The organism is Nonomuraea sp. NPDC001699 (assembly GCF_053596455.1).
Map to the genome: position 1 here is coordinate 110412 of NZ_JBSFGF010000001.1, position 56059 is coordinate 166470.

The 56059-nt window shown below is 71.8% G+C and carries 52 protein-coding genes and 1 pseudogene (2 of these 53 only partly in view); 22 read left to right on the top strand and 31 right to left on the bottom strand.

The window, feature by feature from the left end; all coding sequences use genetic code 11:
* Together ACWCSU_RS00585 and ACWCSU_RS00590 are read left to right on the top strand one after the other, a co-directional pair.
* A protein-coding gene (locus ACWCSU_RS00585) for a hypothetical protein (protein ID WP_449932599.1) crosses the window boundary here: on the top strand, nucleotides 1-1002 show its 3' portion. It extends 723 nt beyond the left edge of the window; the window shows 1002 of its 1725 coding nt (coding positions 724-1725); its start codon lies off the left edge, out of view; the stop codon is at nucleotides 1000-1002.
* A gap of 29 nt (nucleotides 1003-1031) precedes the next feature.
* Nucleotides 1032-2912, top strand: a complete 1881-nt coding sequence (locus tag ACWCSU_RS00590) for a glycosyltransferase (RefSeq protein WP_449932601.1) — start codon at nucleotides 1032-1034, stop codon at nucleotides 2910-2912.
* Between the two features lie 12 nt (nucleotides 2913-2924).
* Here the strand turns inward: ACWCSU_RS00590 and ACWCSU_RS00595 are convergent, their stop codons facing one another.
* On the bottom strand, nucleotides 2925-4049 hold the full coding sequence (locus ACWCSU_RS00595; RefSeq protein ID WP_357705830.1) for a DegT/DnrJ/EryC1/StrS family aminotransferase: 1125 nt from the start codon (nucleotides 4047-4049) through the stop codon (nucleotides 2925-2927).
* Nucleotides 4049-5026 (bottom strand): UDP-N-acetylglucosamine 4,6-dehydratase (inverting), encoded by a 978-nt coding sequence (gene pseB / locus ACWCSU_RS00600; RefSeq protein WP_364085966.1) that lies wholly within the window; start codon nucleotides 5024-5026, stop codon nucleotides 4049-4051. The genes ACWCSU_RS00595 and pseB overlap by 1 nt, the downstream gene beginning before the upstream one ends.
* A 104-nt stretch (nucleotides 5027-5130) precedes the next feature.
* On the opposite strand from pseB, the gene ACWCSU_RS00605 reads away from it, so the two are divergent.
* A complete protein-coding gene (locus tag ACWCSU_RS00605) occupies nucleotides 5131-5871 on the top strand; it encodes a glycosyltransferase family protein (protein ID WP_357705828.1) in 741 nt (246 codons plus the stop codon).
* The gene (locus ACWCSU_RS00610) at nucleotides 5868-6842 is read left to right on the top strand and encodes a PseG/SpsG family protein (RefSeq protein WP_357705827.1); all 975 of its coding nucleotides are present in this window, start codon (nucleotides 5868-5870) and stop codon (nucleotides 6840-6842) included. Before ACWCSU_RS00605 ends, ACWCSU_RS00610 begins: the two co-directional genes overlap by 4 nt.
* Here the strand turns inward: ACWCSU_RS00610 and pseI are convergent.
* Entirely contained in the window at nucleotides 6835-7878 is a 1044-nt protein-coding gene (gene pseI / locus ACWCSU_RS00615) for a pseudaminic acid synthase (protein ID WP_357705825.1), read from the bottom strand. The genes ACWCSU_RS00610 and pseI overlap by 8 nt on opposite strands.
* Nucleotides 7875-8399 (bottom strand): GNAT family N-acetyltransferase, encoded by a 525-nt coding sequence (locus ACWCSU_RS00620; RefSeq protein ID WP_449932605.1) that lies wholly within the window; start codon nucleotides 8397-8399, stop codon nucleotides 7875-7877. Before ACWCSU_RS00620 ends, pseI begins: the two co-directional genes overlap by 4 nt.
* Nucleotides 8400-8523: 124 nt before the next feature.
* Here ACWCSU_RS00620 and ACWCSU_RS00625 point away from each other — a divergent pair, with 124 nt between their 5' ends.
* The 3 genes from ACWCSU_RS00625 to ACWCSU_RS00635 are packed head-to-tail and all read left to right on the top strand — an operon-like array spanning nucleotide 8524 to nucleotide 11940.
* Nucleotides 8524-9981, top strand: a complete 1458-nt coding sequence (locus ACWCSU_RS00625; RefSeq protein WP_449932607.1) for a glycosyltransferase family 2 protein — start codon at nucleotides 8524-8526, stop codon at nucleotides 9979-9981.
* 48 nt (nucleotides 9982-10029) lie between these two features.
* Complete coding sequence (locus ACWCSU_RS00630; protein WP_357705822.1) at nucleotides 10030-10887, top strand: CDP-alcohol phosphatidyltransferase family protein; 858 nt, start codon at nucleotides 10030-10032, stop codon at nucleotides 10885-10887.
* 21 nt (nucleotides 10888-10908) lie between these two features.
* A complete protein-coding gene (locus ACWCSU_RS00635) occupies nucleotides 10909-11940 on the top strand; it encodes a sulfotransferase family protein (RefSeq protein WP_357705821.1) in 1032 nt (343 codons plus the stop codon).
* Here ACWCSU_RS00635 and ACWCSU_RS00640 read toward each other — a convergent pair.
* The 8 genes from ACWCSU_RS00640 to ACWCSU_RS00675 form a co-directional block, all read right to left on the bottom strand.
* Nucleotides 11937-12998: a glycosyltransferase gene (locus ACWCSU_RS00640; RefSeq protein ID WP_449932610.1), complete on the bottom strand. Its 1062-nt coding sequence runs from the start codon at nucleotides 12996-12998 to the stop codon at nucleotides 11937-11939. The genes ACWCSU_RS00635 and ACWCSU_RS00640 overlap by 4 nt on opposite strands.
* Nucleotides 12995-15625, bottom strand: coding sequence for a bifunctional glycosyltransferase/CDP-glycerol:glycerophosphate glycerophosphotransferase (locus ACWCSU_RS00645; protein ID WP_449932612.1), 2631 nt, complete (start codon nucleotides 15623-15625; stop codon nucleotides 12995-12997). Before ACWCSU_RS00645 ends, ACWCSU_RS00640 begins: the two co-directional genes overlap by 4 nt.
* Nucleotides 15626-15714: 89 nt before the next feature.
* On the bottom strand, nucleotides 15715-16449 hold the full coding sequence (locus tag ACWCSU_RS00650; protein ID WP_357705817.1) for an SRPBCC family protein: 735 nt from the start codon (nucleotides 16447-16449) through the stop codon (nucleotides 15715-15717).
* 76 nt (nucleotides 16450-16525) lie between these two features.
* Nucleotides 16526-17380, bottom strand: a complete 855-nt coding sequence (locus tag ACWCSU_RS00655) for an FAD binding domain-containing protein (RefSeq protein ID WP_449932614.1) — start codon at nucleotides 17378-17380, stop codon at nucleotides 16526-16528.
* Nucleotides 17377-19746: a xanthine dehydrogenase family protein molybdopterin-binding subunit gene (locus ACWCSU_RS00660; RefSeq protein ID WP_357707807.1), complete on the bottom strand. Its 2370-nt coding sequence runs from the start codon at nucleotides 19744-19746 to the stop codon at nucleotides 17377-17379. The genes ACWCSU_RS00655 and ACWCSU_RS00660 overlap by 4 nt, the downstream gene beginning before the upstream one ends.
* A complete protein-coding gene (locus ACWCSU_RS00665) occupies nucleotides 19743-20225 on the bottom strand; it encodes a (2Fe-2S)-binding protein (RefSeq protein WP_357707806.1) in 483 nt (160 codons plus the stop codon). Before ACWCSU_RS00665 ends, ACWCSU_RS00660 begins: the two co-directional genes overlap by 4 nt.
* 72 nt (nucleotides 20226-20297) lie before the next feature.
* Nucleotides 20298-20501 carry a hypothetical protein gene (locus ACWCSU_RS00670; protein ID WP_357707804.1) on the bottom strand — a complete coding sequence of 68 codons (204 nt, stop codon included), beginning with the start codon at nucleotides 20499-20501 and terminating at the stop codon, nucleotides 20298-20300.
* The gene (locus tag ACWCSU_RS00675; RefSeq protein ID WP_449932618.1) at nucleotides 20491-22281 is read right to left on the bottom strand and encodes a PspC domain-containing protein; all 1791 of its coding nucleotides are present in this window, start codon (nucleotides 22279-22281) and stop codon (nucleotides 20491-20493) included. Before ACWCSU_RS00675 ends, ACWCSU_RS00670 begins: the two co-directional genes overlap by 11 nt.
* Before the next feature lie 114 nt (nucleotides 22282-22395).
* On the opposite strand from ACWCSU_RS00675, the gene ACWCSU_RS00680 reads away from it, so the two are divergent.
* The 3 genes from ACWCSU_RS00680 to ACWCSU_RS00690 all read left to right on the top strand — a co-directional run bounded on the left by ACWCSU_RS00680 (nucleotide 22396) and on the right by ACWCSU_RS00690 (nucleotide 25300).
* Nucleotides 22396-23604 (top strand): ATP-binding protein, encoded by a 1209-nt coding sequence (locus tag ACWCSU_RS00680; RefSeq protein ID WP_357707801.1) that lies wholly within the window; start codon nucleotides 22396-22398, stop codon nucleotides 23602-23604.
* The gene (locus ACWCSU_RS00685) at nucleotides 23601-24233 is read left to right on the top strand and encodes a response regulator transcription factor (RefSeq protein ID WP_352323887.1); all 633 of its coding nucleotides are present in this window, start codon (nucleotides 23601-23603) and stop codon (nucleotides 24231-24233) included. The genes ACWCSU_RS00680 and ACWCSU_RS00685 overlap by 4 nt, the downstream gene beginning before the upstream one ends.
* A gap of 107 nt (nucleotides 24234-24340) precedes the next feature.
* Nucleotides 24341-25300 carry a L,D-transpeptidase gene (locus ACWCSU_RS00690; RefSeq protein WP_449932620.1) on the top strand — a complete coding sequence of 320 codons (960 nt, stop codon included), beginning with the start codon at nucleotides 24341-24343 and terminating at the stop codon, nucleotides 25298-25300.
* A 154-nt stretch (nucleotides 25301-25454) separates the two neighbouring features.
* Here the strand turns inward: ACWCSU_RS00690 and pcrA are convergent, their stop codons facing one another.
* Complete coding sequence (gene pcrA, locus ACWCSU_RS00695) at nucleotides 25455-27707, bottom strand: DNA helicase PcrA (protein WP_449932622.1); 2253 nt, start codon at nucleotides 27705-27707, stop codon at nucleotides 25455-25457.
* A gap of 95 nt (nucleotides 27708-27802) precedes the next feature.
* Between pcrA and ACWCSU_RS00700 the strand changes: the two genes are divergently transcribed.
* Complete coding sequence (locus ACWCSU_RS00700) at nucleotides 27803-28522, top strand: PIG-L deacetylase family protein (protein WP_357707799.1); 720 nt, start codon at nucleotides 27803-27805, stop codon at nucleotides 28520-28522.
* A gap of 21 nt (nucleotides 28523-28543) precedes the next feature.
* On the opposite strand, the gene ACWCSU_RS00705 is transcribed toward ACWCSU_RS00700, so the two are convergent.
* The 6 genes from ACWCSU_RS00705 to ACWCSU_RS00730 form a co-directional block, all read right to left on the bottom strand.
* Nucleotides 28544-28972 (bottom strand): PIN domain-containing protein, encoded by a 429-nt coding sequence (locus ACWCSU_RS00705; protein ID WP_357707798.1) that lies wholly within the window; start codon nucleotides 28970-28972, stop codon nucleotides 28544-28546.
* Nucleotides 28969-29169, bottom strand: coding sequence for a type II toxin-antitoxin system VapB family antitoxin (locus ACWCSU_RS00710; RefSeq protein ID WP_357707796.1), 201 nt, complete (start codon nucleotides 29167-29169; stop codon nucleotides 28969-28971). Before ACWCSU_RS00710 ends, ACWCSU_RS00705 begins: the two co-directional genes overlap by 4 nt.
* Nucleotides 29170-29395: 226 nt before the next feature.
* Nucleotides 29396-30076: a CPBP family intramembrane glutamic endopeptidase gene (locus ACWCSU_RS00715; RefSeq protein ID WP_357707794.1), complete on the bottom strand. Its 681-nt coding sequence runs from the start codon at nucleotides 30074-30076 to the stop codon at nucleotides 29396-29398.
* 132 nt (nucleotides 30077-30208) lie between these two features.
* On the bottom strand, nucleotides 30209-30466 hold the full coding sequence (locus ACWCSU_RS00720; RefSeq protein WP_357707793.1) for a WhiB family transcriptional regulator: 258 nt from the start codon (nucleotides 30464-30466) through the stop codon (nucleotides 30209-30211).
* 89 nt (nucleotides 30467-30555) lie between these two features.
* On the bottom strand, nucleotides 30556-31203 hold the full coding sequence (locus ACWCSU_RS00725) for a neutral zinc metallopeptidase (protein ID WP_449932628.1): 648 nt from the start codon (nucleotides 31201-31203) through the stop codon (nucleotides 30556-30558).
* Entirely contained in the window at nucleotides 31200-32600 is a 1401-nt protein-coding gene (locus tag ACWCSU_RS00730; RefSeq protein ID WP_364086013.1) for a glutamate--cysteine ligase, read from the bottom strand. The genes ACWCSU_RS00725 and ACWCSU_RS00730 overlap by 4 nt, the downstream gene beginning before the upstream one ends.
* 192 nt (nucleotides 32601-32792) lie before the next feature.
* Between ACWCSU_RS00730 and galE the strand changes: the two genes are divergently transcribed.
* Nucleotides 32793-33770, top strand: a complete 978-nt coding sequence (gene galE / locus ACWCSU_RS00735) for a UDP-glucose 4-epimerase GalE (protein ID WP_449932630.1) — start codon at nucleotides 32793-32795, stop codon at nucleotides 33768-33770.
* A 168-nt stretch (nucleotides 33771-33938) separates the two neighbouring features.
* On the opposite strand, the gene ACWCSU_RS00740 is transcribed toward galE, so the two are convergent.
* Together ACWCSU_RS00740 and ACWCSU_RS00745 are read right to left on the bottom strand one after the other, a co-directional pair.
* On the bottom strand, nucleotides 33939-34730 hold the full coding sequence (locus tag ACWCSU_RS00740; RefSeq protein WP_449932632.1) for a hypothetical protein: 792 nt from the start codon (nucleotides 34728-34730) through the stop codon (nucleotides 33939-33941).
* A gap of 32 nt (nucleotides 34731-34762) precedes the next feature.
* On the bottom strand, nucleotides 34763-35578 hold the full coding sequence (locus ACWCSU_RS00745) for a hypothetical protein (RefSeq protein ID WP_449932634.1): 816 nt from the start codon (nucleotides 35576-35578) through the stop codon (nucleotides 34763-34765).
* Nucleotides 35579-35931: 353 nt separating this feature from the next.
* On the opposite strand from ACWCSU_RS00745, the gene sucC reads away from it, so the two are divergent.
* From sucC to ACWCSU_RS00760, 3 genes are all read left to right on the top strand, one after another.
* Nucleotides 35932-37113, top strand: coding sequence for an ADP-forming succinate--CoA ligase subunit beta (sucC, locus tag ACWCSU_RS00750; protein ID WP_364086025.1), 1182 nt, complete (start codon nucleotides 35932-35934; stop codon nucleotides 37111-37113).
* 3 nt (nucleotides 37114-37116) lie between these two features.
* Nucleotides 37117-37992, top strand: coding sequence for a succinate--CoA ligase subunit alpha (gene sucD, locus ACWCSU_RS00755; RefSeq protein ID WP_125644468.1), 876 nt, complete (start codon nucleotides 37117-37119; stop codon nucleotides 37990-37992).
* A gap of 190 nt (nucleotides 37993-38182) precedes the next feature.
* The gene (locus tag ACWCSU_RS00760) at nucleotides 38183-39832 is read left to right on the top strand and encodes a cell division protein PerM (RefSeq protein WP_357707785.1); all 1650 of its coding nucleotides are present in this window, start codon (nucleotides 38183-38185) and stop codon (nucleotides 39830-39832) included.
* Here the strand turns inward: ACWCSU_RS00760 and ACWCSU_RS00765 are convergent.
* Nucleotides 39829-40248: a hypothetical protein gene (locus ACWCSU_RS00765; RefSeq protein ID WP_357707783.1), complete on the bottom strand. Its 420-nt coding sequence runs from the start codon at nucleotides 40246-40248 to the stop codon at nucleotides 39829-39831. The two genes, ACWCSU_RS00760 and ACWCSU_RS00765, sit on opposite strands and share 4 nt — an antisense overlap.
* 76 nt (nucleotides 40249-40324) lie before the next feature.
* Here ACWCSU_RS00765 and purN point away from each other — a divergent pair, with 76 nt between their 5' ends.
* From purN to ACWCSU_RS00780, 3 genes are all read left to right on the top strand, one after another.
* Complete coding sequence (purN, locus tag ACWCSU_RS00770) at nucleotides 40325-40954, top strand: phosphoribosylglycinamide formyltransferase (RefSeq protein WP_364086033.1); 630 nt, start codon at nucleotides 40325-40327, stop codon at nucleotides 40952-40954.
* Nucleotides 40951-42492, top strand: coding sequence for a bifunctional phosphoribosylaminoimidazolecarboxamide formyltransferase/IMP cyclohydrolase (purH, locus tag ACWCSU_RS00775; RefSeq protein WP_364086036.1), 1542 nt, complete (start codon nucleotides 40951-40953; stop codon nucleotides 42490-42492). The genes purN and purH overlap by 4 nt, the downstream gene beginning before the upstream one ends.
* Before the next feature lie 139 nt (nucleotides 42493-42631).
* The gene (locus ACWCSU_RS00780; RefSeq protein WP_357707777.1) at nucleotides 42632-42808 is read left to right on the top strand and encodes a hypothetical protein; all 177 of its coding nucleotides are present in this window, start codon (nucleotides 42632-42634) and stop codon (nucleotides 42806-42808) included.
* A 30-nt stretch (nucleotides 42809-42838) separates the two neighbouring features.
* Here ACWCSU_RS00780 and ACWCSU_RS00785 read toward each other — a convergent pair whose 3' ends face one another.
* Complete coding sequence (locus ACWCSU_RS00785; RefSeq protein ID WP_357707775.1) at nucleotides 42839-43738, bottom strand: ROK family protein; 900 nt, start codon at nucleotides 43736-43738, stop codon at nucleotides 42839-42841.
* Nucleotides 43739-43981: 243 nt separating this feature from the next.
* Here ACWCSU_RS00785 and ACWCSU_RS00790 point away from each other — a divergent pair, with 243 nt between their 5' ends.
* Both ACWCSU_RS00790 and ACWCSU_RS00795 read left to right on the top strand, forming a co-directional pair.
* Nucleotides 43982-44827: a bifunctional methylenetetrahydrofolate dehydrogenase/methenyltetrahydrofolate cyclohydrolase gene (locus ACWCSU_RS00790; RefSeq protein ID WP_357707774.1), complete on the top strand. Its 846-nt coding sequence runs from the start codon at nucleotides 43982-43984 to the stop codon at nucleotides 44825-44827.
* A 73-nt stretch (nucleotides 44828-44900) separates the two neighbouring features.
* Nucleotides 44901-46052, top strand: a complete 1152-nt coding sequence (locus ACWCSU_RS00795) for a C45 family peptidase (protein ID WP_357707773.1) — start codon at nucleotides 44901-44903, stop codon at nucleotides 46050-46052.
* A gap of 6 nt (nucleotides 46053-46058) precedes the next feature.
* Here the strand turns inward: ACWCSU_RS00795 and ACWCSU_RS00800 are convergent, their stop codons facing one another.
* The 5 genes from ACWCSU_RS00800 to ACWCSU_RS00820 are packed head-to-tail and all read right to left on the bottom strand — an operon-like array spanning nucleotide 46059 to nucleotide 50841.
* Nucleotides 46059-47627: a thiamine pyrophosphate-dependent enzyme gene (locus ACWCSU_RS00800; RefSeq protein ID WP_449932639.1), complete on the bottom strand. Its 1569-nt coding sequence runs from the start codon at nucleotides 47625-47627 to the stop codon at nucleotides 46059-46061.
* Between the two features lie 5 nt (nucleotides 47628-47632).
* On the bottom strand, nucleotides 47633-48403 hold the full coding sequence (locus ACWCSU_RS00805; protein ID WP_449932641.1) for an ABC transporter ATP-binding protein: 771 nt from the start codon (nucleotides 48401-48403) through the stop codon (nucleotides 47633-47635).
* Complete coding sequence (locus ACWCSU_RS00810; protein WP_449932643.1) at nucleotides 48396-49145, bottom strand: ABC transporter permease; 750 nt, start codon at nucleotides 49143-49145, stop codon at nucleotides 48396-48398. The genes ACWCSU_RS00805 and ACWCSU_RS00810 overlap by 8 nt, the downstream gene beginning before the upstream one ends.
* Complete coding sequence (locus ACWCSU_RS00815) at nucleotides 49142-49912, bottom strand: ABC transporter permease (RefSeq protein ID WP_449932645.1); 771 nt, start codon at nucleotides 49910-49912, stop codon at nucleotides 49142-49144. The genes ACWCSU_RS00810 and ACWCSU_RS00815 overlap by 4 nt, the downstream gene beginning before the upstream one ends.
* Complete coding sequence (locus ACWCSU_RS00820; RefSeq protein WP_357707768.1) at nucleotides 49909-50841, bottom strand: ABC transporter substrate-binding protein; 933 nt, start codon at nucleotides 50839-50841, stop codon at nucleotides 49909-49911. Before ACWCSU_RS00820 ends, ACWCSU_RS00815 begins: the two co-directional genes overlap by 4 nt.
* Before the next feature lie 100 nt (nucleotides 50842-50941).
* Here ACWCSU_RS00820 and ACWCSU_RS00825 point away from each other — a divergent pair.
* A pseudogene (locus tag ACWCSU_RS00825) lies at nucleotides 50942-51476 on the top strand (IclR family transcriptional regulator domain-containing protein); the annotation flags it as partial.
* A 5-nt stretch (nucleotides 51477-51481) separates the two neighbouring features.
* On the opposite strand, the gene ACWCSU_RS00830 reads toward ACWCSU_RS00825, so the two are convergent.
* Together ACWCSU_RS00830 and ACWCSU_RS00835 are read right to left on the bottom strand one after the other, a co-directional pair.
* Nucleotides 51482-52354 carry a MurR/RpiR family transcriptional regulator gene (locus ACWCSU_RS00830; protein ID WP_357707767.1) on the bottom strand — a complete coding sequence of 291 codons (873 nt, stop codon included), beginning with the start codon at nucleotides 52352-52354 and terminating at the stop codon, nucleotides 51482-51484.
* Nucleotides 52339-53769, bottom strand: a complete 1431-nt coding sequence (locus ACWCSU_RS00835; RefSeq protein ID WP_449932648.1) for a glycoside hydrolase family 3 protein — start codon at nucleotides 53767-53769, stop codon at nucleotides 52339-52341. Before ACWCSU_RS00835 ends, ACWCSU_RS00830 begins: the two co-directional genes overlap by 16 nt.
* 88 nt (nucleotides 53770-53857) lie before the next feature.
* Between ACWCSU_RS00835 and ACWCSU_RS00840 the strand changes: the two genes are divergently transcribed.
* Nucleotides 53858-55387, top strand: coding sequence for a glycoside hydrolase family 10 protein (locus ACWCSU_RS00840; RefSeq protein ID WP_449932650.1), 1530 nt, complete (start codon nucleotides 53858-53860; stop codon nucleotides 55385-55387).
* A gap of 237 nt (nucleotides 55388-55624) precedes the next feature.
* On the opposite strand, the gene ACWCSU_RS00845 is transcribed toward ACWCSU_RS00840, so the two are convergent.
* On the bottom strand, nucleotides 55625-56059 hold the 3' portion of the coding sequence (locus ACWCSU_RS00845; protein WP_125644444.1) for an FHA domain-containing protein. Its footprint extends 213 nt past the window's final position; only the last 435 of its 648 coding nucleotides appear in the window; its start codon lies beyond the right edge, outside the window — the gene reads right to left on this strand; it ends in the stop codon at nucleotides 55625-55627.

A 56059-nucleotide genomic window follows, 5' to 3' on the forward strand; every position in this document is an offset into this window, starting at 1 on the left:
GGCGACCGGATGCACGTGGCCGACCCGCTGCGGCTGACCCGGCTGGTGTTCCGGCACCGGCTGGGGGAGGAGCTGGCCCCGCTGTGGCTCGCGGTCGCCACCCGGCCCCCGACACCGGAGTCCGCCAACCGGAGCGCGGCCGGGCGGGCGCCGCAGGCCGAGGAGGCAGGCGCGCGAGCCCGCCGGCCGGAGACCGAGGGGAAAGGCGCCGAAACCCGGCAACCGGCGGCCGAGGGGGTGGTCGCGTTGCCGCTCGGGCTGATCGAGGAGGGGGCCGTCGTCCACGAGCTGACCAGGGCCGGTGTGCGGCGGTTGCCCGACGGCGAGGAGCGTCCCGTCCCGGCCGGCCGGGTGGTCGAGGAGATCCTGGTCGAGGCGTGCGCTCGCGAGGACACCAAGACCGTGCGCGAGCTGCTGTCGGCGCTGGCCGCCTGGCTGGAGGCCGACGGCGGCCCCTGTGTGACCGCCGACGGCCTGGTCCACGACGGCGAGCGGTTCGCCGCCATCGTCCAGACCGCCGCGCCGACCGTCCCGCCCGAGCCGCGTGTGGTGCTGTGCAGGATCCTGTGGCGGTTCGCCGTACGGCTGCTCGCGGCCGGCCACCACCACCCCTGGCCGTGGCCGCTGGAGGCCGACCAGCTCACGCTGACGCTCTGCGGCATGGCCGGCCGTCCCTGCGACCCGGGCGACCTCGACCTGGCCCGCAAGTTCGACGCCGAGCTGGGCCACCCGGCCGAGCAGGCCGACCCGCCCACCTACCGTGACCTGCTCGGCGCCCGAGACCGTCTGGCCGACCAGCTCACCGCAGCCCTGGCCAGGGTCTCCCGTCTGGAGACCAAGCTCTCCTACCGTGAGCGGGAGCTGGTCAGGGCCAGGTCCAAGCTGAGAAGGACCCAGCGCAAGACCGCCGCCTACCGGCGCACGCTCGGGTACCGCCTCTCCCGCCGTCTGGCCCGCCCGCGAAAGGTCGCCCGCAGGGTCATCCGACTGCTGTCCGGCTGACGAGCTGACGACAACGCTGAGGAGTGCATGTGCCGGTTCTTTCGGTGATCGTCCCGTTCCACAATGTCGAGAAGTACATCGGTCCCTGCCTGGACTCCATCTCCGCGCAGACGATGTCCGACCTGGAGGTCATCTGCGTCGACGACGGCAGTCGCGACGACGGCTGCGCCGAGGTCGAGTCCAGGCAGGCGGCCGATCCCCGGATCCGTCTCCTCAGGCAGCCCAACCAGGGCGTCGGACGGGCCCGCAACGTCGGCCTGACCCAGGCCACCGGCCGCTACCTGGCCTTCGTGGACGGCGACGACACCGTGCCGCGGGAGGCGTTCAAGCGGCTGGTGTCCTCGCTGGAGTCCACGGGCTCCGACCTGGCCTGCGGGAACGTCATGCGGCTCTACCGCAACCTGCTCATCCCCTCCTGGGCCCATCGGGAGGCGTTCGCGACGCCGGTGAGGCGTACCCACATCACCCGCCACCCGCTGCTGATCCGCGACCGCATGTTGTGGAACAAGGTCTACCGCCGGTCCTTCTGGGACCGGCTGGGCCTGAGCTTCCCCGAGCGCATGTACGAGGACCAGCCCGTCGCCATGGCCGCCCACGTGGGCGCCCGCTCGGTGGACGTGCTGTCCAAGGTCGTCTACCACTGGCGGCAGCGCGACGAGCCCGGCTCCTCGATCACCCAGCGCCGCCTGGAGGCGGGGAACCTGCGCGACCGGCTGCTGTCGGTGCTGCAGACCGCCGACCTGCTGGCCCGCGAGGCGCCGAAGCTCAAGCCCGACTTCGACCGCGACACGCTCGACATCGACATGACGGTGGCGGTCGAGGCGGCCGCCACGACGGGCGTCCGGCCCGAGCTGCTGGACCTGATGGTCCGCTACCTCGACGGCGTGTCCCGCGAGTGCTGGCGGAGCGTCCCGTTCGAGCACCGGATCCAGGTGCACCTGCTGCACCGGCGCCGGCTGGAGGAGCTGGCCGAGGTGTACGAGCAGGCCCGCGCGGGCCTGCTGCAACCGCGCGTCAGACCGGCGGGCCTGCTGCGCAGGCGCTGGTACGGCCGCCACCCGGCGATCCCCGCGCACCTGTCGGAGATCTCCGAGGCGCTGACCCTGACCGCCCGCCTGGTGTCGCTGGAGTGGCGCGACGGCGTGCTGACCGGCGCGGGCCGGGCCGCGCTCGGCCGCTTCGACGTTGGGGCGCTGCGCCGGGTGCGCCTGCGCGCCTGGCTGGCCGAACGCGCGACCGGCGAGGTCATCCACCTGTCGGAGGAGGACAGCGCCCCCGTCTGGGAGACCGTCGAGCTGGAGGAAGGCGTCGCGGCGCCCGAGCACGCCTTCCCGTTCGCCTTCGCCGTCGACCCCGCCGTGTTCACGCCCGCCCAGCTCGCCCGGCGCGGCCACTGGGAGCTGCGCGTGATGCTCAAGGGCCACGGGCTGAAGCTCGACGCCAAGGTGGCCGGGCCGCGCTGGCTGCCGCCGCCGGTGCCCGCGCCGCGCCGCAGGTCGGGCGTGTGGCTGGTGCCGGCGCGCAGCGCCAAGGGCGCCTGGGGGCTGCGGCTGCGGCACGCCCAGGCGCTCATCGGCGAGTGCCGCGTCGACGACGGCGACCTGGTGTTCTCGGGCCGGATCAACGACCTCGGCGACGGCGAGCCCGTGGTGCGGCTGCGGCGCAAGAGCGACGGCGAGGAGATGTACTTCCCCGTCGCGCTGGCCGGCCAGGACTTCTCCGCGCGGGTGCCGCTGGCCGGCATCGACGAGTGCGTGGGCCGCGAGTCGTGGTGGGAGGTGGTCATCGACCAGGGCCGGCCCATCCGCCCGCTCGTCCGGCGGCCCGGGCGCCAGGTCGCCACCGTGGACGACCGGCGCTTCCTCATCGACCGCAGCGAGGACGGCTGCCTGCTGCTGGCCGAACGCTGACCGCCCGGGCCCTCAGGCGAGGATCGCGGCGAGGGTCTCGACGACGAGGTCCTGCTCGCCGTCGGTCAGGTCGGCGAACAGCGGCAGCGACAGCTCCTCGGCGTAGTACGCCTCCGCGCGCGGGCACAGCCCACGCCGGTAGCCGAGGTCCTCGAACACCGGGTGCCAGTACGCCGGGATGTAGTTGACCTGCACGCCGATGCCCGCGGCCCGCATACGTTCGTAGACCTCGCGCCGGCGGCCGTCGCGCACCCTGACCGGGTAGAGGTGCCAGCTCGGCGTGACGTAGGCCCGCCGGCCGGGCAGCGTGAGGCCGGGCACGTCGCGCAGCAGCGTGTTGTACCGGGCGACCAGCTCGGCGCGGCGGGCGCGGAAGCGTTCGAGGCGGCGCAGCTGGCTGACGCCCAGGGCGCACAGCACGTCGGGCAGCCGGTAGTTGAGCCCGAACTCGTGCACCTCCTGGTGCCAGCCGCCGTGGCCGGGGTCGCGCTGCCCGGCCGGGTCGCGGACCAGGCCGTGGTCGCGGAAGCGGGCGGCCCGCTCGAACCGGCCGGGGTCGGCCACGGCCACCGCGCCGCCCTCGGCCGTCGTCACGGTCTTGGTCGGGAAGAACGAGAACGTCGTCAGGTCGGCCACCGACCCCACCGGCCGGTCCTTGTAGGACGCCCCGATCGAGTGCGCCGCGTCGGCCACCAGCACGGCGCCGGCCCGTTCGGCGAGCGTGCGCAGCTCGTCGTAGTCGGCGGGATGGCCCGCGTAGTCGACGCCCGTGATCGCCCGCGTCCGGTGCGTGACCAGCGCGTCGACCGAGTCGGGGTCGATGTTGCCGGTGTCGGGCTGGACGTCGGCGAAGGCCACCCGCGCGCCGCGCAGCGCGGCCGTGGCCGCCGTGGCGACGAAGGTGAGCGGCGAGGTGATCACCTCGTCACCCTGACCGACGCCGGCCGCCGCGTACGCTACGTGCAGCGCGGCCGTGCCGGACGTGACCGACACGCAGGGCACGCCGCCGGTCCACCGCGCCAGCTCGCTCTCGAACAGCCTGACCGCCGGACCTGTGGTCAGCCAGTCGCCGCGCAGCACCTCAGCCACCGCCTCGATGTCGGACTCGATGATGGACTGTCGTCCGTAGGGCAGCATCAGCCGGCCACCATGTCGCGCAGGTCGCGCACGGACAGCCACCGGTCGTTGGTGTCGGAGCGGTAGGAGAACCCCTCGGGCAGCAGCTCGCCGGTCTGCGGCGCCTGGTAGCCCCAGGTCGCGATCGTGGGCTGGACGACGTAGCGGTCGGCCAGGCGCAGGGTCCGGCGGCCGTCGTCGGCGCCGATCATCTCCTCGTGCAGCTTCTCGCCCGGCCTGATGCCGATCTCGTAGACCGGGCTGTCGGGGGCCAGCGCCTCGGCCAGGTCGGTGATGCGCATGCTGGGGATGCGCGGCACGTAGAGCTCGCCGCCCTGCATGAGGTCGAAGGAGTCGACCACGAACCGCACGGCCTGGTCGAGGGTGATCCAGAACCGGGTCATGCGCTTGTCGGTGATCGGCAGGCTGCCGCCCTGCTCGGCCAGGCGCAGGAAGAACGGCACCACCGAGCCCCTGCTGCCGACGACGTTGCCGTAGCGGACGACGGCGAAGCGGGTCTTGTGGGCGGCGGCGTAGTGGTTGGCCGAGACGAACAGCTTGTCGGCGACCAGCTTGGTGGCGCCGTAGAGGTTGATCGGGCTGGAGGCCTTGTCCGTGGACAGCGCGACGACCTTGCGCACGCCGCAGTCGATGGCCGCCTCGACCACGTTCTGGGACCCGGCGACGTTGGTGCGGACGTACTCGAACGGGTTGTACTCGGCGGTGTCGACCTGCTTGAGCGCGGCGGCGTGGACGACGTGGTCGACGCCGTGCATGGCGCGGGTGAGGCGGTCGCGGTCGCGTACGTCGCCGATGAACCAGCGCAGGCGTTCGTCGTCGCGGAAGAGCTGCTTGAGCTCGTACTGCTTGAGCTCGTCGCGGGAGAAGACCACCAGGCGGCGCACCCCGAGCGAGTCGAGCGCGTGGCGGATGAACGCCTTGCCGAAGGACCCCGTTCCTCCCGTGATCAGAATGGACGATCCACTGAGAATGCTCACGCGGCCCCCTGAAATCGCGCTGACGAACTGTGGTCGTTCGAGCTGGCCGGTAGCATAGCGCGATCGGTCAACCACGTATGGTCACACAGGGGAATGTGGTTTTGATGCGTATTGTCGGAATCATCCAGGCTCGGATGGGCTCCACGCGGCTGCCCGGAAAGGTGCTGCGCGACCTCGGCGGACGTTCGGTCCTGGGGTGGGTGGTGCGCGCCGCGCGCGAGTCGCGGGCGCTCGACGACCTCGTGGTGGCCACGACGACGCAGGCCGCCGACGACGCGGTGGCGGCCGAGTGCGACCGGCTCGGCGTGGCCTGCCACCGGGGGCCCGTCGACGACGTGCTGACCCGGTTCATGGACGCGCTGGCCGGGCGGGAGGCCGAAACGGAAGCGGGGGCGGTGATGCGCTTCACGGCCGACTGCCCGCTGCTCGACCCCGTCGTGATCAGGGAGGCGGCGCTCGTCTTCCGCGCGGTCCCGGGCCTTGACTACCTCAGCACGAGCCTGGCCAGGACGCTGCCGCGCGGGCTCGACGTGGAGATCGTCGGCAGGGCGGCCCTGGAGCGCGCCGACGCCGAGGCCACCGGTTTCCACCGCGCCCATGTCACCTCCTACGTCTACGCGCACCCGGGCGAGTCGCGGCTGCTCGGCCTCGCCTACCAGCCCGCGGCCGACGACCTGCGGGTCACGCTCGACACCGACGACGACTGGCGGCTCATCGCCCGCGTGGTCGAGGAGCTGGGCGACGCCTGCGTCCCCGTCCGCACGCTGGTGGGCTGGCTGCGGGCGCGGCCGGAGGTCTGCGAGCTCAACGCCCACGTACGCCAGAAGGAGCTGCAGGACGCATGAGCGGGCGGGTGGGCGTGCGCTGCGACGCCGCGGCGGGGAGTGGGGCCGGACATCTCGTGCGGTGCGTGGCGCTGGCCGAGGAGCTGTGCGCGCGGGGCGTCGAGGTGGTCTTCCTCGGCACGGTCTCCGGTTCGGAATGGGCGATGGATCAACTCAGGAGCCGGGGTCTGCCGCTGGTGACCGCCCCCGCGCCGCCCGACCGGCTGGCCGCGCTGGCCTGCGAGCTGCGGCTCGACGCCGTGGTGCTGGACTCGTACGAGCTGCCCGAGGGCACCGGCGCGGCGCTGAGGGCGGCGGGCTTCCCGGTGCTGGCGATCGTCGACGGCGACCCGCTGGGCCAGGAGGCCGACCTCTACCTCGACCAGAACCTCGGCGCCGAGGACCGGCCCTTCCCGCTGCCCCGCGACTCCTGGCGGCTGGCGGGCACCCGGTACGCGCTGCTGCGTGACAGCGTCCGGGGCCGGCGCAGGGTGCGGGAGGCCGGGCCGGTGCCGCGGGTGCTCTGCTTCTTCGGCGGCACCGACAGCGCGGGCGTGGCCCCCGCCTGGGCCGAGGCGCTGGCGTGCACGGGCGTGCCGTTCCAGGCCACGCTGGTCAGCCCGGAGCCGTTCGAGGCGGGGGAGGGCATCACCGTCATCCCGCCCACCGACCGCCTGCCCGAGCTGATGGCCGCCGCCGACCTCGTGGTCACCGCCGCGGGCTCGGCCATCTGGGAGCTGCTCCACCTCGGCGTGCCCACGGCGCTGAGCTGGGTGGCCGACAACCAGCTCGTCGGCTACCGGGCGCTGGTGGGCCGGGGGGTGGCCGCCGGGCTGGGCCGGGTGGCCGACGCCGAGGCGGTCGGCGTGCTCGCCCGGCTGCTCGCCGACCCCGCGCTGCGCGAGGAGCACGGCAGGCGGGGCGGCGGGCTGGTCGACGGCAAGGGCAGGGAACGCGTCGCCGACGCCTTCCTCGACCTGTGGATCAGATGAGGTCCCAGGTCAACGGCGTGCCGAGGGGCGCGTCGCGGGTGAACCTGCGGCCCATCACCTCGTCGGCGGCGTCGGGGTGCAGGCCGCCGGCCGGGCGGATCGACCGCACGTTCTCCCCGGTCACCGGCTCGCCCGCGCGTACGTCGCGGACCACGTGAAGCGATCGGCGGAAGCGCAGCCCCTCGCGCTCGGACTCGCGCGGCCCGAGCACCGGGCGGCCCAGCGACTGCCAGGCCCGCTCGCTCTCCTCCACCAGCGCCGCCAGCTCGGGCGGCTCCAGCGAGAAGGCGGCGTCCACGCCGCCGTCGGCCCGCGACAACGTCACGTGTTTCTCGATCAGGCAGGCGCCCAGCGCGACCGCCGCCAGCGCCGCCCCGATGCCGGGGGTGTGGTCGGAGACGCCGACCTCGGCGCCGGTGAGCGCGGCCAGCAGCGGCAGCGAGCGCAGGTTGCTCTCGGCCGGGGAGGCGGGGTAGGAGGCGGTGCAGGACAGCACGGCGAGCTGCGTGCAGCCCGCCTGGCGGGCCGCCGTGGCCGCGGCCTCGATCTCGCCCGCCGTGGCCATGCCGGTGGAGATGATCAGCGGCTTGCCGGTGGACGCGGCCAGCCTGATCAGCGGCAGGTCCACGATCTCCGACGAGGCGATCTTGTACGCGGGCGCGTCGAGCTTCTCCAGCAGCTCCACGGCGGTGGGGTCGAAGGGCGCGGAGAAGGCCGCGAGGCCGTGCTCACGGGCCCGCTCGAAGATCGGCTCGTGCCACTCCCAGGGGGTGTGGGCGCGTTCGTACAGGCGGTAGAGGCTCTCGCCGCCCCACAGCGCGTGCCCGTCGCCCACGCGGAAGGCGGGGCCGTCGGCGTCGACGGTGATCGTGTCGGGCCGGTAGGTCTGCAGCTTCAGCGCGTGCGCCCCGCCGGCCGCCGCCGCGTCGACGATGGCCAGGGCCCGCTCCAGGCTCCCGTTGTGGTTGCCGGACATCTCGGCGATCACGAACGGCGGCCGGTCGGCCCCGATCGTCCGCCCTCCGATGGACATCATCCTTGCTCCTCCTTGGTCAGCTGGACGGCGACGACCTCGCGCGGCACCCCGTCGACCGGTCTCCGGTAGGTCGCGACCTCGGTGAACCCGAAGCGCCTGTGCAGCCGCCGCACCGACTCGTTGTCGGCCAGCACCTCGCCGCGCAGGGTCGTCAGCCCGAGCGGGCCGAACGCGTGCTCGATGGCGGCCCGCTCCAGGCCCACCCACGCCCTCAGCACCGCGCCGGACCGTTCGAGGCCGTCGAGGTCGAGGTAGAAGCCCCAGGAGGCGCTGTCGCCGCCGAGGTCCGAGTACGTCACCACCCCGGCGCGGGCCCCGGCGTGGTCGTAGATCAGCACCTGCCTGGTCGCGTCCGCGCGGACGGCGGCCCACCAGCGGGCGTGCTCGTCGGCGGAGATCTCGTGGCCGGTGAAGCTGGTGGCGCGCACTCTCGGATGGTTGCGCCAGCGGCGCATCACGGGCAGATCATCGTCCCGGACGCATCTCAGCACCGTTCCCCCTACCATGCGTGCTCGACTCATTGCACAACGTAGCGGATTCCGGGTCGGGTAAAGAGCTCATCAGGGACGGGCATCGGGCGCGGAATCGGCGAGGCGGCCACGGCATGCTGCCCTCGACCGCCTTCCACGAAAGCCAAGGAGCGTCATGATCCCCCTGCTCAGTGTCATCGTCCCGGTCCACAATGTGGAGCCGTACCTGACGGAGTGCCTGAAATCGCTGGCCGCGCAGACCATGGAGGACTTCGAGGTCATCATGGTCGACGACGGCTCGGTCGACGGCAGCCGGCGGCTGGCCGACGACTTCGTGGCCCGCGACTCCCGCTTCACGCTGGTCGAGCAGCAGAACCTGGGGCCGGGGCCGGCGCGCAACGAGGGGATCGGCCGGGCCAGGGGCACCTATCTCGCCTTCGCCGACAGCGACGACGTCGTTCCGCCGCACGCGTACGAGGTGCTGATCGCCAAGCTCGGCGAGACCGGCTCCGACCTGGCCTGCGGCGCGGTCAGGCGCATGGTGGACGGCGTTCTGGAGGAGTCGATCCTGCACGAGCGGGTCTTCCGGCGGCCCGTGCTGTGCACCCACATCACCGACAAGAAGGTCCTGATCAGGGACCGTACGGTGTGGAACAAGGTCTACCGCGCCGACTTCTGGCGGCGGCACGGGCTGCGCTTCCCCGCCGGCATCTACGAGGACGTGCCGGTCGCCATGCAGGCCCACGTCCTGGCCACCAGCGTGGACATGGTGGACGACGTCGTCTACCACTGGCGCAGGCGCGACGAGGGGGAGACCTCGATCACGCAACGCCGCTCGCAACTGCCCAACCTGCACGAGCGCCTGACCGCCATCCGCTCGGTGCGCGCCTTCCTGGAGGACGGCGCGCCGGAGCTGCTGCCCGAGTTCGACGCGCTGGTGCTGGAGAAGGACATCGTCTTCCTGTTCCAGGCGCTGGAGGCGGCGCGGGAGGCGGGCCACGACCTGGTGCCGCTGCTGGGGCTGGCCGACGCCTGGCTGGACGAGCTGAGCCCCCGGGCCCTGGCCACCGCGCCCTCGCTGCGCCGCCTGGAGCTGCACCTGACCAGACGCGGCCTGATCGACCAGCTCCGCGCGGTACGCGACTTCCGCCGCAGCCGGCTGGACGGCACGCGGGTGCGCCCGCGCGGCTTCCGTACCGTCAACTGGTACGGCGACTACCCCTTCTTCCGGCAACGCCGGCGGCTCGGCATCCCCGACGACGTCTACGACGCCCGCGACGAGCTCAAGCTGATCGCCCGGGTGGACGACTGCGCCTGGACGGGCACCGAGTACCGGGTGCGCGGCGAGGTGTCCTTCCACCGGGTCGATCGCAAGGTCGGCAAGGTGAGCGTGTGGCTGAGCGACGGCCGCCGCAGAGTACCCCTGGAGGTCCGGCGTGCCGGCCGGTACGGCGTGAGCGTCGGCATCGACCCCAGGGTGCTCGAAGGCGGCGGCCCGACCTGGCGGCTCATGGTCAAGGCGGAGACCCGTGGCCTCGTGCTCAAGGGCTGGTTCCGCGACGGAGACGCGCACGGTGCGTGGCGGTTTTCCCTGCAAGGTTGGTCAAGAAGCGGCATGGACATGCCCCAGTAGTTCCAGACAGTAATCGTCAGACGGCGGACCGTAGCCATGCTGGGATCCATGAGGACCTATTCGCTGGATGACGTCTACGAGACACGCAAGCGGAGAGACTCCTGGTGGACCGTGTATTTCGTGGACCCGGTCGCCTGCCGGGTCGCCCTTCCCGTCGCCAACCGCACCCGGATCACGCCCAATGGGCTCACGGTTTTCTCGCTGGTCCTCGGCATGGTGTCAGCGGCCTGCTTCGCGCTGGACCAGCTCGTCGCCGGCGCCCTGATGTTCTACCTGAGCTTCACGATCGACTGCGTGGACGGCAAGATCGCCCGGCTCAAGGGCACGGGGACGCCCTTCGGGCTCTGGCTGGACTACGTGGGGGACCGGGTCAGGGTCGTCCTGTGCGCCGGGGGGCTGGCGTACGGGCAGTACGTCCTGACGGAGGATGTCCGGTACGTGGTGCTCGGCGCGGCGGTGGCCGTGCTCGACCTGTTCAGGTACGTCAACGCCCCGCAGATGAAGCGGGTGCGCGAGGCCGTCAGGGAGGAGCGGGGGGAGCCGGAGCTGCCCGGCGAGGACACCGTCCCCCTGGACCGGGCGCCCGCGGACCTCGACCTGCGCATGCTCGTCGAGCGCGGCACGCGCCCCGGTGGTCGCAGGCGCCGGCTGCCTTCCTTCTTCAGGCGCCTCAACAGGTTCCTGGCCAGGCACCGGGTGCGTTCGCACCTGATCAGCGGCATCGAGTTCCATGCGGCGGTCTTCGTGATCGCGCCGCTCGCCGGCGTGTGGGCGCTGATCCCGCTCGCGGCGGCCGCCGGAGTCCTGCTCCTGGCCAACGAGATCTTCCTTGTCTACCGGATGTGGCTCTTCACGCGCAGGCACAGCGTGCCCTCCCAGGAGAGCCGAGAGCACGTTCTCGTCTAAGTTTTCGGGGGTTAATACGAAATGTCCGACCGGCCAGTCTTCGTCATTGGATGCCCGCGGTCCGGCACCACGATGCTCCAGCTCATGCTCCACTCGCACCCGCGCATGGCGGTGCCGCCGGAGACGCGCTTCCTCGTTCCCGCTTATTACCGGCGCCGCACATGGGGCGACCTGCGGGTCCCCCAGCGGCGCAAGGCACTGGCGCAGTGGATCGCGACCGACCGCAGCACGAAGTTCCGCGAGCTCAAGATCGACAAGGACGAGTTCATCCGGCAGGCCGTGGAGGGGCCGGGCTCGCTCGGCTCGGTCATCGGCACGGCCTTCCGCATGTACGCCGACCGCTTCGACAAGGCCCGCTGGGGCGACAAGAGGCCCAGCTACGTCAAGCAGACCGACCTGCTGTTGCGCCTCTTCCCCGACGCCCAGTTCATCCACCTGATCAGGGACGGCCGCGACTGCGTGGCCTCGCTGAAGGAGATGCCCTGGTACACGCTGGACTCCTTCCACGCCATCTCCACCTGGGCCGAGGCCATCGACGCCGGTGAGCGGCTGCGCCGCACGCTGCCCGACGACACCTACTACGAGCTGCGCTACGAAGACCTCACCGACGACCCGATGACCGAGATGAAGAAGCTCTGCCACTTCCTGGAGGAGGACTTCGCGCCGTCGATGATCTCCCCCCGCGAGGCGGCCGTGCAGGCGGTCCCGCAGCACAAGGTCTGGCACAGCAACACCCACCGCGAGGTCACCCGCAGCCGCGTCGGAAGCTGGGCCAACCGCCTGGACGACTGGGAGATCGCGCTGTGCGAGCACGTGCTCGGCGAGCGGCTCCGGGCCAACGGCTACGAGCTGACCGACGCGCCCAGGCCGGCCAAGGAGCACGTGACGGCCTGCCAGAAGACCATGCAGAAGCGCAAGGCCAGCCGTTCGCGCAAGGCCATGCGCGACCGCTTCAACCGGCTGCGCGAGCCCAGCCCGGTCGGCGCGCTGCTCACCTCCACGCAGCAGACGCTGGCCGGCATCCCGCAGCAGCGTCCCGAGGTGACCGTCTAGCGCTCGATGTGCGCGAACAGGGACTCCCAGCGGTCCAGCACGTGGTCGAGGCGGAACGCCTCGGCCCGTGCCCGGGCGGCGGCCCCCAGCCGCCGCCGCTCCCGCGCCGACCCCATCAGCGCGGCCAGCTCGGCGGCGAACGCGTCCACGTCCCCCGGCGGCACCCGTACCGGGCCGGCCGAGCGGACGCCGCCCGACACGTCGAAGGCCACCGACGGCACACCGTGGGCGCACGCCTCCAGCAGCACCACCGGCAGGCCCTCGTGCTCGCTGGTCAGCGCCACCAGCGAGGCGTTCAGGTACTCCTCGCGCATGCGATGAGCGGGCACCAGGCCGCGGAAGACCACCCGGTCCGCGACGCCCTCCCCGGCCGCGTGCGCCCGTAGCCGCTCGCGTTCGGCGCCGTCGCCGATCAGGTGCAGCTCCCAGGGCGGCGGCGGCTCGGCGCGGGCGAACGCGCTGATCAGCCGGTCGAACCGCTTGACGCCCTCCAGCCGGCCCACGCCCAGCACCCGCGGCACGTCGAGCGCCGACGTCTCCTCGGGCCAGGCGCCCAGCGGGTTGGGCAGCGTCCAGGTGTTGGGCAGCAGCGCGTGCTCGGAGAAGGCCCAGGCGTCGTCCTCGCTGAGGAAGAGCGCCTGGTCGAGGTCGGGGTAGTGCTTCCTGATCGAGGCCAGGTGCCAGCAGTCGCGGGCGTGGCCGTACGAGCCGTGGTACTGCCCGATCGAGCGGAACCCGGCGGGCAGCAGCCCCGCCATCCTGGTCACCACCGACGGCGAGGTCAGCACCGCGTACCCGGGGCGGACGTCGCGCAGCAGCTCCTTCACCCTGCGGTCGGCCAGCCGCCGGGCCAGCGGGCCCTGCGTGCCGGGCGGGCCGCCGACCACGTGCTGCCGGTAACGCGGCCGGTCCACGTAGCGGAAGGGCGTGGCGGCCCGGTGCAGGCCGACGACGTGCACCTCGTGGCCGCGTCCGGCCAGGCCCTGGGCCAGGGTGTGGGTGACCTGCTGGATGCCGCCGAGCGTGTCGGCGTCCAGGCAGGCGAACACGACGGTCATCGTCTGCGCCCCTCGAAGAAGTCGTCCACGATGCGGGCGGAGGCGTCCCCGTGCTCGTCGGCGCACCACAGGGCGCGGAAGGCGGCGTACTTGGCGGCGAAGGCGGCGTGCACCTCGGGCAGGTTCCGCAGCACGTCCACCAGCTCCGCCGTGGTCGTCACGCACGGGCCGGGCGCGATGGCGGGCAGGTCGTGGTAGACGCCGCGTTCGGAGAGCCGGTAGTCGTCCCAGTCGTCGATGAGGAACACCATCGGCCTGCCGGTCACCGCGTAGTCGCACATCACGGACGAGTAGTCGGTCAGCAGCGCGTCCGAGGCCAGCATCAGGTCGTTGATCTCCGGATAGGACGCGGCCGGCCGGACGAAGTGCCTGAGCCGTTCGGGCGGGTCGTACTTCTCGACCGGATGCGTGCGCAGGACGACCACCCACTCGCCGGCCAGCTCCCTGGCCATGAGGTCCAGGTCGGCGCGTACCGAGCGGCCGCTCATCTTGTCCCGGTCGCGGTAGGTGGGCGCGTAGAGCAGGACCTTGCGCCCCGGCGGGATCTCCAGCCGGGCCCGCACGTCGCCGGCCGCCTCCGCCCGCACCAGCGCGTCGCAGCGCGGCGTGCCGCACCGGTAGACCTTGCCGTCGTAGCCGTTGGAGGGCAGGAACACCCGGGAGAACTCCGCGCTCGGCGAGACCAGCGCGTCCCAGCGGGCGACGGCGGCCCGCCACTGCTCGCGCGGCCGGTCGAAGTCGCCGCGCAGGTCGGGCGCGTCGAAGCCGATCGACTTGATGCCCTGTCCGTGCCAGGTCTGCAGGTAGCGGGTGCCGGGCGGCTTCGGGTAGTCCAGCGGGAAGCCGTGGCTGTCCACCCAGATCCCGGCGCGGGCCATCGTCCACAGGTAGCGCCAGCTTCCCCGGCGGACCAGCCGCGCGTCGGCGGGGAAGTTCTTGCGGCCCTTGGCGACCGACCAGACCGCCTCGATCGGCAGGCCGCGCCGCCGCACCTCCTCGTAGATGGCCCGGGGGCTGCCGTTGTAGCCCTTGCCGACGTCCGACTCGAACAGGGCGAGGTCGTCGCGCCGCGGCACCACCTTGATCAGCAGCTTGTACGCGCGCAGCTTGGCGCGCGGCGTGTTGAGCTTCAGCAGCAGCCGGCGGGCCCGCCGCAGCGCCGAGCGGACCCGCGAGTGCGTGCGCACGCACAGGTAGGCGGCATAGCCCTCGGCCTTCACCGTGCAGCCGGGCAGCTCGATCGGCTCCAGGTTGGGGTCGACGATCAGCCGGTCGGTGGTGACGTGGCCGTCGGAGCGGCGTCTGAAGCCGATGCGCGGGTCGCTCCTGCCACAGGGGGAGAAGACGACCTCGCTGACGTACCCGCCGTCGCCGGAGGGGACCGGCTGGATCGGCACGCGTTCCCCGCCCGCCTCCAGGAACGCCTCCCACTCGGGCGGCAGCACGCCGAACGGGTCGTAGGTGCGCACGATCATCCGCACCCGCTCGCCGTTCGTGGCCAGGCCGGTCACCTCGTGCCGCAGCCGGGAGTCGGTGTAGGGCAGCTCGGCCAGGCGCAGCGGGGTGATGTCCAGCCACGGCGCGGCCGTCGTGCCCCAGTACGTGCGCCCGTCCACCTGCACGGCCGCCCGCGGCGCGGCCCGGGGGCCGGTCAGCGAGCCGGCCGCCACGCGCAGGTCGTCGATCCTGTCGTCCAGGATGAGCCGGCAGCAGACCCGGTCCATCGGCTCGATCCGGTCGAACACCTCGCCGGGGATCTCCTCCAGGTACGGCCGTACGACCGAGGCGAACTCCTTCACCCACACCAGGTCGCGCGCGGGCAGCGGGTTGAGGTAGACCCGCAGGTCCTGCCGCAGGAACCGGTACTGCCGGTGCGGGACCAGGTCCTCGGCGCCGTAGCCGCGCAGGATGTCGTCGCTCAGCCGGGCCGCGATCACCCGCTGCCGTACGTTGTCCATCTCGTCGATGCTGAGCGAGATCGACTCGTTCGAGGACGCCCGGTGCCAGTGGTAGACCACCCACGGGACGATCGCGAACCGGCGGGCCACGGCGTACAGCTCGGTGGCGAAGACGTGGTCCTCGTAGTGGATGTCCTCGGGGAAGCGCAGCACGTGGTCGCGCAGCCAGGCGACGTTGTAGAGCTTGTTGGTGCTGAAGGAGTCGAGGAACAGCTCGGGCTCCGCGCGGATGCCCTCGACCACCCGCCGCCGGGCGAACAGCGACGGATAGTACGGGCGCAGCCGCCCGTCCCGCTCGAACAGGCGGGAGATCTGCCCCGACACGAAGTCGGCCCCGGTGCGCTCGATCTCGGTGAGCAGGCTCTTGCACGCGTGCCTGGGCAGCTCGTCGTCGCTGTCGAGGAACATGGCGTACGGCGCCCTGGCGGCGTCGATCCCGTCGTTGCGCGGGGCTCCGCAGCCGCCGCTGTTGCTCTCCCTGCGCAGGTAGCGCACCCGCGGGTCCTCGGCCATGAGCCGCGCGGCGACCTCGGGCGTGCCGTCCGTGCTCGCGTCGTCGGAGATGATCACTTCGAGGTCGCGCAACGTCTGTCGCAGCACGGACCGCACGGCCCTGGGCAGGCGAGCAGCGTCGTTGTACGAGATCACGACCACGCTGCAGTCCGGCATCCCGACGTCCCCCCAGTAATGACCTGCGGGAATGGCACTTCCCCGGGACGGCGTGAAGTGACCGGACTTTATGTGGTTTTTGCTGAAAATCAGCGTATAAGGCGACGAATCACCCAGATGAGGATCGTGAGCGCCACCAGGCCGCCCGCGATCGGCGCGATCCGTTTGAGCAGCGGCTGCCCGGCGATCTCCAGCAGGTCGAGCGCCTCCTCGTCAGGTGTGCGCGAGGTGCGCAGCGTGCCCGAAGGCCGCACGTCCGGCTCGGGGGCGGGCACCGGGCTCAGGTGCCGCTCCTCTTCCTCCACCTGCGACTCCACGGGCGCGACCGGCACCTGCGGCACGACCGGCTCCTGGGGGGCGACCGGCTCCACCACGGGCTCGGAGAGCAGCTGGGCGAGGTTGCCGGCGAACCGGTCGATCAGCTTGGCCCCGACCTCGGCCATGACCCCGCGCCCGAACTGCGCCGGCCGCCCGGTCACGTTGAACGTCGTCTCCACGGCCACCGACGTGCGCCCCTCGGCCGGCGTCAGGCGTGCCCTGACCGTGGCCGACGCCGTGCCGGAGCCCCTGGCCTCCTTGCCCGACGCCTGGATCGTGAGCGTGTGGGCGTCTTTGTCGACGTCCTCGAAACTGGCCGAGCCCCGGTAGGTGACGGTGATCGGGCCGACCTTGACCTTCAGCCGGCCGGTGAACTCGTCGCCCTCGAAGATGTCGAGCGTCGCCCCGGGCAGGCAGGGCGCGACCCGTTCGACGTCGAGCAGCACCGCCCATGCCTGCTCGATCGGAACCGGGACAGTGAACTCGTGCTCGAACCGCATCGCCATCGATCCGCTCCTTCCGAGGTTGGTTGCGACACTACGTCGGGGCGGGGGCGCCCCGGAAGGGGCGCCCCCGCCTCACTCAGGGGGACCCGGCGGCCGTGCGCACCGCCCGGTGGGTCAGGACGCGGGCCAGGTGGCGGCGGTAGTCGGGCTGGGCGTGCAGGTCGGCGGGCGGGGAGGTGCCGTCCGCGGCCTGCTCGCACGCCTGCCGCACCTGGTCGCCGAGCTCGACGCCCGGCAACGCGGCCTCCGTCGCGCGGGCGCGCACCGGCGTCGGGCCCATGTTCGTCAGCGCGATCCTTGCCTCGGCGATCGCGCCGTCGGAACGCCGGACCGCGGCCGCCACGCCGACGATCGCCCACGACTGCGCGGTCCGGTGGAACTTCTCGTAGTGGAAGCCCCAGCCCGCGCCCAGCTTCGGCAGCTTCACCCCGACCAGGATCTCCCCGGCCCGCAGCGACGTCTCCAGGTAGTCGACGAAGAACTCGGCGGCCGGGATCTCCCGCTCGCCCGCCGCCGACCCGGCCACGATCACGCCGTCCAGCGCCAGCACCACGGCGGGCAGGTCACCCGCCGGATCGGCGTGGGCCAGCGAGCCGCCGAACGTCCCCCGGTGCCTGATCGCCGGGTCGGCCACCCTGGCCGTGGCCAGCGCCACCAGCGGGACGCCGTCGTTCACCACCGGGGAGCGCATCACCTCGTCGTGCGTGGCCAGCGCGCCGATGAAGACGTGGTCGCCCCGGTCGTGCACGCCGTTCAGGCCGGGCAGGCGGCCGATGTCCACCAGCTTGGACGGGTAGGCCAGCCGCAGCCGCAGCAGCGGGAGCAACGACTGCCCGCCGGCCAGGACCTTGGCGTCCTCGTCGGAGGCGAGCTCCGCGCAGGCCGCCGCCAGCGAGTCGGGACGCATGTAGTCGAACGGTGCGGGGATCATCGCCGCGCTCCTTCCAGCGCTCGCCAGACACGCTCGGGCGTGCACGGCATCCGGACGTCGTCGATGCCGTACGGCCGCAGCGCGTCCACGATCGCGTTCACCACCGCCGGGGTCGAGGCGATCGTGCCGGCCTCGCCGACGCCCTTGACGCCCAGCGGGTTGCCGGTCGCCGGGGTCTCGGTCCGGTCCGTCGTGAACGAGGGCAGGTCCGCCGCCGACGGCAGCAGGTAGTCGGCCATGGTCGTGGTCAGCAGGTTGCCGTCGGGGTCGTAGACGGCCTCCTCGTACAGCGCCTGCGCCACGCCCTGCGCGATGCCGCCGTGCACCTGGCCCTCGACGATCAGCGGGTTGACCACCTTGCCGACGTCGTCCACGGCCACGTACGAGCGGATGCGGCTCATGCCCGTCTCGGTGTCCACCTCCATCGCGCACAGGTGCGTGCCGTGCGGGAAGGAGTAGTTGTCCGGGTCGAACGTGGCGTCGGAGTCGAGCCGCGCCTCCACGCCGTCGGGCAGGTCGTGCGCCTGGAAGGCGGCGTAGGCCAGCTCCTGGATCGTCCTGCTCGACCCGGTGCCGCGCACCTTGAACGCGCCGCCGCCGAACTCCAGGTCGTCCGGCGAGCATTCGAGCATGTGGGCGGCCAGCTTCCTGGCCTTCTCCCTGACCTTCTCGCACGCCTGGAGCACGGCGATGCCGCCCACGACCAGCGAGCGCGAGCCGTAGGTGTCCATGCCCTTGTGCGCGACGGCCGTGTCGCCGTGCAGCACGCGCACGTCCTCGAACGGCACGCCCAGCGCGTCGGCCACGATCTGGCTCCACGCCGTCACGTGCCCCTGGCCGTGCGGGGACGTGCCGGTGATGACCTCGACCTTGCCGGTCGGCAGCATGCGCACCGAGCCGTGCTCCCAGCCGCCCGCCCCGAACCTCGCCGCCCCGAGCAGCCTCGACGGCGCCAGCCCGCACATCTCCGTGTACGTGCTGACCCCGATCCCGAGCTGCACCGGATCGCCCCGGTCCCGCCGGTCGGCCTGTTCGGCCCGCAGCTTGTCGTAGCCGAACAGCGACAGCGCCTTCTCCGTGGCCGCCTCGTAGTTGCCCGAGTCGTAGGTCAGCCCCGAGATCGTCGTGTACGGGAACTCCTCGTGCCTGATCCAGTTGCGCCTGCGCACCTCCAGCGGGTCCAGGCCCAGCTCGGCGGCGAGCTCGTCCATCGTCCGCTCGATGCCGAACGTGGCCTCCGGACGGCCCGCGCCCCGGTAGGCGTCCGTGGGCATCTTGGTGGTGAACACGCCCCGGCAACCGAACTCGTACGCGTCCATCTTGTAGATCGCGTTGAACATGGACGCCCCGAGCAGCGGCACCCCCGGCGTCACCAGCATCAGGTACGCGCCCATGTCCGCCAGCAGCTCCACCCGGAGCCCCCGGATACGCCCGTCGGCGTCGGCGGCGAGCCGGATGCGCTGGAGCTGGTCGCGGCCGTGGTGCACGGTCAGGTTGCCCTCGGAGCGGGACTCCGTCCACTTGACCGGCCTGCCCAGCCTGCGCGCCATCAGCAGGCAGAGCACCTCCTCCGCGGTGACCTGCAACTTCGAGCCGAACCCGCCGCCCACGTCGGGCGCGACCACCCGCAGGTCGTGCTCAGGGATGCCGGTCACGACGGCCAGCATCACCCGCAGGATGTGCGGGATCTGGGTGGAGGTCCACATCGTGAACGAGTCGCCGTCGGTGTCCACGAGCACCGCCCGCGGTTCCATCGCCGTCGGGATGAGCCGCTGCTGCACGTACGTCCGGTCGACGACGACCGCGGCGCCGTCGAACGCCGCCTCGACGTCACCCGAGGTGATCTTCATGGAGAACGCCTGGTTGCCCGCCTCGTGCACCTTCGGGCTGTCCGGCGACAGCGCCTCGGTCATGTCGAGCACCGCGGGCAGCGGCTCGTAGTCGACCTCGATGGCCTCCAGCGCGTCGGCCGCCCGGTACCGGTCGGTCGCGACCACGCAGGCCACGGCCTCGCCGACGTACCGGACCTCGGAGGTCGCCATCGGCGGATGGTCGGGGATGACGACGTCGTCGGTCACCGGCCACGCGCACGGCAGGCTGCCCTGCTCGCCGGCGAAGTCCTGGCCGCTGAACGCGGCCACCACGCCGGGCAGGCCGCGGGCCGCCGACACGTCCACCCGGGTGATCCGGGCGTGGGCCATCGGGCTGCGCAGGAACATCACGTGCAGCGTGCCGGGCCGGGACAGGTTGTCCGTCCAGCGCGTGCGCCCCGTCAGCAGCCTGGCGTCCTCCTTCCGCCTGCGCGGCCGGCCCACCTCGTGGACGGCGTCCTGCCCGGTGACGGCCTCGGGGCTCGGCTCGCTCACTGCGTCCTCACCGCCTGCCCCATCTCCTGCGCGCCGCGCTTCACCGCGCGCACGATGTTGCAGTAGCCCGTGCAGCGGCACAGGTTGCCCTCCAGCCCGTGCCTGATCGACTCCTCCGACGGCTCCGGGTCCTCCCGTACCAGGTCGATCGCGGCCATGACCATGCCGGGGGTGCAGTAGCCGCACTGCAGCGCGTGCTCTTCGTGGAAGGCCCGCTGCATCGGGTGCATCGACCCGTTCGCGCCCAGGCCCTCGATGGTGACGACGTCGCCGCCGTCGGCCTGGACGGCGAGCACCGAGCAGCTCTTGACGCTCTTGCCGTCGAGCAGGACCGTGCACGCGCCGCAGTTGCTGGTGTCGCAGCCGACCGGGGTGCCGGTCCTGCCGAGCCGCTCACGTAGTAGATGGACGAGGAGGAGCCGCGGCTCGACGTCCTCCTCGTACTTGATCCCGTCGACGGTGACGGTGATTCGGGGCATACGTCCTCCCTCAGGAGCAGGGGGAAAGGCGGACACACCCGAAACTACGCCGGTGTTTTTCCCGGTCAAGGGTTACTTGCCGCGGACCACCCGCGCGATGATCGCCACCACCCCCGCGAAGGCCAGCCCCACGACCGTCACCCCGACCAGGATCAGCGCGTCCCTGAGCTCGCGGGTCACGACGAGAATGCCCAGCACCACGAACAACGTGCCGCTCAGCAGGGCCATCCAGTCGGTCCGGTGCAGCCGCCGGACGCGCTCGACGTCACGCGCCACGCCGCACCTCCATGTCGCCGAGGCCGCCACGCAGGTTCAGCACGATCGTGAACTCCTCGTCCGCGGCCCTGATCTCGGGCTCCAGCACCTTGTCGAACTTGATGTCGACGCCGCCCCTGATCGACTGGTCGACCTTGATGTCGCCGACCTTGTTCGACGCGTGCACCTCGACCCTGGCCGTCGGCGGCACGATCACCGTCAGCTCGCCCACGGAGACCCTGGCGTCGAACGTCAGGCTCGTGCCCGGCAGCGCCTTCAGCTCCGTCAGGTCCAGCCGTCCCTCGCCGACGCCGACGTCGTAGACCCTGCCCGCTTCCGAGGGCTTGGTCAGGTACCAGGTGGAGTCGCCGACGTTGCGCGGCAGACCGCCCAGCATCAGGCCCACGCCGATCAGCAGCGCGACCGTGGTGCCCGCCGCGACGAGACCGGCTCCGCGGCCCCACCAGGCGGCGATGAGCAGCCCGGCGCCGATGGTGATGAGCACGGCGCCGCCGACGATGGTCGGGCTCACGCCTGCGGCCGACCTGGCCTGGACCGCCACGACGATCCCTCCCACTATGATCGCGAGCAAGATGGTGATGACCCCGATGAACGACTTGGGGCGTCGTTGCCGTGGCGCCGGGCTGTGCGCCTGGCCGGGGGCCGGGCGGCCGTACAGTGCGGGGTCGTAGGGCGAGTAGCCGGCCTGCCGCCTGGCCGGGTCGAGCGGGCGGTAGGGGCCCTTCGGGGCGAAGGGCTCGCCGTAGCCGCTGTAGTCGATCGCGGTTCTGGGCTGGGGGCGGTAGCCGGGCGGCTCCTGCCGCGACGCCGCCTGCGGCCGCGGGGCCTCGACCCGGGTCTTCGGGGACTCCGCCCGGGGGGCGTCCGTTCGGGGGGCATCTGTTCGGGGGGCATCTGTTTCGGGGGCCTCGGCCTGGCGGGTGGCGTCCGCTCGGGGGGCGTCCGTCTTGGGGGTTTCCGCCTGGCGGGTGGCGTCCTGCGGGAGCTCGTGCGCCGCCGTCACGGCCCCGGCGGCCTCCATCGCCTGCGCGGCCTCGATCTTCGACATCTCGGCCCGCTCTTCCTCGGCGGAGGGCGTCTCGGGCTTGTCCGTACGGGGAGCCTCGGGCTGCCGTCCGGCCGACATCGCCCGCAGTCGCGCGGCGACGGCCTCGGCGTGGGCGGCGGCCGTCGTCCTGGGGGCTGCCGTCCTGGGGGCGGGCGCGGGGGACTCGGGATGGGCCGTCGCGGTGTCGCCCAGGCCGGACCAGCCGGGTTCGGCGGGACGCACCGGCGGGGTCGCGGGCGGCGCGTAGGGCGGCGCGGGCGACTCCGCGTCGGGGGAGCGCCGGCGACCGAGCCGCTCGGGCATCGAGCGGGCCAGCGCCAGCAGGTCGACGCCGCTGGAGTGGGCCGCGAGCAGCGAGACGGCCAGCAGCACGCCGACCACCAGCGTGCCGGTGTCGAGCCACACGGTCGCGAGGTTGAGCGCGAGACCGAACCCGAGCACCGCCGTCAGCAGCGCCATCACGGTCTCGGCGTCGAAGTCGCGACGGGTCCACTGCTCGATGATCCCCGGCCCGCCGTTGGGCTCCTTCATCAGCAGGAACGCCGCGATGTACAGGAAGATCCCGATGCCCGAGCCGAGCAGGAGCACGGCGAACGCCACGCGGAACACCACGGGGTCGATGCCGGTGTGCCGCCCGAGACCGGCGCAGACGCCCATGAGGAAGCGCCCTTCGCTGCTGCGTCGCAGCTCCCGGGGCGGGGCGGCGGGTTGCCTGGGCGGAGCTTCTGTCATGGAACCATCGTGGACCGTCGGGCGGGGTGACCGCATCCGGGAGACCCCTGACTCGACCCTGGGGGTTGTTCCCTGATGCCCGAAGTGCCCGCGACATGTGACGATGGCGATGTTATGGCAGACCAGAAGACACTTGCCGAGCCCACCGGCGATCGACCCTATCGCCGGATGCTCCGCCCCATGGAGGGCCGCCTGCTCGGCGGCGTGGCCCAGGGGCTGGCGGCGCAGCTCTCCCTCGATCCCGTCGTGATCAGGCTGATGTTCGTGCTGCTCAGCGTCGTGGACGGGGTCGGCATGGTGGCCTACGCCGTGCTGTGGATGATCACTCCGCGTGAGCCGTACGAGGGGCAGCCGCCGCAGCGCGACTGGAGTCAGCTCGCCGCCTTCAGCGCGATCGGCGTGGCGCTGGCCGCGTTCGGCTGGCTGACCGGGGCCTCGAAGGGCGGGATCGGCATGTTGCCGTTCGCCGTCGGCGGCATCGGCGCGCTCATCCTCTGGCAGCAGGCCGACCCCGAACGCCGCAAGAACTGGGTCAGCGGCGCGACCAAGAGCATCCGCACCAACCGGGTGCGCACGCTGCTCGGCGTGACGCTGGTCGTCATCGGCGCGGCCGGCTTCCTGTACGCCCAGGGCGAACTGGCCAAGGCCAGGCCCGGCCTGATGTTCACGGTCGTCGTGGTCGGCGGCATCGCGGTCATCGCGACGCCCTGGCTGGCCGGCCTGTGGAAGGAGCTCCAGCTCGAACGCCGCGAGCGCATCCGGCAGGAGGAGCGCGCCGAGGTGGCCGCCATGGTGCACGACTCGGTGCTGCACACGCTCACCCTCATCCAGCGCGTCTCGAACGACCCCCGCGAGGTCACCAGGCTGGCCCGCTCCCAGGAACGCGAGCTGCGCAACTGGCTCTACCAGCCCGCCCAGGACGCCGACGCCACCGTGGCCGCCGCCGTACGCAGGATCGCGGCCGAGGAGGAGGACTCGCACGGCGTGCCCATCGAGGTCGTCTGCGTCGGCGACCTCGACCTCGACCCGCAGGGCAAGCTGGCGGCGATGCTCAAGGCGTCCAGGCAGGCGATGGTCAACGCGGCCAAATATTCTGAGAGCCCGGCCATCTCCGTCTACGCGGAGGTGGAGGGCTTGGAGGTGACCATCTTCGTGAAGGACCGCGGAAAGGGCTTCGACCTTGAGGCGGTACCCCTCGACAGAATGGGCATCAGGGAGTCCATCATCGGGAGAATGGAACGTCACGGCGGCACGGCCAGGGTCCGCACCGAGCCCGGCGAGGGCACGGAAGTGATGCTGACGATGAAGGTGGACAAGCAATGACACGCGTGTTGATCGTCGACGACCACCGGCTGTTCAGATCCGGCGTACGCGCGGAGCTGGGCGACTCGATCGAGGTCGTGGGCGAGGCGGAGGACGTCGAGACGGCGGTCAAGGCCATCGCCGAGCACCAGCCCGACGTGGTCCTGCTCGACGTGCACATGCCCGGCGGCGGCGGCCAGGAGGTGCTGCGCCGCGTCCTCAGCACCGGCTCGCAGGTCCGCTTCCTCGCGCTGTCGGTCTCCGACGCCGCCGAGGACGTCATCGGCGTCATCAGGGGCGGCGCCCGCGGCTACGTGACCAAGAACATCAGCGGCAAGGAGCTCACCGACGCCATCCGCCGGGTGGCCGACGGCGACGCGGTCTTCTCGCCGCGGCTGGCCGGGTTCGTCCTCGACGCCTTCGCCTCGTCCGAGGCGCCGTCGATCGATCCCGAGCTCGACTCGCTCACCCAGCGCGAACGCGAGGTGCTGCGGCTGATCGCCCGCGGTTACGCGTACAAGGAGATCGCCAAGGAGCTGTTCATCTCGGTCAAGACCGTGGAGACCCACGTCTCGTCGGTGCTGCGCAAGCTCCAGCTCTCCAACCGGCACGAGCTGTCCCGCTGGGCCACCGCGCGCCGCCTGGTCTGACCCTGCTTTCTGGACCGTTACAAGGTCGTTACGGCCATTCGTAGACGAATCGCCCGTCTCAGTAGTCACACATGGAAGGAGAAGCACATAATCCAGGAGTAATCCCCTTGAATCGCGTCCCCCGGTTGCTTGCCATGGTCGCACTGCTGTCGGCTGCGGCCTGTTCAGCAGAAGGCGTACCAGCCCCGCAGGTCCCGCAGGCCCGGACGACCGCCTCCGTGGGCGCCGCCGCGGCTGCTCACGTCGCGGCTCCGGCCAAGAAGGTCAAGCTCGACATCGCCGACATCACTCCCATGGGGGAGACGTCGGAGAAGGTCGGCGTCGGTTTCCCGATCATCGTCACGTTCGACCGGGACGTGAAGGACAAGGCCGCCGTCGAGGCGCTGCTGGAGGTCCAAGCCGACAAACCGGTCGACGGCGCCTGGCGCTGGGTGTCGGCCCGCAAGGTCATCTACCGGACGAAGACGTACTGGAAGCCGCACCAGAAGGTGCTGTTCACCGCGCGCCTCAGCCAGCTCCCCGGCAACAAGGCCGAGGACGTCACCCGCCGCTTCGCCGTCGGCAACGCGAACATCTCGGTCGTGGACACCCGCAAGCACCAGATGAAGGTCTACCGGGACGGCAAGATCGCCAAGAAGATCGCGATCAGCGCCGGCCGCGGCGGCCTGCTGCGCAACGGCGTGGACGTCTACCTCACCACCAGCGGCGTGCACCTCACGATGGGCAAGAAGTCCGTCGAGACGATGACGTCGTCCTGGATGGGGGTGACCGACCCCAAGGACCCGCGCTACTACAAGGAGGAGATCCCCTGGGCGGTGCGCATCTCCGACAGCGGCGAGTACGTCCACCAGAGCGCCGGCTACTACCAGTACCTCGGCCGCTCCAACCAGAGCCACGGCTGCGTGCGCGCCACCCCCGAGGGCGCCAAGTGGTTCTACGGCATCGCCCAGCGCGGTGACGTCGTCAAGATCACTGGGACCAAGCGCAAGCTCGACTGGCGCAACGGCTGGAGCTACTGGCAGCTCAACTGGACCCAGTGGAAGCAGGGCAGCGCCCTCAAGTCCTGACCGTGACCCTGTCGGCAGGGCTCCCACCCAGGGCCCTGACCACGACCTTGTCGGCAGGGCTCCCACCCAGGAGCCCTGCCACCCTGCGGCCCCCGGCCCGGGGCATGTCGTCAGGAGCCCGGCCGTCGAAGGCCGGGCGCCCGCTGACCAGGGGTCAGAGCTTCTCCAGGGGCGCGTACGCCAGCAGCAGCGTCTTCTCCCCGTCGCCACCGAAGTCGATCTTGACCTTGGTCTTCTCCGCCACCCCGTCCACGGCCACCACCGTGCCGAGCCCCCACTTGTCGTGCGTCACTCGATCGCCCACCGCCAGCGACGGCACCTGACGCGACCCGCCGCCCTTGGGCGCCGGCCGCGGGGTCGGCTCCCGCCGCGTCGCCGCGCTCCAGGCCGACTTCTCCGGGTCGGTACGCCAGTCGATGAGCTGCCCCGGCACCTCGTTCACGAACCGCGAGGCCGGGTTGAACGACGGCGACCCCCACGAGCTGCGCACCGCCGCCCGCGTGAGGTAGAGCCGCTTCTGCGCCCGGGTGATGCCGACGTAGGCCAGCCGCCGCTCCTCCTCCAGCTCCTTCGGCTCGCCCAGCGACCGGACGTGCGGGAACACGCCGTCCTCCATCGCCGTCAGGAAGACGACAGGGAACTCCAGCCCCTTGGCCGTGTGCAGGGTCATCAGCGTGACGACCCCCTGCCCGCCCTCGGCGTCGGGGATCTGGTCGGCGTCGGCCACCAGCGACACCTGCTCCAGGAACTCCACCAGCGTGCCCTCGGGATTGGCCTCCTCGAACTCCGAGGCCACCGAGACGAGCTCGTTGAGGTTCTCCAGGCGGGACTCGTCCTGAGGGTCTTCGGACGCCTCCAGCTCGGCGCGGTAGCCGGTGGCCACGAGGATCTCCTCGGCCAGCGTGGACGGCGGCACGCCCTCGGCCTTGGCGATCAGCTCCTCCAGCATCGCCACGAACTCGCGCACCGCGTTGAGCGAGCGCGTCGCCATTCCGTACGCCTCGTCGGCCCGGCGCAGCGCGTCCCAGAACGAGATGCGCTCGCGCGAGGACAGCGCCTCGATCATCGCCTCGGCCCGCTCGCCGATGCCGCGCTTGGGCACGTTGAGGATGCGCCGCATCGACACCACGTCGGCCGGGTTGGCCAGCACCCGCAGGTAGGCCAGCAGGTCCTTGACCTCCTTGCGCTCGTAGAAGCGCACGCCCCCGACCACCTTGTACGGCAGCCCGGTGCGGATGAAGATCTCCTCGAACACGCGGGAGGCGGCGTTGGTCCGGTAGAACACCGCGACCTCGCTGGGCTTGACGCCCTCCTCGTCGCTGAGCCGGTCGACCTCCTGGGCCACGAACATGGCCTCGTCGTGCTCGTTGTCGGCGACGTAGCCCACGATCTTGGGACCGTCGCCCTGGTCGGACCAGAGGTTCTTCGGCTTGCGCCCCTCGTTGCGCGCGATCACCGCGTTGGCCGCGGCCAGGATGTTCTGGGTGGAGCGGTAGTTCTGCTCCAGCAGGATCGTGCGGGCGTCGGGGTAGTCGCGCTCGAACTCCAGGATGTTGCGGATCGTCGCGCCGCGGAAGGCGTAGATCGACTGGTCGGCGTCGCCCACCACGCACAGCTCGGACATGTCGCCGCCCGAGCGCACCACGTCGCCGTCGGCGGTGCGCAGCTCGGGATGGCCCACCAGCTCGCGGATCAGGATGTACTGGGCGTGGTTGGTGTCCTGGTACTCGTCGACCAGCACGTGCCTGAACCGCATCCGGTAGTGCTCGGCCACCTCGGGGAAGAGCTGGAACAACGTCACCGTGTTCATGATGATGTCGTCGAAGTCCATCGCGCCGGCCTCGGTCAGCTTGAGCTGATAGGCCTTGTACGCCTGCGCGAGCGTCTTCTCCAGGTGCGAGCCCGCCCTGTCCAGCGCGGTCTCGTAGTCGACCAGCTCGTTCTTGAAGTTGCTGACCTGCGCCGAGAACGAACGCGGCGGGTAGCGCTTCGGGTCGAGCTCCATCTCCCTGCAGACCATCGCCATCAGCCGCTGCGAGTCGGCCTGGTCGTAGATCGAGAAACTCGACGGGAAGCCCAGCCGCTTGGCCTCGCGCCGCAGGATGCGCATGCAGGCGCTGTGGAACGTCATCACCCACATCGCCTTGGAGCGCGGGCCGACGAGCTTGTCGATGCGCTCCTTCATCTCGCGGGCGGCCTTGTTGGTGAAGGTGATGGCCAGGATCTCGCCCGGATGCGCGTTGCGCTCGGCCAGCAGGTAGGCGATGCGGTGGGTGAGCACCCGCGTCTTCCCCGACCCCGCCCCCGCCACGATGAGCAGCGGGCTGCCATGATGGATCACGGCCTCGCGCTGCTGGGGGTTGAGGCCGTCGAGCAAGGGGTGGTCAACAGAGACTTGGGTCGGCACCCACCTAGGTTAAGACGAGCCACCGACAAACGGCGCCCGGAATGCCTCCGACGGGGTGCCGGTTGTCCTCCGTACAGGGTCCAGGAAGGGGAGCCATGCTGCCGGAATCCGAGATCAACCGGGTACTTGTCGTCACCGCCCATCCCGACGACGTCGACTTCGGATCGGCGGGGAGCGTGGCGCTGTTCGTGGATCGGGGCGTGGAGGTCACGTACCTCCTGGTCACCGACGGTGACGCCGGCGGCAACGAGCGCACCCTGGACAACTCGGGAATGGCCGAGCTCCGCAGGACCGAGCAGCTCGCCGCCGCCAAGGCGGTCGGCGTGACGGACGTACGCTTCCTCGGCTACTCCGACGGCCGGGTCGTGCCCTCGCTCGACCTCCGGCGCGACATCGCCAGGGTGATCCGCCAGGTACGTCCGGACCTGGTCATCACCCACCACCCCGACCGCAACTACCAGTTCGTCGCCCCCAGCCACCCCGACCACCGGGCCGTGGGCGGCGCGGCCCTCGACGCGGTCTACCCCGACGCCCGCAACCCCTATGCCTTCCCCGAGCTGCTGCGCGACGAGGGCCTGGAGGCGTGGACGGTCAGGGAGGTCTGGCTGAACGGCGGCCAGACCCCCAACCACTGGGTCGACGTCACCGAGGTGATGGACCGCAAGCTCGCGGCCTTGCAGTCGCACGTCAGCCAGGTCGCCCACGTCGAGGGCTTCGCCGATTTCGTCCGCGGCCGCTTCGCCGCCTGGGCCGAGCAGGCCGGCTTCGGCGAGGGCCACTACGCGGAGGGTTTCCAGGTCGTGCCCACGGCCTGACCTGGACGTTCCTCCTTCGGCTCAGGGGATGGAGCCCGGCGGCGCCACCCAGAGCGCGGGCTGCCCGGTGACCTCGGAGATGATGTCGAAGTCCCGGTCGTAGTGCAGGATCGTCGCCTGGTGCACCTCGGCGCAGGCGGCGATCAGCAGATCATTCAGCCCGACCGCCTGGTGGTGCGACCTGCCGGCGAGCATCGCCTGCACCTCCAGGGCCCTGCCGCCGACCTTTCTGTGCGTGATGGACAGGAGGCGGAAGCCCTCCCGCAGGTGGCGGGCGTCCTTCTCGTAGCCCTTGGGGTCACGGGCGCTGTGGAGCACCTCCAGTTGCGTGACCTCGCAGACGGCGAGCGTCCTGTCGAGCATGAGCGCTTCGAGGGCCTGATGGACCGCCGGATGCGGCATGCGGGCCAGGGCGCTCTTGTCGATGAGGTAGACCACTCCGGTGGTCACCACGCATGCTTCAGGAGCTCTGGGTCCAGGAGATCCGTATTGTCCCGTGTACGCCAGTATTCGAAGGCCTCGCGTCGCTTGGCCCTCTGGGCGACCTCCTCCAGGGCGGCGTTCACCGTCTCCTTCATGGTCGATGTCCCCAGTTCGTGCTGGGCCAGCTCCAGAAGCCTCTTGTCGATGTCGATCACAGTACGCATACACCACCACCTCCGTACCTCCACCGGACGAATCTCTGATCCTGATGTGCGGCGTCTGGGGAGCCCGTCGGAGCTCCCGCGATGCGCGTCTCGGGTGAAGGTAGAGCCATCGGGGCGAGTCAAGTGGACCGTTCCAAAGGAAGTGGAAGGATCCTCAGCTTCGGAGGTGGAATCCTCATCCCGGCCTGGCACAAGTCTCTACCCGGCCGGAACCGATCATCCGGTTTCAGTGCTTTGCTGAGATCCTCGCGAAGAGGTAGCCGAGGGAGTTGGTCGCCAGATGCAGCATCGACGGCGCGAGCAGTCCGCCGCGGCGCCGGAGCTCGCAGAAGAGCACCCCCGCCGCCGCCGTGGACAGCACGCTGCCCGCCACCACCCGCGCGACGTCGAGGTGGGCGGGCGACTCGCCCGCGGTCAGCGCCCCGAGCGCCGGGTTCGCGCGGGCCATGTCGATCGCCGGGAGGATGTGCCAGAGGCCGAACAGGGCCGAGGAGACCGCCGTGGCGGCGACCGCGCCGTGCCGTCTGGCCAGCATGGCGTGCAGCGCGCCGCGGAACCCGACCTCCTCCAGCAGGACCGTGCCCAGAGGGACCTGGACCAGGGCCTCCTCCAGGGCGCGGGCGCGCGAGAGCGACAGGGCGCGCTCGTCGCGGAAGAGCGGCCGGGTGCGGGGTACGGCGATGCCCACGGTGTAGACGGCGGCCACGGCCGTCGCCAGCGCGCCGCCGACGGCCGCGCCCCTGGGGGCCTGTTCGAACCCGAGTTCCCGCCAGGAGGCGCCGCTCCGGCGTGCCATGGCCACGAGCGCGGCGGTGGCGGCGACGGACGTCAGCGGGGCGAGCCTTGGGGCGATCTTGTTGTTGAGGACGTTGGCGGCGGTGAGGACGGCGATCGAGCGCAACAGCACCCTTGCAGGCTACGTCGCGCCACAGGACCCCGGCGTCGCACCGTCCGGCGGGGAAGCGCCGGGGGATGGCGGGGCGGGCTGTCCGGCGGGAACCCGTCCGGCGATGCGGGGCGTCGGTCGGTGGGGGAGGTGTCAGGAGGCGGCGGAGTTGCGCCAGCCTGCGGGGAAGCGGGTGCGGCGGCGTTCCTGCGGGGTGAGGCCGCCCCATATGCCTTCCGTCTCGCCCTCGCGTAAGGCGTAGGCGCGGCACTCGTTCACGACCGGGCAGCGGGCGCAGACCGCCTTCGCCCGGGCCTCCTGCAGCGGCGAGGGGGCGAGGGGGAAGAAGAGGTCAGGGTCGCTGGACCTGCACGCGCCTTTACGCAGCCAGCCGATCTCCTCCAGTGGCATGACTCCACCGTAGAGCCAGGTCATGATCAGACGCATCATCCTCTGGGCTGACCCACGGGTACATCCTCAGGAGACGCCCGAGCCCGTCCTCAGCAGCCGCCGACGCCGCCTTCGTAGCCGTCGGCGAAGGCGGACTGGCGTTGCTCGGCGGTGCCGTGGGCGGCGGGGTTCAGCCAGTCGTCCGTGGGGTCGCCGGCGGCCTCCAGGCTGGTCAGGAGCTCGTCCTCGTCACCGGGCTGGGCCTGCAGAGAGCCCGAGCGGACCAGGGCCGACAGCGTCCCGCCGGCGTAGCAGTCGGCCTGGAGCTCGGCCTGGACGTTCAGCTCGAAACCGGTCCTGAGCTGGGCCTGGACGGCGTGCCCGAACTCGTGGGGAATGATCACGTACACCGAGCCGTCGCCCATGTCGTTCCACAGGGACTCCATCCACGACCGGTCGAAGGCGATGTAGTGGCCCTCGGGGCAGTAGAAGGCGTTGTTCGGCACGGACGGCTCGCCCCCGCACGAAGGACCGGAACTCCCGGAGTAAGGGATGAAGGCGGCGATAGGCCGATAAGTCATCCCCTGCTGGTCGAAGAACTCCGCCCAGAACGACTCGGTGAGCGTACGCGCGGTCCGCAGGTCGTCCTCGAAGGTGTCGGCCCCCTGGACGTCCCGGGACGCGGGCCGGGTGTCGCCGCAGGCGGCGAGCAGCAGGACGAGGGCCAGGACGAGGAAACGGGCGCGCACGAGGTTCACACGTCCCAAGTGTGCACCGGATCGTTGGCGTGCATGCGGTTGATGTAGTCCAACGTCATCGCGCGTAGCGCCTCGTGCCGGTCGCCGCCCTGCGCGCGCACCCGTTCGACCTGCCAGGTCGCGCCCGTACGGCCGGTCAGGCAGCGTCCCTCGATGATGCCGAGCAGCCGGTCGGCCACCGGCGTGTGCACGCCCCACTCGGCCAGGCCCGCGCGCGCCATGGGCAGCAGCCGGCGCAGGATCAGCTCGGCCGCCGGCACCTCGCCCAGCCCCGGCCAGTAGAGCCGGGCGTCCAGGCCATGCCGGGCCGCGGCGGCGAGGTTGTCCTCGGCGGTGCGGAAGGACATCTGGCTCCAGATCGGGCGCTCGGCCGACGGGAGCACGCGCATCAGCCCGTAGTAGAACGCGGCGTTCGCGGCGATGTCGGCCACCGTGGGGCCGGCGGGCAGGACGCGGTTCTCCACGCGCAGGTGCGGCACGCCGTCCACGACCGCGTAGACGGGCCGGTTCCAGCGGTAGATGGTGCCGTTGTGCAGGGTCAGCTCGTGCAGGTGGGGGATGCGTCCCTGCGCCAGTTCGGCGCGCGGGTCCTCCTCCTCGCACAGGGGGAGCAGCGCCGGATAGTAGCTGACGTTCTCCTCGAACAGGTCGAAGACGCTGGTGATCCAGCGCTCCCCGAACCACACCCGCGGCCGCACACCCTGCGTCTTCAGCTCGGCCGGACGGGTGTCGGTGGCCTGCTCGAACAGCGCGATCCTGGTCTCGCGGTGCAGCTCCTTGCCGAACAGGTAGGGGGAGTTGGCCGCGACCGCGACCTGGGGGCCCGCGATGACCTGGGCGGCGTTCCAGTGCGGCGCGAACGCCTCCGGACTGACCTGGAGGTGGAGCTGCACGCTCGTGCACGCGGCCTCGGGCGCGACGCTGTCGGCGTGGGTGTCGAGGCGTTCCACGCCCTCGATGCACAGGTGCAGGTCCTCGCCGCGGGCGGCGAAGATCTGCTCGTTGAGCAGGCGGTAGCGGGGGTTGGCCGACAGGGTTCCCTCGCTGATGTCCTGCTCGCGCAGCGTGGGCAGGATGCCGACCAGCATCAGGTGCCCGTCCTGGGAGCGGGCGCGCTCCTCGGCGTGGTTGAGCCGCCTCCGTACGTCCTCCTCCAGGTGCAGCGGGCCGTCGCCGGTCAGCTCCCGGGGCTCGACGTTGATCTCGATGTTGAACTGGCCCAGCTCGGTGGCCCAGTCCGGCTGCTCGATCGCGGCCAGCACCTGGGCGTTGCGCATGGCGGCCTCGCCCTGGGCGTCCACGATGTTGAGCTCGATCTCCAGGCCCGCGCGGGGGCGTTCGAACTCGAAGCGGGACTCGCGCAACATCTGGGCGAAGACGTCGAGACATCGACGCACCTTTTCCCGATATTTCCGGCGATCGTCCCGGCTGAACACGACGACTGGTACGTCCCTGCCCATACCAGGAAATGTCGCACGGCTGGGCCGACATGACCAGCGGAAGATCGGCCCGGCCTCCCCGCGGGCCGGGCGTCATGAAGATCATCGTCAGGGCGCGCGGCCCTCGCGGGAGGCCCGTAGGGTGCGGGGATGCGCGTATTGATTACCGGTGGGGCGGGCTACATCGGCAGCACGATCGGGTCGGCGTGCCTCGACGCCGGCATCGAGCCCGTGATCCTCGACAACCTCGTGACGGGCCGCAGGGAGTTCGCCGACGGACGCATCTTCTACGAGGGCGACGTCGGCGACGGCGCCCTCGTCGACAAGATCTTCGCCGAGCACCCCGACATCGAGGCCGTCGTCCACTGCGCCGCCCTGATCGTCGTGCCCGACTCCGTCGCCGACCCGGTCGGCTACTACCGCGCGAACGTCGCCAAGAGCCTGGAGTTCACCGACCACCTGCTGCGCAACGGCTGCGAGCGGATGGTCTTCAGCTCGTCCGCGTCGATCTACCGCGCCGGCGAGGACCACACCGTCGACGAGGACTCGCCGCTCGCCCCGCAGAGCCCGTACGCGCGGACCAAGGCGGTCTGCGAGGCCATGTTCGCCGACATCGCCGCCACCCGCCCGATCCGCATCCTGTCCCTGCGCTACTTCAACCCGATCGGCGCCGACCCGGCCATGCGCACGGGCCTGCAACTGCGCCGTCCCAGCCACGCCCTGGGCAAGATGATCGAGGCGTACGAGGAGGGCGGGCCGTTCCGGATCACCGGCACCGGCTACCCGACGAGCGACGGCACGGGCATCCGCGACTACGTGCACGTCTGGGACCTGGCCGCCGCGCACGTGGAGGCGCTGCGCCGGTTCGACTCCCTGGACGCCGACGTGATCAATCTCGGCACCGGCGCCGGCACGACGGTCCGGGAGCTGGCCGAGGCGTTCAACCGGGTGGTCGACCGGCCGATCGACGTGGTCGAGGCGCCCGCCCGGCCCGGTGACGTGGCGGGGGCGTACACGCGCAGCGACCGGGCCCGCCGGCTGCTCGGCTGGGAGGCCCGGTTCACGGTCGAGGAGGGCATCAGGCACTCGCTGGAGTGGGCGTCCCTGCGCGACTCCCGCCTGACCTGACCTGCCCGCCGGTCGGCCCCGAAGGTGGCCTGCGCGGCGAGTTCACGGGGGTCGAACGTGCAGGTGAGGCCGCTCGTCAGGCTGTGCGGGGCCTTGAACCCGGTCACGCCCTCCGGAGCGACGGCGTGGCCGCCAGGGCGGCGGCCACGCCGGTGAAAGCTCGGCGGTCTACTTGCTCAGACCGAGCGAGCTGGTGGAACCTTCGGGGATGTCCTCGAAGGCGGTGAGGAGCTCCGCCTTCGTGGCCTCGTTGGCTTCTTCGGAGGAGATCACGTCGTCCTCCGAGGGCGCCTTGATCGTGATCTTCGCGCCCCAGCCGGTGAACCGGGTCTCGACGGCGGTTCGCGTCCAGTCCCTGCCACTGCCGGCTCCGGTATCGGTGTCGAGCCGGGTCGGCAGGCCCGCGGAGTCGAGACCGAGCAGGTAGGAGAACGGCCCGCTGCCTCCGGAGCCGAGCGCCCCGGCCTCCTTGGCCGTGAGCGAGCCGCGGTGCAGCCCGCCCTTGACGCTCTTGGCATGGGCCACCAGCGATCGCAGCACCTTGGGCTTGAAGACGTCGACGCCCTCCAACGAGACGAGGGGCTCGCCCTCGAACTCCATGAACGCCCACGTCTTGCCCATGGGCAGCCGGTCGAGCAGCAGCGGCGACTGGACGTAGAAGCGTCCGCCGACGCTGACGATGCGCATCCAGTCGGTGGAGGCGGCATCCTTGCCCGTGTTCCTGACCATGAGGTCGGAGGCGACTATGCCCGACTTGCCGAACTCCACGGACCCGGTGATCCGGGTGGTCTCCCGAAGGCTGGGTCTGTCCGACGTCGTGCGCATCGTCTCGGAGATCGTCACGCCGTGGCCGGGGACGAACTGCCGCTTCAGTGCCGTGCCCGGGTCCGCGGCCGCCTGTGCGGGGACGGCCGGGAGGAGCGCCGCGGCCGTCACCGCGGCCGCGAGCATTCGTTTCATGAACTTCCTAGGGAAAAAGGGACCCTGCAGGGCTATCTGACGTCGCCCAGCGAGTTGAGCGAGCCGTCCGGGATGTCCTGCGGGACCGTGCTGTCGTCGCCGAGCTCGGAGACGTCGGCGACCTCGTCGGCCGGCGGGGCCTTGACCTTGACCTTGGCGCCCCAGCCGGTGAAGCGGGTCTCGGTCGTGCTGTGGTTGGCGCCGAGGATGCCGTAGTCGAGGGTCCAGTCGCTGACGACCCTGGTGACCAGGCCCTGGGAGTTCAGGGCGAGCAGGTAGGAGACCTCGACCTTGGCGACCTTCTTGTCGACGGGCTGGCCGTAGATCTTGCCGAGCTCCTTGACCGTGAGCGAGCCGCGGTAGATGCCGCCCTTGGTGCTCTTGGCGTGGGAGACGAGGGCCTTCAGCACCTTGGGCTCGAAGACGTCGAGCATCTGGTTGGAGTTGCTGATCCTGATGCCGGTGTCGGGGTAGCGGACCCACTTCTTGCCCTCGGGCAGGCCCTCGCTGTAAAGACCGCCCTGCGCGTATACGTGCTTGCCCACAGTGATCATCCGGGACGGCATCAGCGACGCGAACACGTCGGAGTTCTTGCCGGCGCTGTGATTCCTCACGTCCGAGGCGACGATTCCGCCCTTGCCGAACTCGAAAACGCCGGTCGTCTTCGTGGCGCCGGTGCTCTTGCCGTCCAGCGAGGAGCGGGACGTCTCGGTGAACCGCACGCCGTGCCCGGCGACGTACTGCTTCTTCAGCGCCTTCGCCGGGTCCACGGGCGCGGCCTGGGCCGGGGTCGCGGTGACCAGCGCCGCCGCGGAGGCCAGGGCCAGGCCCGCGATAATTCGCTTCATCCGATTCCTTCAGATCAAGAATGAGGGGAGCAGGAATCCTGCCAATTGAAGATCACGACCATATATCGAGAGACACCGCATAAGGCAGCGAATTGGTGCACTTTCGGTGCAGAGTGGGACATGGTGAAGTGAGATCACCGTCACATAGCGGAAGAACCGTGCCCCGATGACCTGTGCAGGTCAAGCTTGGGGCTAGGCTTCACTGGCGGAAACGCCCGGCACGCACCCCTGAGCGTAGGAGCTCGCCGTGAGAGAGCGAGGCACGAAGCCGACACGAGCGGCGAGCGGACGCGACCGTCAGCGCAGTTGCCCGGGCCGTCGAACATCAGTCGGATAAGCAAGGACGGACCCTCGTGGACCTGTTCGAACATCAGGCGAAGGAGCTCTTCGCTGACTACGGCATCCCGGTGCCACGCGGCATCGTCGCCAACACCGTGGAGGAGGTGCGGGCGGCGGCTGAGGAGCTGACCGGCCGCGTTGTCGTCAAGGCCCAGGTCAAGACCGGCGGTCGCGGCAAGGCCGGCGGCGTGAAGGTGGCCGACGACGCCGCCGACGCCGTCGAGAAGGCCACCGCCATCCTCGGCATGGACATCAAGGGCCACACGGTCCACAAGGTGCTCGTGGAGGAGGCCAGCGCGATCGCGGAGGAGTACTACTTCTCCTTCCTGCTCGACCGCGCCAACCGGACCTTCCTCGCGATCTGCTCCGCCGCCGGCGGCATGGACATCGAAGAGGTCGCCCACAGCACGCCCGAGAAGGTCGCCAAGGTGCCGGTCTCGGCCCTCGACGGCATCGACCGCGCCAAGGCCCGTGAGATCGCGGTGGCCGGCGGCCTGCCCGAGAAGTCGCTCGACGGCGCCGCCGAGCTCATCGAGAAGCTGTGGCACTGCTTCGTCGACGAGGACGCCACGCTGGTCGAGGTCAACCCGATGATCCTGTCGGCCGACGGCCAGGTGAAGGCCCTCGACGGCAAGGTCACCCTTGACGAGAACGCCGGCTTCCGCCAGGCCGACCACGAGGCGCTGGCCGACAAAGCCGCCGAGGACCCTCTGGAGGCCAAGGCCAAGGAGAAGGACCTCAACTACGTCAAGCTCGACGGCAACGTCGGCATCATCGGCAACGGCGCGGGCCTGGTCATGTCCACCCTCGACGTGGTCGCCTACGCCGGTGAGGCGTACCCCGGCAAGCCGTCCCCGGCGAACTTCCTCGACATCGGCGGCGGCGCCTCGGCCGAGGTCATGGCCGCGGGCCTGGAGATCATCCTCTCCGACCCGAGCGTCAAGTCGATCTTCGTGAACGTCTTCGGCGGCATCACCGCCTGCGACGCCGTCGCCAACGGCATCGTCTCGGCGTTCAAGCTGCTGGAGAGCCGCGGCGAGGCCGTGACCCACCCGCTGGTGGTCCGCCTCGACGGCAACAACGCCCTGCTCGGGCGGCAGATCCTGGCCGACGCCGCGCTCCCGCGGGTCGAGCTGGTTGACACGATGGACGACGCGGCCAAGCGGGCCGCCGAGCTCGCTGCGGTAGGTGCGTGAGTCATGGCTATCTGGCTGACCGAGAACAGCAAGATCATTGTTCAGGGCATGACCGGCGGTGAGGGCACCAAGCACACCCGCCGCATGCTCGCCTCCGGCGCGAAGGTCGTCGGCGGCGTCAACGCCCGCAAGGCGGGCATCACGCACGAGGGCCTGCCCGTGTTCGGCACGGTGAAGGAGGCCATGGAGCAGACCGGCGCCGACGTGTCGGTCGTCTTCGTGCCGCCGGCCCACACCAAGGCCGCCGTCAAGGAGGCCGTCGACGCGGAGATCCCGCTCTGCGTCGTGATCACCGAGGGCATCCCGGTCCACGACTCGACCGAGTTCTGGGCGTACGCGGTGGCCAAGGGCAACAAGACCCGCATCATCGGTCCCAACTGCCCCGGCATCGCCTCGCCCGGCGCGTCCAACGCCGGCATCATCCCCGCCGACATCACCACCGCCGGCCGCATCGGCCTGGTCTCGAAGTCCGGCACGCTGACCTACCAGCTCATGTACGAGCTGCGCGACTTCGGTTTCTCGACCGCGGTCGGCATCGGCGGCGACCCGGTCATCGGCACCACGCACATCGACGCGCTCCAGGCGTTCCAGGACGACCCGGACACCGACGCGATCGTGATGATCGGTGAGATCGGCGGCGACGCCGAGGAGCGTGCCGCGGCCTACATCGAGCAGCACGTCACCAAGCCGGTCGTGGCCTACGTGGCGGGCTTCACCGCCCCCGAGGGCAAGACGATGGGCCACGCCGGCGCCATCGTCTCCGGCTCGGCCGGCACCGCCCAGGCCAAGAAGGAGGCCCTGGAGAAGGTCGGCGTCCGCGTCGGCAAGACCCCCTCCGAGACGGCCCGCCTGATGCGCGAGATCATGCAGTCCCGCTAGTCACGCGTGGAAAAGCCCCGCCTGGCCGCCGCCATGCGGGGCTTTTCCATGTCCGGGGGCCGCCGGGGCGGCGCGTAAAGGGCTGGGCAAGGGGATGGGACGCGTTCGCGGGGGTGTCTCGGTGACAAAGTGGACCCGCTGCGGCGCGTCAACCAAGCGATGGTTGGGAAAGATTGAGAAAATCACATCTGTGACGGCCATTCTCGACCAGTTGCGTACCGCCCCCAAGTCGGTGCTCGGCAAGCTCCCCGGGGTCTCGACCGACGACGACGAGACGAGGCGGCCGCTACCCGTGTCAGGGATGCTCGCCGCCGCCTGCACGCTGGGCGTCGGCCTGGCCGTGCTCACCACGCTCACCCTCGTCGGCTGGATCGCCGCGCCGCGCGGCACGCTCGGCGCCGGCCTGCCCGGGGTGTTCCGCGCCGCGGCGCAGCTCTGGCTGGCCGCGCACCACGCGGGGTTCGCGATGCCCGGCGGCCGGGTCGGGCTGCTGCCTCTCGGGCTGATGGTGCTGCCCGCGTTCCTGCTCTACCGCGCCGGCCGGTGGATGGCCCGCGACGCCGACCTGCGGCTGCGCCTGCCCGCCCGGCTGCCCAAGAACAGCCCGCGCGAGCAGGCCAACGCCCGCCGCCGCGCGCAGCTCGTGCTGGTCGGCCAGGCCGGCGTCTCGCTGGCGGCCCCCTACGCGTTGCTGGCCGGGCTGATCGCGCTGGTGGCGAGCAACGAGATCACCCAGCCGTTCATCGGCGAGGCGCTGCTCAGCCACTTCGTGCTGGCCTTCCTGGCGGGCTCGCTGGCCACCGCGCGCATGATCGGCCCGTGGCGGATCATGCTCAAGCTGCTGCCCGAGCGGCTGCGGGCCGTCACGGTCGGCACGGCGGTCGCCACCACGGCGCTGCTGGCGTCCGGGCTGGGGCTGGTGCTGGTCGCGGTCGTGCTGAACTTCGGGCAGGTCAGGGAGTTGTCGGACGTGCTCGCGCCGGGGTTCGTCGGCGGCGTGCTGCTGTTGCTGCTCCAGCTCCTCTACCTGCTCAACGCCGTGATCTGGGCCTCCTCGTACATCGCCGGCCCCGGCTTCGCCATCGGCGCGGACACGCTGGTCGCCCCGACCGGCGTCCAGCTCGGCACGGTGCCCAGCCTGCCGATGCTGGGCGCGCTGCCCGAGAGCGGGCCCGTGCCCGCGTGGATGATGGCGGTGATCGCGCTGCCGTTCGCGGCGGGCGCGGTGGCGGGCGTGTTCGTGGCCCGCATCTCGCCCTCGCACTCGTACGAGGCCGCCCCCCTGTGGGGCTTCCTGACCGGCGTCTCCACCGGCCTGGTCGCCGGCCTGCTGGCCGCGCTGTCCGGCGGGCCCATCGGCGGCGGCCGGCTGTCGGCGATCGGCCCGTCCCCGTGGGAGGTGGCGTTGTCGGTGGCCCTGGAGGTCGGCGTGGCCGCCGGCATCTCAGCGGGCGTGGCCAACCTGCTGCTGCTCAACAAGAAGGCCCGCGCGCCGCTCGACAAGGCCGCCGCGCCGGTCCGCAAGGCGGGCGCGGCCATCGCCAAGGCGGCCAGCAAGGTGGGCCTGGCCGAGTCCGACCCGCGCCCGCTGCCCGGCCACTGGATGGACGCCACCGAGGCCGACACCCAGGAGATCCCGGTCATCAGGGACGACTGGCAGGACGAACACGCCTCCGCGGAGGCCGAGACCCTGGCCCAGGCCCGCCCGCGCCCGGCCGGGACCACGCCCGGCGGCCCCGGCGACCCGGCCCGCCCGCCGCGCAAGGACATCGTGGACGAGTCCGACGACCGCGGCGGTCACGTCATCTACGTCGACCCCTACGCCTGGGACCGTGACTAGGGCTGCATCGCCCCGAGCAGCTGGAGGACGTCGGGCGGCAGCTTGCGCTGCGCGGCGTCACGGAACTGGGTGAAGCACTCGCCCTGGGCCGAGACCGTGCCCGCGCCCTTCATGCACTCCTGGTAGGCGGAGTACTCGTCCATCAGGTAGAGCTGCATCCCCGTGGCCATCGCCGACAGGGCCAGCGCGATGGAGGAGATGGTGATGCCGCCGACGGCCGTGCCCGTGGGCTTGTGGGCGCCCCTCAGCCGTGGCAGCGCGCGGACCCCGGACATGAGCGCGAACAGGGCCATGACCAGGCCGGCGAGCGGCAGCATGAACGTCATGGCCAGCGCCGCGATGGACAACCAGATCGCACGGCGACCCGCTGAATCGGCGGGCTGCTGGCCCGCCGGTGCCTGCACCGGTGTCGACACCTGACCTCCTCTGCGTCGCCGGGCGAGGAACAGATACCCTGTCAGCCCCACCCTGTTTCCATTCTTTGGAGTGTGCGTGTCAAAGGCTGGGCGGCTCGTCGTCCTCGTCTCCGGCTCTGGAACCAACCTACAGGCCCTGCTGGACGCTTCCGCCGACCCGGCGTACGGTGCGCGGGTGGTGGCTGTGGGCGCGGATCGGGACGGCATAGAAGGCCTGGCCAGGGCCACCAAGGCAAATGTCCCGACATTTGTTGAAAAACTGAGCGATCATGCGACCCGGGCGGACTGGGATGCCGCCCTCGCCGCCGAGATCGCATCGTACGAGCCCGACCTGGTGGTGTCGGCGGGCTTCATGAAAATTTTGGGTGCGCCCACGCTCGACGCGTTCCCCGTGCTCAACACCCATCCGGCGCTGCTGCCGTCCTTCCCGGGCGCCCACGGCGTGCGCGACGCGCTGGCCCACGGGGTGAAGGTGACCGGCTGCACGGTGATGCTGGCCGACGCGGGGATCGACACCGGGCCGATCGTCGCCCAGGAGGCGGTGCCCGTGCTGCCGGATGACGACGAGCCGGTCCTGCACGAGCGCATCAAGACCGTCGAGCGCCGCCTGCTCGTCGACATCGTCGGCCGGATGGCCCGTGAGGGCTGGACGGTCAGCGGACGAACCGTCCGCATCGGCAACCAATCAGGAGGGGAAAGCACGTGACTCGCATCGCCATCCGGCGCGCGCTGATCGCTGTCTACGACAAGTCCGGGCTCGAAGAGCTGGCCAGGGCACTCGACGGCGCCGGCGTGGAGATCGTGTCGACCGGCGGCACGGCCGCCGCGATCGCGTCCCACGGGATCCCGGTGACCAAGGTGGAGCAGCTCACCGGGTTCCCCGAGTGCCTCGACGGCCGGGTCAAGACGCTGCACCCGCGCGTGCACGCCGGCCTGCTGGCCGACCTCACCAAGCCGCACCACGTGGCCCAGCTCGACGAGCTGGAGATCGACCCGTTCCAGCTCGTGGTGGTCAACCTCTACCCGTTCCAGCAGACGGTGGCCTCCGGCGCCTCCGACGAGGAGTGCGTCGAGCAGATCGACATCGGCGGGCCCGCGATGATCAGGGGCGCCGCCAAGAACCACGCCACCTGCGCGGTCGTGGTCGACCCCGCCGCCTACGGCGACGTGCTCACCGCGCTGGACGAGGGCGGGTTCACGCTGCACGAGCGCCGCCACCTGGCCGGTGTCGCCTACGCCCACACCGCCGCCTACGACGTGGCCGTGGCCAACTGGTTCGCCGGGCCGTACGCGGGCGGGGAGGAGTTCCCCGAGTTCACCGGCACCGCGTACGAGCGCAAGGCGACCCTGCGCTACGGCGAGAACCCCCATCAGCGCGCCGCCCTCTACACCTCCGGCTCGGGCGGCCTGGCCAACGCCGAGCAGCTCCACGGCAAGGAGATGTCCTACAACAACTACCTCGACTCCGACGCGGCCTGGCGGGCGGCCTGGGACTTCGCGGAGCCGTGCGTGGCGATCATCAAGCACCAGAACCCGTGCGGCATCGCCGTCGGCGCCGACGTGGCCGAGGCCCACCGCAAGGCCCACGCCTGCGACCCCGTCTCGGCCTACGGCGGCGTGATCGCGGTCAACCGCGAGGTCACCGTCGAGCTGGCCCGGCAGATCGCCGACGTGTTCACCGAGGTCGTCGTGGCCCCCGGCTTCAGCGCGGAGGCGCTGGAGGTGCTGCGGGCCAAGAAGAGCCTGCGTCTGCTGCGCTGCCCGGAGGGGCCGTCCCAGCCGCTGGAGTTCCGCCGCATCGACGGCGGCCTGCTGCTGCAGGCGGTCGACAGGATCGACGCCGGCGGCGACGACCCGTCGGCGTGGGAGCTCAAGACCGGCGCGGCGGCCTCGCCGGAGCTGCTGGCCGACCTGGCCTTCGCCTGGCGCGCCTCGCGCTCGGTGAAGTCGAACGCCATCCTGCTGGCCGCCGACGGCGCCACGGTGGGTGTGGGCATGGGCCAGGTCAACCGGGTCGACTCCTGCCGCCTCGCGGTCAGCCGGGCGGGGGAGCGGGCCGCGGGCTCGGTCGCCGCCTCCGACGCCTTCTTCCCGTTCCCCGACGGGCCGCAGGTGCTGATCGAGGCCGGGGTCAAGGCGATCGTGGAGCCCGGTGGCTCGATCCGGGACCAGGAGGTGATCGACGCCTGTGAGCAGGCGGGCGTCACCCTCTACTTCACCGGAACCCGCCACTTCTTCCACTGATCACCGGTTGATACCGGTTGATCATATAAAGGGCGACAAGAGATCACTTGTCGCCCTTTATACGTTTTCGGCGGCGAGCATCGGCCCGGCCCGGTTACCCTGATTGCCGCCCTGCCGTGCTCATTCCCCCGGAGTCCCCATGCTCGACGCGACCCTGCACGCCTTCGTGACCATGAACGGTTTCTCGACCAGCCCGTTTGTCCTCCTGGTCTTCGCCTTCGTGGGTGCGTACCTCGGCAGCCGCGTCGTCGAGCTCATCCCCTTCACCCGGCGGATCATCGAGCGCCGCGAGGCCCGCTTCGCCGAGCGCGACTGACCGGACAGGCGCCAGGCGAGCCGGGCGGGACTAGCTCGACAGGCGCCACGCGAGCCGGGCGGCCCCGGCCAGCCCCGCGCGCACGCCCAGCGTGGTCGGCCGCACCCGGACCGACCGGACGAACGCCAGCCCCGCCACGTCGTCGAGCGCCCGCTCCAGCGGGCCGAAGAGCACCTCTCCGGCCGCTGACACGCCACCGCCGATGACCACGGTGTCGAGCTCGACCGCGGCCGCCGTGGAGGCGATCATGCCCGCCAGCGCCCTGGCGCCGCGCTCGAAGGCCGCCACGGCCACCGGATGCCCGCCGGCCGCGTCGGCGGCCAGCGCCCTGGCGTCGCGGTCGCCGACGGGCGCCCAGCCGCTCTCCAGGGCCCAGCGGGCCAGGTTGGGGCCGCTGGAGTAGCGCTCGACGCAGCCCCGGCCGCCGCACTCGCAGCGCTCGCCGCCCGGATCGACGCTCATGTGGCCGACGTGCCCGGCGTTGCCCGCCGGGCCCAGGAGCGGCGCGCCGCCGATCACCAGGCCGCCGCCGATGCCGGTGGACACGACGACTCCGAGCAGCGAGGTGCTGCCCTGCCCGGCGCCCAGCCAGTGTTCGCCGAGCGCCATGCACTGGGCGTCGCCGGCCAGCACCACCGGCAGGCCGGTCAGCCGCCGCAGCTCGTCGCGCAGCGGGAAGCCGCGCCAGCTCGGCATGTTCACCGGGCTCACGGTGCCGGTGGTGAGGTCGAGCGGGCCCGCGCAGCCGACCCCGACGGCGTGCGGGGGCGGGCCCCCGCCGGTCACCTCCGCGACGAGGTCCTTCAGGGCGGCCATGACGTCGGCCCGCGGCGTGGGCCGGGTGGCCGGACGCAGGACGGAACCGGCCTCGTCGACCAGCGCGGCGGCGAGTTTGGTCCCGCCGATGTCGACGGCGAGTACGCACCTCATCCGCGTACGGGGTGGCCGGGCCGGCGGCGACCGCCGAGGCGTGGCAGGGGGGAGCGGGCAGGCAAGGGGAACCTCCGTCTGGCGTGCTGTCGGCGCCACGATATGTCTTTCCTTGATCGATGACAACGATGTCATCGTTACCCTGTGGACAACGGAGGCCGTCTGCCTCCCATCTGTGGAAAAACTGTGGACGAACGCGCGGCCGGTGCCGGCGGGCCGGGGAGTCGTGGAAGGATTGACGGCATGAGCGCAGTGAAACTCGACGGCAAGGCGACAGCCGCCAGGATCAAGGCAGACCTCGCGACCCGGGTGGCCGCGCTCAAGGACCGTGGCATCACGCCCGGCCTGGGCACCGTCCTGGTGGGCGACGACCCCGGCAGCCAGATCTACGTCGCGGGCAAGCACCGCGACTGCGCCGAGGTCGGCATCGCCTCCATCCGCGTCGACCTCCCGGCCACCGCCACCCAGAAGGACGTCGAGGCGGCCATCGACGAGCTCAACGCCTCCCCGGCCTGCACCGGCTACATCGTCCAGCTCCCGCTGCCGAAGCACCTCGACACGATGGCGCTGCTGGAGCGCATGGACCCGGCCAAGGACGCCGACGGCCTCCACCCGGTCAACCTCGGCCGCCTCGTCCACATGGTCGACGCGCCGCTCCCGTGCACCCCCCACGGCATCGTGCTGCTGCTCCAGGCGTACGACGTGCCGATCAAGGGCGCCGACGTCGTCGTGGTCGGCCGTGGCATCACCGTCGGCCGCTCGCTCGGCCTGCTGCTGACCCGCCGCAGCGAGAACGCCACGGTGACCCTCTGCCACACCGGCACCGAAGACCTGGCCGCCCACGTGCGCCGCGCCGACATCGTCGTGGCCGCGGCCGGCGTGCCCGAGCTCATCACGCGTGACATGGTCAAGCCCGGCGCGGCCGTCCTCGACGTGGGCGTCTCCAGGGTCCACGGCAAGATCGCCGGCGACGTGGCCCCCGACGTGGAGGAGGTCGCCGGCTTCCTCACCCCCAACCCGGGCGGCGTCGGCCCGATGACCCGCGCGCTGCTGCTGTCCAACGTGGTGGAGGCCGCCGAGCGTTCCTGAGCGGTGGGATGAAGCCCTGATGGGGGGAATGGGAAGAAGAGCGAGCCCCACCCCCATCACGGAAGGCCGATTCATGGACACCCCGCTCATCGCTGTCGAGGGCACCTACGAGGAGATGGGGGCCGCGATCGGCCACCAGACCGCCGACCTGGTCGCGCGGAGCGTCGAGACCTACCTGCGGCGCTTCCGCGACAAGTCGGGGCTCTCCGCCGCCGACGTGCTGCGCTGGGGCCAGACCTTCCTCGACGTGGCCAGGGCGTACGACGCGAGCATCGCCGCCATGCTGGAGGGCCTCGCGGCGGGCGCGGGCCGGCCGGTCGAGCACATCGCGGCGCTCAACGCCCGTACCGAGCTGCTCGACGGCACCGGTTATCACGACGACGGCTGCACCTCGGTCGCCGTCCTGCCCAAGTACACCCGCGACGGTCACACCCTGCTCGCCCAGAACTGGGACTGGCATCCCGAGCAGGGCGCGGTCACCTTCCTGCTGGCCACCCGCGACACCGAGGGGTTCGCGGTGCTCACGCTGGCCGAGGCGGGCATGCTGGCCAAGTCGGGGCTCAACTCGGCGGGGCTAGGGGTGTGCGCGAACCGCCTGCAGTCCGACCGCGACCACGCCGGGGCGGGGGTGCCGTACCACTATCTGCTGCGCGGGGTGCTGCAGTCGGAGCGGATGAGCCGGGCCCACCGCAAGGTGCTCGACGTGCCGCGCGTCTCCTCGGGCAACCTGCTCATCGCCGACGCCGGAGGCGAGGCCATCGACCTGGAGGTGGCGCCCGGCGCGTTCGGCGCGCTGCTGCCGCGCGACGGCCTGCTCACCCACGCCAACCACTTCGAGGCCGAGCTGCCGCTGGAGGACATGAAGGCGGCCCGGTCCGGCCTGACCCTGCTGCGCCCCGAACGCGTGCGCCACCTGCTGGAGGACACCGCCGCCGAGCGCGCGGTGGGCCTGGAGCACGTCGTCGCCGCCCTGCGCGACCACTACTCCTTCCCCGACGGCGTCTGCCGCCACCTCGACCCCGACGCCACCCTGGCCGAGCAGTGCCGCACGGTCTACTCCGTCGTGATGGACCTCGACGCCCGCGAGCTGTCGATCGCCGGCGCGCCGCCGTGCGCCCGCCCGTACGAGCGATGGTCCCTGGACGAGGTGTTCAAGCCGGACGCCACCCCCGAGCTCTGCTTCGACCCCACGACCGACGACGGGCGGCGTCCTTCGGCCTGGTGAGCCCGCTCAGGGCTGGAAGTCCGGGTCCACGGTCACGGTGACGTCGAGCAGCAGCGGCTCCTCGCGCCCGGCCAGCGACGGGATCACCTCGTCGAGCGCGGCGGCCAGCTCGGCGGGGCCGTCCACCCGCCGGGCCGGGCAGCCCAGCGACCTGGCCAGCGCGCCCATGTCCACCTCGGTGAACGGCGGCCAAGGGGCCTTGCCGCCCTGCCGGTCGGCCAGCCGGTCCATGACCGCGTAGCGGCCGTTGGCGAGCACGACGAACAACGCGCCCACCCGGTAGTGGGCGGCGCTCCACAGGGCGTGCACGCCGTAGAGCGCCGAGCCGTCGCCCACGACCGCGACCACCGGACGTCCGGGCAGCGCCATGCGCAGGCCGACCGCGGCGGGCACGGCGAACCCGAGCCCGCCCATGGCCGCCGAGACGAAGCCCAGCGGGTTCCTGGCCGGGACCAGCCGGTGCAGGTCAGGACGGGACGACGGGGTCTCCTCCAGCAGCACGACGTCGCGGGGGAGCCGCCGGGCCAGCTCGCGCAGCACGTACGCGGCCCGCATCGGCTCCCCGCCGGGCACCTCGGGAACCGGGGCCACGTCCACCGGAGCGGGGGAACGGGCGGGCACCAGGACCGCCAGGCGCTCGCAGACGGCTCCCGGCGGGGCCAGGACGGCCAGGTCAGCCGCGCTCCGGTGCGCCTCGGCCGGGTCGTCGGTGACCACGGCGACCGCCGTCCCCGGCTCGACGAGCGGCCCCGGCGCGTACGGGTACTGCCGGAACACCGGCGCCCCCACGGCCAGCACGACGTCGTGCGGGGCGAGCGCGGCCCGCAGCCGCCCGCGGTCGGCCGGCAGCACCCCGGCGTACTGGGGATGGTCCTGCGGGAACCCCGCCAGCGCCCCGAACGACTCCTGGAACACCGGGCACGCCAGCCGCTCGGCCAGCTCCACCAGCGGCCCCCACGACGCCCCCGCGCCCGCCACGATCGCCGGGGACCGCGCCCCGGCCAGCAGCTCGGCCAGCGGCGCCAGGCCGGCGTCCGGCACCGCGGCGGGCCGCAGCACCCGGACGGGCGCGGCCGGGGTCTCACCGGCGAAGGGCGCGTCCCAGTCGTCCATGGGCACCACGACCAGCGCCGGGCCCCGGTGCGTGACCGCCTCGTGGAAGGCCCTGGCCAGCGCGCCGGGCACGTCCTGCGCCCGTACCGGCTGGTCCGTCCACACCGGGTAGTCGCCGGCCAGCCCGGCCAGCCGCCCGGCGAGGAACGGCTCCAGCGCCAGGTGCCGCCGGTCCTGCTGCCCCACCAGGACGACCAGGGGCACCCGGTTCACCCGGGCCGTGGCCAGGGCGCCCACCGCGTTGCCCAGCCCGGCCGTGGTGTGCAGCACGGCCAGCGCGGGCGCGGCCTGCCCGATCGCCCAGCCGGTGGCCAGGCCGACGACCGAACCCTCGTGCAGCGCGAGCACGAAGCGGAGGTCGTCCGGCAGGCCGGTCAGCAGCGACACCTCGGTCGATCCGGGGTTGCCGAAGATCGTCGTCAGTCCGTACCGGCGCAGCACCTCGAACGCCGCTGCCCTCACTGTGCTCACTGTGCCCCTCTCGCCTGCTGGATCCGCCGGTAGACCTGCCCGCGCAGCTCGCCGAACCGCGGCAGCGACCGGGTGGTGAGCTGGTCGCGGTCGCGCGGCAGGTCGATCGTGAGGTCCTCCATGACCGAGGTCGGCGACGACGACAACACGATCACCCGCCGGCCCAGGTAGACGGCCTCGTCGATGTCGTGGGTGACGAACAGCGTGGTCACCTCCAGGTCCCGCCAGAGCCGCAGGATCAGGTCTTCCAGGTCGGCCCTGGTCTGCGCGTCCACGGCGGCGAACGGCTCGTCCATGAGCAGCACCTGCGGCTCGTACGCCACGGCCCGCGCGATGGCGACGCGCTGCTGCATGCCGCCGGAGAGCTGCCAGGGGTGCGCGTCGGCCACGTCGGCCAGCCCGACGGCCGTCAGCGACCCGGTCACCAGCTCGTCCCGCCGCGCGCGCGGCACCCGCTTCTCCTTCAACGGCAGCTCGACGTTCTGCCGCACGGACATCCAGGGGAACAGGCTGCGGCCGTACTCCTGGAAGATCACGGCCGTGCGCGGCGGCGGCCCGGTCACCGGCTCGCCGGCCACCCGCACCTCGCCCCCGCTGGCCGGCAGCAGCCCGGCCACGCACCGCAGCAGCGTCGTCTTGCCGCACCCGGACGGGCCCACCACGCACACCAGCTCACCGGCCGCGACGCCGAACGTGACCGAGCCGATGGCCTCGACCCGGCGGCCGGGACTGCGGTAGACCTTGTTCAGCCCGGAGATCTCAAGCACGGGCGGCCCCACCTCCGTGGTACCAGGCCAGGACCCGCCGCTCCAGCCGGCGGAAGAGCAGCGACAACCCGAGGCCGAGCAGCCCGAGCAGCAGGATCCCGCTCCACATCTCGGCGATCTGGAACTGCCGCTGGAACAGCAGGATCGTGAACCCGAGCCCGCTGGAGCCGCCGAACATCTCGCTGATGACCATGAGGATGATCCCGATGGACAGCGCCTGCCGCAGCCCGGTCATGATCTGCGGGCTCGCGCCGCGCAGCACGAACCGGCGCAGCCTGGACAGGCCGCGTACGCCGTACATGCGGCAGGTGTCCGACAGCACCTCGTCCAGCGCCCGTACGCCCTCCACGGTGTTGAGCAGGACGGGCCACACGCAGCCCGACACGATGACCAGCACCTTCATGGGCGTGTCGATCCCGGCCAGCAACATGATCAGCGGTACCAGCACGGGCGGCGGGACGGCCCTGAAGAACTCCAGCACCGGTTCGAGCGTGGCCCGCAGCCGCCGCGACAGCCCGATCGGCACGCCGAGCCCCACCCCGAGCAGCCCGGCCACCGCGTACCCCGCCAGCAGCCGCGCGAGGCTCGGCAGCACGTCGTCGAGCAGCCGCCGGGAGAACCACGTCGCGGCGAAGGCCCGGCCCACCTCCGCCGGGCCCGGCAGGTAGAACGTGCTGCCGCCGACCGCCCACCACACCAGCACGAGCGCCGCGGGCAGCGCGACCAGCCGGAGCGCCCTCACGCCGCCGCCTCCGAGCGCACGGCCGGATGCCAGGCCAGCACCCGGCGTTCGAGCAGCCGCACGGCCGCGTTGACCACGATGCCGACGCACCCGGCGACCACGATCAGCGCGTACACGGTGGGCACGGCCCCGCTGCTCTGCGCCACCTGGATCTCCGCGCCGAGCCCCGGGCTGCCGATCACCAGCTCGGCCGTCACCGCCAGGATGAACGCCACCGCCGCCGCCAGCCTGAGCCCGGTCATCACGTACGGCAGCGCCGTCGGCCACACCAGGTGCCTGATCCGCGACCAGGCCGACAGTCCGTACGAGCGCGCGGTGTCGTGGGCGACCGGATCGACGGCGGCGACGCCGTACAGGACCTGGACGAGCACCTGCCAGAAGGCGGCGTACACCACGAGCAGCAGCGTCGAGCCCAGCGAGGCGCCGAACAGCAGCGTGGCCAGCGGCACCAGCGCGACCGACGGGATCGGCCGCAGGAACTCCACCGTCGAGCCGGTCAGCGCCCGCAGCCCCGGCACGGTTCCGATCAGCACGCCCGCCGCGACCGCCGCGCAGAACGCCACGGCCAGCCCCAGCGCCCAGCCGCGCATGGTCTCGCCGAGCGCGATCCAGAACGCGGACGTGGCCAGCTCGGCGGCGAGCGCGCCGAGTATCCGCGTGGCCGGCGGCAGGAAACGCTCGTCCACCAGGCCGAGCCGCGGCACGGCCTCCACCAGCGCGAGCAGGCCGCACAGCCCGGCGAGCCCGTAGGCGGGACCGCGGCTCACGGGACCAGCGCGGACACGTCGATCCTCTTCGTCAGCACGCCGTCGGCCAGCGCCAGGTCGGCGATGGTCTGCACGGACGCCTTGTTCACCTCGACGGGCCACCGCGGCAGGTTGATCTTCGCGATCACCTCGGGTGCGATCTTCGTGTACGTCCCGAGGATCTGCCGCACCTCGTCGGGGTGGCCGTCGGCGTACTCCAGCGACTTGCGCATCGCCGCCGTGAACCGCCTGGTCAGGCCGGGGTCGGTCCGGCCGGTGGTGAAGTACATGGCGACGGTGAGGTCGGGGGCGGCGTCGGCGAAGTTCCAGGCCACCGGCCGCGCTCCCTGGCTGATCGCCTGGCTGACGAACGGCTCGACCACCCAGATGGCGTCCACCCGGCCGCTCTTCAGGGCCGCGGGCGCGTCGGGGAAGGGCAGCTCGACGAACTCGATGCCGCCCGGGTCGCCGCCCGCCTTGCGCACCGAGGCCCGTACGGTCGTGTCGCCGATGTTCTTGAGCTGGTTGACCGAGACGCGTTTGCCCGCCAGGTCCTTGGCCGACCTGATCGGGCTGCCCGGCTCGACCAGCACCGCGCTGAAGTCCTCGCCCTGCCGTCCGGTCGAGGAGACGCCGTTGGCCACCACCTTGACGTCCAGGCCCTGCTGCTTGGCGGTCAGCAGCGAGGTGGTGTTGGCGAAGGCGAACTGGAACTGGCCGCCGACCGCCCCGGAGATGCTGGCCGCGCCGCCCTGCACAGGGGTGATCGTCAGGTCGATGCCCTGCTCGGCGAAGAATCCCTTGGACCTGCCCAGGTGGATGGGCGCGGTGTCCACGATCGCGATCACTCCGGCGTTGACCTCGTCCTTGCCTTCCGTCCGCGTACCCGGCTGCGTGCCGCCGCAGGCGGTCACGAGCAGGGCGGCGAGGATGATCAGAGCGCGACGCACGGCTGCTCCCAGGTGTTCGCAATGCGCACAGGTATTCTCTGTCCGAACAGCTCTGTATGGCGGAAACTACGCCCTTGTCGGTCCCTGTCAAGGGATCACCATGGTCGATCATGTGCAGTCGCTGGCCAGAGGGCTCGCGGTGATCCGCGCGTTCAGCGCCGCGGCGCCCGAGCTGACGCTCAGTCAGGTAGCGCGGGCGACCGGCCTCAGCCGCGCCGCCGCCAGGCGCTTCCTCATCACGCTCGCCGACCTGACCTCACCTGGAACGCCTGGCGGCCGAGGTGCACGAGTCCGCCTCGGTCGCGGTCCTCGACGGCGAGGACGTCGTCTACGTCGCCCGCGTCGCCACCACCCGGATCATGAGCGTGTCGATCAGCATCGGCACCCGCTTCCCGGCCTACTGCACGTCGATGGGCCGGGTGCTGCTGTCCGCCCTGCCGCCCGCCGGCCTGGAGGACCACCTGGGACGCGCCGCGTTACGCGAGCTGACCTCCAGGACCGTCGTGCGGCCCGCCGCGCTGCGGGCCGAGCTGGAGCAGGTGCGCCTGCGCGGCTGGGCCATGGTGGACCAGGAACTGGAGGAGGGCCTGCGGTCCGTCGCCGCGCCCGTACGCGACCACGCCGGCCGTACGGTCCTCCCTCACCGGTTGCGGTAGCGGTCGGTCGCGTCGCGGGTGGCGCGGATCGCCGCCTCGGCCCGGTCATAGGTGCGCTGGGCCAGGCCGACGAAGATGCAGTCCACGATCAGGAGCTGGCTGATCCGGCTGGCCAGCGCGCCGGGCCGGAAGGCGGTCTCCCGGCCGGCCGACACCAGCGTGTGGCTGGCCAGGTCGGCCAGCGACGAGCGCGGGTTGTTGGTGATGGCCACGATCAGCGCCCCCGCCTCGGCCGCCGTACGGGCCGGGACCAGCACGTCCGGCGTCTCGCCGCTGCAGCTGATGGCCACCGCCACGTCGCCGTCCCGCAGCAGCGCGGCGCTGGTCAGGGCCAGATGGGCGTCGCTGAACGGGTGGCTGGACAGGCCGATGCGCAGCAGTTTCTGCGACATGTCGGCGGCCACCAGCCCCGAGGCGGCCACGCCGTATACGTCCACCCGCCGCGCCATCGCGATGGCCTGGACGACCTCGCCGAGCTGGTCGGGGTCGAGCTGCGCCGCCGTGTCCGCCAGCGCGTCGGACTCCGCCCGCGCCACTTTGGCGATCACGTCGGTCAGCGGGTCGTCGGGGGCCAGGTCGCCGGGCACCAGGCGTTCCGGCTGCTTGGCCACGGCGGCGGCCAGCGCGAAGCGCATCTGCGAGTACCCGGCGAAGCCGAGCGCCCGCGCGGTGCGCACGATCGTGGCCTCGCTGGTGCCCGACACCGCGCTGAACTCGGTGATCGTGCTCCGCACGACCAGGCCGGGGTCGTCCAGGATGATGCGCCCGATGGCCTGCGCCGCCGGGGTCAGTGACGGCAGCACCGCGCGCACGGTGGCGACCGGGTTCACGGGCTCGGCGCTCAACGGGTCAGCCATTCGGCCGCCGCCTGCGCGGAGACGCGGGAGATGCCGTGCGTGGCGAGGTGGGCGGCCCCCACGGGCGCGTCGCTGATGCCGGTGTCCACCACGATCGCGTCGGGCCGGACGGCCAGCGCCCGCGCCAGCGCCTCGCGCACCCACGGATGCCGGGCGGCGTCGTGCACCACGAGCACCACGGGCCGGTCGTCGAAGGCGGGCAGCGCGCCGTCGCGGTCGAGGCGCACCCTGTCGGTGTTCGGCAGCCGGGCGGCCAGCGCCGCCGTGATGCCGGTCGGCGTGGCCGGATCGACCGCCTGACTGAGCCGGGTGTTGACCTCCACGACCAGCGGGGCCCGGTCCAGCACGGCGGAGCCGGTCGTGGTCAGCGCGGCCCTGGCGGCCTCCAGGCCGACGCCCTCGTCGACGTCGGCGCGAGCCTTCTCGCGCAGCGCGGACCGCTCGGCGTACCAGGTGGACAGGGCGAGCACCCGCTCGGCCGCCTCGGCCAGCCGCTCCTCCGCCAGCGTGCCCGAGCGCACGGCCGCGACGACGGCGTCGCGCATCTCGTGCAGGCTCCGCTCGTCGGCCCGGCCGGCGCAGATGACGTCGACGCCGGCGGCCAGCGCGCGCACCGCGATCTCGCCGGGGCTGAACATGGCGGCCACCGCCTGCATCTCGATCGCGTCGGTGACGACCACGCCGTCGAAGCCGAGCTCGCCCCTGAGCAGCTCGGTCAGGGCGCTGTGGCTGAGCGTGGCCGGCATCGACGGGTCGAGCGAGGGCACGAGCAGGTGGCCGGACATGATCGTGCGTACGCCGTGCGCGATGGCGGCCCGGAACGGCGGCAGGTCGCGTTCGTCCAGCACCGCCCGCGAGGCGTGCACGGTGGGCAGCGCCAGGTGGGAGTCGGTGATCGTGTCGCCGTGCCCAGGGAAGTGCTTGGCGCAGGCGGCCACGCCCGCGCCCTGCACCCCGGCCACGTACGCGACCGTGTGCCGGGCGACCAGCTCGGGATCGGGCCCGAACGACCGCACGCCGATGACCGGGTTCTCCGGGTTGGCGTTCACGTCGGCGGAGGGGGCGTAGTCGAGGGAGATGTCGAGCTCGGCGAGCATCCGGCCGATCTGCCGGCCGACCCGCTCGGTGAGGTCGACGTCGTCGGCCACGCCCAGCGCCCGGTTGCCGGGGAAGGAGCTGCCCGCGGCCACTTCGAGCCGGGTGACCGCGCCGCCCTCCTCGTCGATCGCGACGATCGCGCCGGGGTTCTCGGCGCGCACCGAACGGACGAGCTCCTCGCCGATGGAGTTGCGGGCGAACAGGATGACACCGCCCAGGCCCTCGCCCAGCGCGCGGCGCAGCCAGTCGGGAGGCGACGTCCCTTCGAACCCCGGCTGGAGCACCGTCATCGCAAGTCGGACCAGCTCTGCGCTCATGCGGCATTTTCCTTCACGGTTGTTGATCTGAAGGTAATTTTCTGTCATCGTCGCCCTCGACACAACCATTGTCGAGAGGCCACCCCCCATGCCCAGCAGAAGGACTCTCCTGAAGGGTCTCGCTCTCGCCGCCGCAGCGTCCGCCGTGCCGCTGCCGGCCTTCGCCCAGGCCGACTACGTCCCCCCGCTGCGTCAGATGCGCGGCATGTGGATCGCTTCCGTGGTCAACATCAACTGGCCCTCGAAGCCGGGGCTGAGCGCCGACGAGCAGAAGGCCGAATACCTCGCCTGGCTCGACGTGGCCGTGCAGCGCAAGCTCAACTCCGTGTTCGTGCAGATCAGGCCGACCGCCGACGCATTCTGGCCGTCGCCGTTCGAGCCCTGGTCGCAGTACCTGACCGGCACCCAGGGCCAGGACCCCGGCTACGACCCGCTCGGGTTCGCCGTCGAGGAGACCCACAAGCGCGGCCTGGCCTTCCACGCCTGGTTCAACCCCTACCGCGTGTCGATGCAGACCGACCCGGGCAAGCTGCACCCCGACCACCCCGGACGCAAGAACCCCGACTGGATCCTCCCGTTCGGCGGCAAGCTCTACTACAACCCGGGCATGCCCGAGGTCCGCAAGTTCTGCCAGGACGCGATGATGGACGCGATCACTCGCTACGACATCGACGGCCTGCACTTCGACGACTACTTCTACCCGACCAACACCACTGCTTTCGACGACAGCGCCACGTTCGCCAAGTACGGCGCCGGCTTCCCCGACCTGGCCTCCTGGCGGCGCAACAACGTCGACCTGATGGTCAGCGAGATGCAGCAGCGCGTCCTCCAGGCCAAGCCGGAGATCGCCTGGGGCATCAGCCCGTCGGGCATCTGGCGCAACAAGGGCACCGACCCGCTCGGCTCCGAGACCAACGGCGGCCAGTCCTACGACAACCTGCACGCCGACACCCGCGGCTGGGTCAAGAAGGGCTGGCTGGACTACATCGCGCCGCAGCTCTACTGGTACATCGGGCAGCCGCCGGCCGACTACTCCAAGCTCGTCCCGTGGTGGTCCGACGTGGCCGCGGGCACGAACACGCTGCTGTGGATCGGGCAGGCCGCGTACAAGGCGGGCGACCCGGCCCAGGCCGCCGAGTGGCAGAAGCCGGACGAGCTGTCGAAGCACCTGACGCTCAACCGCGCCCACCCCGAGGTCGGCGGCGACATCTGGTACAACGCCAACGACGTCAAGGTGGACAGGCTCGCCTCCGTCACGACCACCGTCAACGACCACTACCAGCGGCCCGCGCTCGCGCCCGTGCTGCCCCGCCTGGCGAACGGCGAGCCGCCGCGCCGCCCGGTGGTGGCGTACGCGCTGCGCCGCAACGGCGGCGTCGAGGTCCGCGTGGTCGCCACCGGCCGGAACGAGCCGTTCCAGTTCGCGATCTTCCGCTTCCCGGGCGAGGCCGGCCAGAACGCCTTCGCCGACGCCCGCAACCTGGTCGCCGTCGTGCCCGGTGACCGGCAGATCCGCTGGACGGACCCGGACGGCAAGCGCGGCGACCACTACTACGCGGTCGCCGTCGACCGGGCCAACAGGACCAGCCAGGCCAGCCACGGGTTCCGGGTGATCTGAAATACGCCGGTAAGGAAACGTTCATCTCCGGCGCCGCGCGCATGGCTGACCAGCGCGCGTCGCCGGGACGTTTCCCGACCGGCGACAAGCACGGCACGCGTGCCGCGGGCCTTTTCGGTCCGCGGTCACCCGCCCTCGCCCGTTCCGCGCCCAGCAGGGATGGGCACGGTGATCTGTCGATGGTTCCGACGCTGCCGGAACCCCTCGCCGAAGCCCCGGTCGCGATCCGGCTCCCTCTTAGGAAGCCCTCCTACCGGCCGCCGACGGCTGCTCAGCCGCGGCGCCCGCCGACCGCTGTGGTGGCACCACAGGGGTCGGGCGCACCAGCCCGAGCGCGACGACCTCGTTGGCGAGGCGCGTGCGGCGGTTGGTGCCCTCAGGAATCCTGAACTTCTGGTACAGCCGCAGCAGGTGTTGCTTGACCGCGGCTTCGGTCACGACCAGGTCGTCGGCGATCTCGCGCGCCGTCGCCGGAGCGACGAACGCCTCGTCGGACAGCGCCGGCCTGCAGAGCGAGGTCAGCACATCGACCTCGCGCCTGGTCAGCTCGGGCGCCGCCGCCCTGCGCAGCTCGACCTCGGGGGTGAAGTCCTCACGGGGGACTCCACCGATGCGACCCCGCGCCGCGCCGAACGAGACGACGTCGCCGTCGTCGAGGACCCTCCGGGCGAT

What these genes read in the sequence shown, in the direction of transcription:
- ACWCSU_RS00595 (WP_357705830.1), bottom strand. Translation starts at nt 4,049, where the DNA reads ATGCTGCCCTACGGACGACAGTCCATCATCGAGTCCGACATCGAGGCG.
- ACWCSU_RS00605 (WP_357705828.1), top strand. Translation starts at nt 5,131, where the DNA reads ATGCGTATTGTCGGAATCATCCAGGCTCGGATGGGCTCCACGCGGCTG.
- ACWCSU_RS00610 (WP_357705827.1), top strand. Translation starts at nt 5,868, where the DNA reads ATGAGCGGGCGGGTGGGCGTGCGCTGCGACGCCGCGGCGGGGAGTGGG.
- pseI (WP_357705825.1), bottom strand. Translation starts at nt 7,878, where the DNA reads ATGATGTCCATCGGAGGGCGGACGATCGGGGCCGACCGGCCGCCGTTC.
- ACWCSU_RS00620 (WP_449932605.1), bottom strand. Translation starts at nt 8,399, where the DNA reads ATGAGTCGAGCACGCATGGTAGGGGGAACGGTGCTGAGATGCGTCCGG.
- ACWCSU_RS00625 (WP_449932607.1), top strand. Translation starts at nt 8,524, where the DNA reads ATGATCCCCCTGCTCAGTGTCATCGTCCCGGTCCACAATGTGGAGCCG.
- ACWCSU_RS00630 (WP_357705822.1), top strand. Translation starts at nt 10,030, where the DNA reads ATGAGGACCTATTCGCTGGATGACGTCTACGAGACACGCAAGCGGAGA.
- ACWCSU_RS00635 (WP_357705821.1), top strand. Translation starts at nt 10,909, where the DNA reads ATGTCCGACCGGCCAGTCTTCGTCATTGGATGCCCGCGGTCCGGCACC.
- ACWCSU_RS00640 (WP_449932610.1), bottom strand. Translation starts at nt 12,998, where the DNA reads ATGACCGTCGTGTTCGCCTGCCTGGACGCCGACACGCTCGGCGGCATC.
- ACWCSU_RS00645 (WP_449932612.1), bottom strand. Translation starts at nt 15,625, where the DNA reads ATGCCGGACTGCAGCGTGGTCGTGATCTCGTACAACGACGCTGCTCGC.
- ACWCSU_RS00650 (WP_357705817.1), bottom strand. Translation starts at nt 16,449, where the DNA reads ATGGCGATGCGGTTCGAGCACGAGTTCACTGTCCCGGTTCCGATCGAG.
- ACWCSU_RS00655 (WP_449932614.1), bottom strand. Translation starts at nt 17,380, where the DNA reads ATGATCCCCGCACCGTTCGACTACATGCGTCCCGACTCGCTGGCGGCG.
- ACWCSU_RS00665 (WP_357707806.1), bottom strand. Translation starts at nt 20,225, where the DNA reads ATGCCCCGAATCACCGTCACCGTCGACGGGATCAAGTACGAGGAGGAC.
- ACWCSU_RS00675 (WP_449932618.1), bottom strand. Translation starts at nt 22,281, where the DNA reads ATGACAGAAGCTCCGCCCAGGCAACCCGCCGCCCCGCCCCGGGAGCTG.
- ACWCSU_RS00680 (WP_357707801.1), top strand. Translation starts at nt 22,396, where the DNA reads ATGGCAGACCAGAAGACACTTGCCGAGCCCACCGGCGATCGACCCTAT.
- ACWCSU_RS00685 (WP_352323887.1), top strand. Translation starts at nt 23,601, where the DNA reads ATGACACGCGTGTTGATCGTCGACGACCACCGGCTGTTCAGATCCGGC.
- ACWCSU_RS00700 (WP_357707799.1), top strand. Translation starts at nt 27,803, where the DNA reads ATGCTGCCGGAATCCGAGATCAACCGGGTACTTGTCGTCACCGCCCAT.
- ACWCSU_RS00710 (WP_357707796.1), bottom strand. Translation starts at nt 29,169, where the DNA reads ATGCGTACTGTGATCGACATCGACAAGAGGCTTCTGGAGCTGGCCCAG.
- ACWCSU_RS00720 (WP_357707793.1), bottom strand. Translation starts at nt 30,466, where the DNA reads ATGCCACTGGAGGAGATCGGCTGGCTGCGTAAAGGCGCGTGCAGGTCC.
- galE (WP_449932630.1), top strand. Translation starts at nt 32,793, where the DNA reads ATGCGCGTATTGATTACCGGTGGGGCGGGCTACATCGGCAGCACGATC.
- ACWCSU_RS00740 (WP_449932632.1), bottom strand. Translation starts at nt 34,730, where the DNA reads ATGAAACGAATGCTCGCGGCCGCGGTGACGGCCGCGGCGCTCCTCCCG.
- ACWCSU_RS00745 (WP_449932634.1), bottom strand. Translation starts at nt 35,578, where the DNA reads ATGAAGCGAATTATCGCGGGCCTGGCCCTGGCCTCCGCGGCGGCGCTG.
- sucD (WP_125644468.1), top strand. Translation starts at nt 37,117, where the DNA reads ATGGCTATCTGGCTGACCGAGAACAGCAAGATCATTGTTCAGGGCATG.
- ACWCSU_RS00780 (WP_357707777.1), top strand. Translation starts at nt 42,632, where the DNA reads ATGCTCGACGCGACCCTGCACGCCTTCGTGACCATGAACGGTTTCTCG.
- ACWCSU_RS00785 (WP_357707775.1), bottom strand. Translation starts at nt 43,738, where the DNA reads ATGAGGTGCGTACTCGCCGTCGACATCGGCGGGACCAAACTCGCCGCC.
- ACWCSU_RS00790 (WP_357707774.1), top strand. Translation starts at nt 43,982, where the DNA reads ATGAGCGCAGTGAAACTCGACGGCAAGGCGACAGCCGCCAGGATCAAG.
- ACWCSU_RS00795 (WP_357707773.1), top strand. Translation starts at nt 44,901, where the DNA reads ATGGACACCCCGCTCATCGCTGTCGAGGGCACCTACGAGGAGATGGGG.
- ACWCSU_RS00830 (WP_357707767.1), bottom strand. Translation starts at nt 52,354, where the DNA reads ATGGCTGACCCGTTGAGCGCCGAGCCCGTGAACCCGGTCGCCACCGTG.
- ACWCSU_RS00835 (WP_449932648.1), bottom strand. Translation starts at nt 53,769, where the DNA reads ATGAGCGCAGAGCTGGTCCGACTTGCGATGACGGTGCTCCAGCCGGGG.
- ACWCSU_RS00840 (WP_449932650.1), top strand. Translation starts at nt 53,858, where the DNA reads ATGCCCAGCAGAAGGACTCTCCTGAAGGGTCTCGCTCTCGCCGCCGCA.